A 55,550-nucleotide genomic window follows, 5' to 3' on the forward strand; every position below is an offset into this window, starting at 1 on the left:
GTGTGGGATCAGTTGCGTAGCAGTTTTGCCATGGCCGACTGCGATGCCGATCCATCGGTGCAAGCCTGGGCCAGACGTTACACGCAGAACCCGAAACAGTTCGAAGATCAACTGCAGGAAGCGCTGCCACGACTGATCTACGTGCAACAGGTCGCGGCACAATACGACGTCGCCGGTGAGTTCGTGTTGCTGCCCTGGGTGGAAAGTCATTTCCAGTCGCTTCCCATCCGCCGGCGTCAACCGGCCGGCATGTGGCAGATCATGCCGGTCACCGCGGGAGCGATGGGGCTGCGCGTCGATGGCCACTACGACGGTCGTCTCGATGTTCCTGCCGCCGCCCACGCCGTGATGAAGCTGCTCAAGCAGTATCACGATCAATTTCATGACTGGCGAGTGGCTGACTATGCCTACAATGCCGGCGAATTCTCGGTGCGAAAAATCATCCAGAAACACGGCATGCCCGCGGATGAACCGGTGATTCCGAAGTGGCCGGTTCGAAACGTGACCCGCGAGCATCTCACCAAACTGCTGGCCATGGCCTGTGTGGTGCGCGAGCCGGCTCGCTTCAACGTCAGCCTGCCCACGCTGGCGGACGAAGAGCACCTGGTGCAGGTGAAAATTACCCAGTCGATGCCGATCGCGCGAGCCGCCGATCATGCCGGTATGTCAGTGGGTACGCTGAAGAATCTCAATGCAGCGTTCCGCAATGACATGATCGATGCCGACGCCGCTTCGTATCTGATGTTGCCGGTCAGTCACGCCCAGCAATTCCGCAACGCCTTGCTGGAGCAGCCACAGACAACCGCCAACGACGATCGTCGCAACAGCGGTACCAGCAAAATGACTGTCACCTCTGTGCCGGTCGCAAAAGTGCAGCAGAAGACCCATACCGTCCGGCGAGGAGACAGCCTGTGGCAGATCGCCCGCGATTACTCGGTGGATGTCACCCAGCTGCGGAGCTGGAACCATTTGAACGGAAACACGCTCAAGCTTGGCCAGATGCTGCAGGTGAGTGGCGCCGCGGACTGACCGATATCTAAACCAAGCCGACTCGCATCGCCCAAAAAGAAGAGGGCGGCCCATGGGCCGCCCTCTTCTTTTTGAATCGAGGCCCTTACAAGCGACCGGTGTTGATCTTGATTTTGACCTTTGCCTTGAGCAGACCAATCAGTTCGCGCGTCGTTTCCGAGCCATACGCCTGAGCCATCTGCTGACGCAACGACTCGCGCTGTTCCGCAGGCACCTTCGACAGATCGCCCCCTTGCACCTTGTCCACGGCGAGCAGTGCATAGCCGCCGTCCTGCATGTCCACCGCGGCAAACTCCGCTTTACCCGTCGCCGGATGCGGCAGCAGGAATGCCTGTGCCAACAACGGCGCCGGCACCTGGGACTGCCGCGTAGCCTCGCTCAGACTGGTCACCGTGGCACCGAGCGATGTCGCCACCGCCGGCATCGGCTCGCCCTTGCGCAGGCGCCCCAGTGCTTCATCGGCCTGCTTCTTCTCGGTCGCGGCAACGCGCTCGTCGAGAATCTTCTTCTGCACATCGGCATGCACTTCCGTCAATGGACGGGCCGCCGCCGGCACATGCTTGTCGACATGAATCACCAGCGAGTGGTTGTTGCCCAGGTCGATCAGGCTGGAATTGTTGCCTTGTACCAGGACATCATCGCCAAACGCCGCAGCGACCACCTTGGGGTTCGCGGCGAGACCGTCGCCACCTTTGCGCGAGAACAGCGCGGTGCTCTTGATCGGCAGATTCAATGCTACCGAAGCCGGCTCCAGCGATGACGGATTCTGGTAGGTGTTGTCGGACATCTTGCCGGCGACTTCGTTGTACTTGCGATCGCGCTCGGCAGCCGATGCTTCCTTGGCGAGCTGGTCACGCACTTCCTCAAACGGCTTGGACTGGCCGCTGCGCAAATCACGCAACCAGATGACGTGATAACCGTCGGATGACAATACCGGCTTGGAGATCTGGTTCTTCTGCAAAGCGAACAGCGCCGCATCAAAAGCCGGGTCGGTCACGCCCTTTTCCAGCCAGCCCAGATCGCCGCCTTGGCGCTTGGAACCCAGATCCTGCGAATTCTGTTCGGCCAGCTTGGCGAAATCGCCGGGATTGGCGTCGGCGGCAATCTTTTCGGCTTTGGCCAGTGCCGCCTTCTGCTGCTCCGGCGTGGCATTGGCCGGCACGTTGATCAGGATGTGCGACGCGAGCCGCTGTTCCGGCTGCACAAAACGCTGCTTTTCGTCCGCGTAGCGCTTCTTCAGGTCCTCATCGCTAGGCGCGGCATCCAGCGGGAGATCGGCACCGTTGACCTCGATGTACTTCACCGAGACCTGCTCGGGATTCATGTATTCGGCCAGATGCGCCTTGTAATACGTCTCGATCTGGGCATCGCTGACCTGATTGTCAGCCAGCGTGGGCCGCGGCAACAGGAAATAGCGCAAGTTGCGGCGCTGGGTAAGCAGGCTCAGGAATTGATCGACCTGCGCATCGCTGATGATAGTGCTGTCGTTGATCGCATCCGGCAGCAGTTGCGTCGCCAGCGAGGAGCGCACCTCGTCCTCGAACATGCCTGGCGTCTTGCGCTGACTGGTGAGCCAGGCGCTATAGCTGGTCGCGTCAAACTGGTTGTTGACCTGGAACGCCGGAATCGCTGCGATGTAGTCGCGTACGGCCTGATCGGATACGCGCATGCCCCAGTCCGTATTGGCCGCCAGCAGCAGTTGCTGGTCGACCATGCCGTCGAGCACGCGCTGCTTCGTCTCGGGTTTCTCGAAAATGCTGGCATCGAAATGCTCGCCCTGTTCGGCGCTTGCCTGCTGCCGCAACTGGTTCATCCGATCCTGATAGGCGTTCTGGCTGATTTCATGCTTGCCGACTTTCGCCACGAACGACTCGTCACGCGACGTGAAGTAGCTCTCCATGCCGAACAGCGACATCGCGAAAACGCAAACACCAAGAAGGATGATGGATGGCCATCCGTGCATCTTGTTACGCATTGCCTGCAGCATTGAAATCTTCCCGCAACGTGGTTGAAAGCGCGTGGTGCGTGGGTGGTGCAAGCCGCGTGTCCGATCGCTCAGGAAGCTGCACGAACACGCAACGCTCAAATGACAAGGGCGCCACTCGGGCGCCCTTGCGAACTGTGGCGGAGTGGACGGGACTCGAACCCGCGACCTCCGGCGTGACAGGCCAGCATTCTAACCAACTGAACTACCACTCCGCATTTTTTCTGGTGGGTGCTGTAGGGATCGAACCTACGACCACCGCCTTGTAAGGGCGACGCTCTACCGCTGAGCTAAGCACCCAAAACCAAGCGTCAGCCGCTTAGTTTAAGGCATCCTTCAGGGTCTTGCCAGCTTTGAACGCGGGCACTTTCGAGGCCTTGATCTTGATCGCTTCGTTCGTGCGCGGATTGCGTCCGGTACGAGCCGCGCGCTTGCGCACAGTGAACGTGCCGAAACCCACCACCGAGACGTCCTCGCCCTTCTTCAACGACTTCTGCACAGCCTCCAGATAAGCTTCGAGGGCACGGCCCGCGTCGGCCTTGGTCAGCTCGGCCTTTTCGGCGATGGCATTGATCAGATCGGTTTTATTCATTGAGAAAACTCCCTTGTTCGGATTTCGCCAGCATGGTCCGTCCGGAGACGGGACAACACCGGCATGGATGGTTGGCTCTTGCTAGGCGCCGTAACGCAACCCCGCATCGCTGCGCTGACAAACAAACGCCGGGACTGCGGTAGCGCCTTTATACCAGTGCCTTGCCGGAGTCCGCAACACAAGCCACAGCAACGTTTTCGCAAGATCTGCCATCCATGAGACCGCTTGCAAAAAGGACGCCGAAGGACTACAGCAAAACTTCGCCGACTGACGGCGAAAAATACAAAAAGAACGCCCTGACGAGTCAGGGCGTTTTCGAAAATATATCGGGTGCCGAGCGGATCAATGGGTGAGCGAGTGCGACTCCGTTGACTCGCCGCTTGCCACTGCAGCAGGTGTCTCGCCCTTGACCGGATTGGGCCGTAGCGGGCGTTCCAGAGCAATATCCAGCACCTCGTCAATCCAGCGCACCGGATGAATCTCCAGCGAAGAGGTGATGTTGGCCGGCATGTCGGCCAGATCCTTCTTGTTGTCCTCCGGGATGATCACCGTGGTAATCCCGCCTCGATGTGCCGCCAGCAGTTTCTCCTTGAGTCCACCAATCGGCAACACGCGACCGCGCAAGGTGATCTCACCGGTCATCGCCACTTCGGAGCGCACCGGCACCTTGGTCAGCACCGATACCAGCGCCGTGCACATCGCAACGCCTGCGCTGGGTCCATCCTTCGGCGTGGCTCCTTCGGGCACGTGGATGTGCACGTCCAGTTTCTGATGGAACTCGGGATCGATGCCGAGTTGATCGACGCGTGCGCGCACCACGGACAACGCGGCCTGGATCGATTCCTTCATCACATCGCCGAGCTGACCGGTATTCACCAATCGACCCTTGCCCGGTACGACCGAGGCTTCGATGCTGAGCAGTTCGCCACCGACCTGGGTCCAGGCCAGCCCGGTCACCAGACCCACTTCGTTCTGCAGTTCCTTGCGGCCGAAATCGAAGCGGCGCACACCCAGATAGTGTTCCAGATTGGCCGAATCCACCTTGATCCGACCGGCATCCGCCTTCGTCTTGGCCTTGCCGGTCTTGGCGGGTGACGCTTTCGCCTTGGCCTTTTTCACTTGCGACAAGGTCAGCTCCTTGACCACCTTGCGGCAGATCTTGGAAATTTCGCGCTCGAGGCTGCGTACGCCCGACTCGCGCGTGTAGTAACGCACGATGTCGCGCAGTGCCTCTTCGCCCACACTGAGCTCCTCAGGCTTCAAACCGTTCGCCTTGAGTTGCTTCGACAGCAGGTATTTCTGCGCAATGCCGAGCTTCTCGTCCTCGGTATAGCCGGGAATGCGGATGACCTCCATGCGGTCAAGCAGCGGGCCCGGGATGTTCAGCGAGTTCGCGGTGGCGATCCACATTACCTCGGACAGGTCCAGATCGACCTCGAGGTAGTGATCGTTGAACGCGTGGTTCTGCTCCGGATCAAGCACTTCCAGCAGCGCCGACGACGGGTCACCACGAAAATCCATCGACATCTTGTCGATCTCGTCCAGCACAAACAGCGGATTCTTGGTGCCCACCTTGTTGATGTTCTGCACGATTCGGCCAGGCATCGAACCTATGTAGGTGCGCCGATGACCACGGATCTCGGCCTCGTCGCGCACGCCACCCAGGCTCATGCGCACGAATTTCCGGTTGGTCGCCTTGGCAATCGACTGTCCCAGCGACGTCTTGCCCACGCCGGGCGGACCGACCAGGCACAGGATCGGCCCCTTCATCACCGACACGCGCTGTTGCACCGCGAGATATTCAAGGATGCGGTCCTTGACCTTCTCCAGCCCGAAGTGATCGGCATCGAGTACTTCCTGCGCCACCTGCAGATCCTTGCGCACCTTGCTGCGCTTCTTCCACGGCACACCGACCAGCCAGTCGAGGTAGTTGCGCACCACGGTCGCCTCGGCGGACATCGGCGACATCTGCTTGAGCTTGCCGAACTCCTGCCGCGCCTTGGTCAGCACGGCCTTCGGCATACCGGAGGTCTCGATCTTCTTCTGCAGCTCCTCGGTCTCGTTCGGGCCCTCCTCGTTGTCGCCGAGCTCCTTCTGGATCGCCTTCATCTGCTCGTTGAGGTAGTACTCGCGCTGGCTCTTCTCCATCTGCGACTTGACCCGGCCGCGAATACGCTTCTCGACCTGCTGCAGGTCCATCTCGCCATCGACCAGCCCGATCAGCAGCTCCAGGCGCTGACCCACATCGGCGGTTTCCAGCACCTTCTGTTTGTCAGCCATACGCACGGAAAGGTGCGCGGCGATGGAGTCGGCGACGCGCGACGGGTCGTCGATCCCCGACAAGCTGGCCAGCACTTCCGGCGGCAGCTTGCGGCTCTGCTTGACCAGTTGCTCGAACAACGAGATCAGCGTGCGCGAAACGACGTCGAGCTCGCGCTCTTTCGCGTTGTAGACCGGCTCGATCAGACGTGAGCGAGCCATCAGCATGCCATTTTCGTCGTGGAAATCCTCAACGGCCACGCGCGACTGCCCCTCGACCAGCACTTTGACCGTGCCATCGGGCAGCTTCAGCAGTTGCAGCACACCGGCCAGCGTGCCGACCTGGTGCAGATCGGCGATACCCGGATCATCGACATCCGGACTTTTCTGCGCTACCAGCAGGATCTGCCGTTCGCCTTCCATGGCGCGTTCGAGCGCACGCATGGATTTGTCGCGTCCGACAAACAACGGGATGACCATATGCGGATAAACCACCACGTCGCGCAGCGGCAATACCGGAAGAGCGTCCAGCGCAGGGGGTAAGGGGGCATTCTTGGCCATGGAAGACGGGTTCCTCGGAATTCAGGATCAGGTTTCGTCCCGACACTGCGCCGGGTACATCATCAGGTCAAGTGGTGACGGATGGACGTTCACTCAAGGTTTGCGGGTGCCGAAAACAGAACGGCCCCGGCAAAATCACCGGAGCCGCTGTCATGACAGGCCTGCGAGTGGATCAGGCGGCGGCGTCGCCGCCCTCGCCCGCCACGCGTTGCTGCAGGTTGCCGCGATAGATCAGGTAGGGCTCGGCCTGGCCGTCGATCACGGCATCGTCCACCACCACCTTGCTGACGTGCTCCAGCGAGGGTAGCTCGTACATCGTATCGAGCAGCACTTGTTCCAGGATGGTGCGCAGACCACGTGCGCCAGTTTTCCGCTTGAGCGCCTTCTTGGCGATCGCCTGCAGCGCCTCGGGACGGAACTCCAGTTCCACCTCCTCCATCTCGAACAGCTTCTTGAATTGCTTGGTGACGGCATTCTTCGGCTCGGTGAGAATCTTCACCAGCGCTGCTTCGTCAAGCTCGTCCAGCGTGGCCACTACCGGCAGACGCCCCACAAATTCGGGAATCAGACCGAAGCGCACCAGATCGGACGGTTCCACATCGGCCAGTACCTTGCCCAGGTTCTCGGTGCGCTCCTTGCTGCGCACCTCGGCCGAAAAACCGATGCTGGTGTTCTCGGAGCGCTGCTGGATGACTTTTTCCAGGCCGGCAAATGCGCCACCGCAGATAAACAGGATGTTCTTGGTGTCGACCTGCAGGAATTCCTGCTGCGGATGCTTGCGGCCGCCCTGCGGCGGCACCGAGGCCAAGGTGCCTTCGATCAGCTTCAGCAGCGCTTGCTGCACGCCCTCACCCGACACATCGCGGGTGATCGACGGGTTCTCGCTCTTACGCGATATCTTGTCGATCTCGTCGATGTAGACGATGCCCGACTGCGCCTTTTCGACGTCGTAGTCGCACTTTTGCAACAACTTCTGAATAATGTTCTCGACATCCTCGCCAACGTAGCCAGCCTCAGTCAGCGTGGTAGCGTCGGCGATCGTGAACGGCACATTAAGCAGGCGCGCCAGCGTTTCGGCCAGCAGCGTCTTGCCCGAACCGGTCGGACCGATCAGCAGGATGTTGGACTTGCCCAGCTCGATGTCATCGCTCTTCTGACGCGACTCGATCCGCTTGTAATGGTTGTATACCGCCACCGCCAGCGCTTTCTTGGCACGGGTCTGACCGACCACGTACTGGTCCAGCGACTCGCGGATCTCGCGTGGTTTGGGCAGATGCGTGCGCCCGGAGGCGGCTTTTTCCTCCAGTTCCTCGCGGATGATGTCGTTGCAAAGCTCCACGCACTCGTCGCAGATGAACACGGACGGACCCGCGATCAGCTTGCGCACCTCATGCTGGCTCTTGCCACAGAAGGAGCAATAGAGAATCTTGCCGCTATCGCTGGAACGCCCCTGCCGGTCGTCGCTCATACTTTCGGTCCCACTGACAAATCTGAATGCGTCGCGAGAATAACACAGGGCTCCGCGTCTGCCTGCAGACGCGGAGCCCGTCTCGTGACTCGGGGGTTACGACCCGGGAATCAGGCCGATTTCACTGTTTCGCCGGCGCGCTTGTCGAGCACCTCGTCGATCAGACCATACGTTTTCGCATCGACGGCGTTCATGAAGCGGTCGCGCTCCATGTCCAGCTCGATCTTCTCGATCGCCTGGCCGGTATGCGCAACGTAGATCTGGTTCAGGCGCTGGCGCATGTACAGGATCTCGCGCGCCTGGATCTCGATGTCGGTTGCCTGCCCCTGCGCGCCACCGGAGGGCTGGTGGATCATCACACGGGAGTTAGGCAACGAGAAACGCTTGCCCTTGGCGCCCGCGGTCAGCAGCAGCGAACCCATGCTGCACGCCTGGCCGATGCACATCGTGCTGACATCCGGCTTGATGAACTGCATGGTGTCGTAGATCGCCAGACCTGCGGTCACGGCGCCACCCGGGCTGTTGATGTAGAAGTGAATGTCCTTGTCCGGATTCTCCGACTCCAGAAACAGCATCTGCGCAACGATCACGTTGGCGACCTGATCGTTGACCTCGCCGACCAGGAAGATCACCCGCTCCTTCAGCAGACGCGAGTAGATGTCATAGGAGCGCTCGCCACGAGCCGTCTGCTCGACGACCATCGGTATCAAATTGAGGTTCTGGATGGGATCCATGGCCATTGCAGCTCTCCGGTTGATGTGCCTGACAGTATGTATGGCGCCGGGCCTGATATCGGATCAGGTCCGGCTGAGCCGGGGCCTGATTCGATCAAACACCGGCCGGGCGCATCACATCGTCGAAGCTCAGGTCCTGCTGGGTGGTGTTGGCATGCTCCGCCACCCATTCGGCCACCTGATCTTCCATCACGCGATTCTGCAGCCCTGACATCAACTGGGGGTCGCCGTTGTAGAGTTCAATGACCTTCTCGGGCTCTTCATAAGTCGAAGCGATGGCGGCAAGCTGCTCGGCGACACGCTTGCGATCGATCTTGATCTCCTGCTTGCGAGCGATCTCACCCATCAGCAGGCCGGCAATCACTCGCTTGCGCGCCATCGGCATGGCGGCATCGATCAACTGCGGCGGCGGCTGCTGACCCTGCGGCACGCTGCCGGCGGCCATATTGCGCGCCTCTGACTGCACCAGCAGCTTCGGCACATCCAGCTCAGCGTGGACATCTGCCAGTTTTTCAGCGACTTCGGACTTCAGGCGCGCCATCAGCGCCGCCTTCAATTCGCGCTCGAGGTTCGCGCGAACTTCCTTGCGGAAGGTCTCCAGGTCACCGTCAGCGATGCCGAACAGCTTGGCGAACTCGCCGTCGATCTCGGGCAGTTTTGGCGCCTGAACCTTGATGATCTTGAAACTGACTTTGGCGGTCTTGCCAGCCAACTGCTCGTTGCGAAAATCTTCCGGGAAGGTGACGTCGGCATCGAAAACATCGTCAGCCTTGCGGCCAGTCAGCGCTTCGTCCAGCGCCTTGAACAACGTCCCCGAACCGAGCACGCTGCCGGCCCGCTCCAGACCGTCGGCCGGGAAGCGGTAGTCGCCGGCTTCTGCCGCGTATTCGAACATCACGAAATCGCCTTCGGCCGAGGCGCGATCGACTTCATCGAAACTGCGGCGCTGCTGCCGCAGCGTCTCCAGCATCTTGTCGATGTCGGCATCCGTCACCACCGCCGACGCACGATGAATCTCGAGCCCGGCCACATCAACCGCGGGGAACTCCGGCATGATTTCGAACGTAGCGGTATAGGCAATTTCACCGTTTTCCGGCCTGCCGGTGGTGTTGATCGCCGGATTCGCGATCGGCTGCAATTTTTCCTGCTCCACCGCTTCGCGCAACGTACTGCCAATCAGGTCGGACAGCACCTCGCCACGGACCTGGTCGCCGAAGCGCTGCTTGATCACCGTCGTCGGCACCTTGCCCGGTCGGAAACCCTTCAAGCGCACCGTGCGACCCATTTCCGCGATACGCGCGCTCACCTGCGTCTCGAACCGCTCTGCGGGGAATTTCACCGTAAGCTTGCGCTCGAGCGTACCGATGTTCTCAACCGAAACCTGCATGACGTCTCCTGGTACTACCTGATGTTGTGGGCCTGCCACAGGCGCCATGGCGGCTGTGCCGCCTGAAAAACAAGGAAAACCACGGGGCATGGTGCGAAAGGGGGGACTCGAACCCCCACGGGGTTAACCGCCAGAACCTAAATCTGGTGCGTCTACCAATTCCGCCACTCTCGCCTTGCCACCCTCATCAGCCGTACGCAACTGCAGGATCCTGAAGCCGATTGTCGTGCGCCAGACAACCGCCCTCACCCCCTTTCAGCCGCGTCCGCCTAAGTCGATGATTCCCTTATACGAAAGCAGACCATTTTACGGTTGCACGAGCTTGCAGCACAAGCATGCCGAGAGCGATGCGAGCCTTTTTACGACGATGCCAGCAGATCACCCCGCGAAACCGCGTTTCGCACGGGGACGGGGACCCACACAGCAAAACGCCGATCGCAAGCGATCGGCGTTTTGCCTTGCATTGGTGGGCCGTGAAGGATTCGAACCTTCGACCAATTGATTAAGAGTCAACTGCTCTACCAACTGAGCTAACGGCCCAGGAAACCTGGGTTTGAAACTGGGGTGGATGATGGGATTCGAACCCACGACAACCGGAATCACAATCCGGGACTCTAACCAGCTGAGCTACACCCACCATAAATCTTGTTACTGGTGCGCCCGACAGGACTCGAACCTGCAACCGTCGGCTTAGAAGGCCGATGCTCTATCCGGTTGAGCTACAGGCGCAGTCCCTGTCGGCAGAACGTGTCGCTGGTCGGGGCAGAGGGATTCGAACCCCCGACTTTTGCGTCCCAAACGCAACGCTCTACCAGACTGAGCTATACCCCGCTTTCGAATCCCCGATCATGCTGCCACCGGAGCCTTGAAATGTTACGGGTGACGCCTCGCTCAGTCAATCCGTGTCGAAGCACACCGCTGTTTCTGAACCATCGTTTCCACAGAGTAAAAGCCACTTCTCCGTGAAAACAAAACGGGGTGCAAGCACCCCGCCTCGCCGTATAAAAATGGTGCGCCCGGAGAGATTCGAACTCCCGACCACCTAGTTCGTAGCCAGGTACTCTATCCAACTGAGCTACGGGCGCACTGAAAAAAACTTTTCACTTCACCGCATCAGTGTCTGGGCATTGAGGCGGTGAAGCAAGAAGCGGAATTATTCAGACTCCGCCCTCGTGCGTCAACCCTTTTCTTGAAAATTATTCGCGGCGGTTGATCGCGCAGCAAAAAATCCCGCCCAGGATGTGACACGTCGGCCTGCGCAATGCACGCGTCTCACGCAGCGAGGTCGCCGACTCAAATGAAAAGGGTGGCCGGCGGCCACCCTTTTCAATCACTTCACGACGTGCCGGTTTATGGCCGTCCAAATCCGGATCAGTTTTCCAGACCGGTGCGGCTCTGCGGCGCCGGATCGCCCACCTTGCCTACGGTCGAGCCCGTGTCTCCTCTCGGCGGCGGTGGCGGTGGTGTTGCCCCGGTCGTTGCGTTCTTGGTCCAGTCAGCGGGCGGTCCGGGTTCGCGCCCGGCCATGATGTCGTCGATCTGGTGCGCGTCGATGGTTTCGTACTGCAGTAGCGCTTCGGCCATGGCATGCAGTTTGTCGAGATTCGCCGTCAGCAATTCCTTGCTGCGCGCATAAGCCCGATCGAGGATGCCGCGCACCACTTCATCGATCTTGCTGGCGGTCTCGTTGGAGATGCTCTTGTGCTGGGTCACCGAACGACCGAGGAATACCTCGTCCTCGTCCTCGCCGTAGGTAATCGGACCGAGCTCGTCGGACAGGCCCCACTTGGTCGCCATGTTGCGCGCCATCTTGGTGGCCCGCTCGATGTCGTTGGACGCGCCGGTGGTGACCTTGTCGGCCCCGAAGATCAGTTCCTCGGCCACGCGGCCGCCATATAGCGAGCACAGCTGCGACTGGATCGCCACGCGGTTGATGCTGTACTTGTCGCCTTCGGGCAGATACATGGTGACGCCCAGTGCGCGCCCACGCGGGATGATCGTCACCTTGTAGACCGGGTCGTGCTCGGGCACCAGCCGGCCGACGATGGCATGGCCGGCTTCGTGATAGGCGGTGAGCTTCTTTTCGTCCTCGCTCATCGCCATCGAGCGGCGCTCGGTGCCCATCAGTATCTTGTCGCGCGCCTTGTCCAGATGAACCATGCGCACTTCGCGGGCGTTCTCGCGCGCGGCGAACAACGCCGCCTCGTTGACCAGATTGGCCAGATCGGCACCGGAGAAGCCCGGCGTACCGCGCGCAATCGTCATCGCGTTGACGTCGCTGGCGATGGGCACTTTGCGCATGTGCACCTTGAGAATCTGCTCGCGGCCGCGCACGTCGGGCAAGCCAACCACGACCTGGCGGTCGAAGCGGCCCGGACGCAGCAGCGCCGGATCCAGCACGTCGGGGCGGTTCGTCGCGGCGATCACGATAATGCCCTCGGTGCCCTCGAAGCCGTCCATCTCGACCAGCAACTGGTTCAGGGTCTGCTCGCGTTCGTCATGACCGCCACCCAGGCCGGCGCCGCGATGGCGGCCGACCGCGTCGATCTCGTCGATGAAGATGATGCACGGTGCGTGTTTCTTCGCCTGCTCGAACATGTCGCGTACGCGGCTGGCGCCGACGCCGACGAACATCTCGACGAAATCGGAACCCGAGATCGCGAAGAACGGCACTTTGGCCTCGCCCGCAATCGCCTTGGCCAGCAGAGTCTTGCCGGTGCCGGGCGGACCGACCATCAGCACGCCGCGCGGAATCTTGCCGCCCAGCTTCTGGAAGCGGCCCGGGTCACGCAGAAACTCGACCAGTTCGCCGACCTCCTCCTTCGCCTCGTCGCAACCGGCGACGTCGCTGAAGTTGACCTTGATCTGGTCCTCGCCCTGCAGCTTGGCGCGCGAACGGCCGAAGCTCATCGCACCGCGACCGCCGCCGCCGGACTGCATCTGGCGCATGAACCAGATGAATACGCCGACGATCAACAGCACCGGCAGCCAGCTGACCAGCAAGCCGATCAGCGAGAAACCTTCGGACGGGTCCTGGCGAACTTCGACGCCCTTGTCCTGCATCTGCTTGACCACCGAATTGGTGGAGAAGCCGAGCATCGGGGCCACCGTGCGGAACGCGCTGCCGTCTTTCAACTTGCCGCTGATGGTGGCGGGCTGATCGGCACTGATCGTGGCGGTGGCGACGTTGCCGTTGTCCACACTTTGCGCAAACGAGCTGTAAGGCAAGTCCGAAGAAGCCGCGCCACGCGGGTTGAAGCTCTGGAACACGGTAAACAGCACCACCGCGATGATCACCCAGAGCAACACATTTTTCGCTGTTTCATTCATGCACGGTTCTCGCCCGGTGACACGGCGGAAGGCTTGCGCCCCACCGCCAGTGCGTACACCTCACGCGAACGTGCGCGTGAGGCCTTAGGTTTACGCATGGTTACGCGGGTGAACTCCGCGCGCAAGCTGCGCAAGTATTCGTCAAAGCCGACTCCCTGAAACAACTTGATCAGGAACGAGCCGCCCGGCTTGAGCCACTGCCGACTGAAATCCAGCGCCAGATCGGCCAGCGCCATCGCACGGATCTGGTCTGCCAGCGCCACACCACTCATATTGGGGGCCAGATCGCACAGTACAAGATCCAGCTTGTGCCCCTCCAGCCGGGCCTCCAGCGCGCGCAGCACCGACTCCTCGCGGAAGTCGCCCTGCAGGAAGTCCACCCCGGCGATGCTCTGCATCGGCAGGATGTCCAGCGCGAACACCTTGCCGGTATCGCCCAGGCGATTGCGTACCAGTTGCGACCAGCTGCCCGGCGCGGCGCCCAGGTCGACCACATTGATGCCCGGCTTGAGCAGGCGATCACGCTCGATCAACTCCTCCAGCTTGTAGACCGCACGCGAACGCAAGCCCTCGGCCTGGGCTTTCTTGACGTATTCGTCGTTGAAATGTTCACGCAGCCAGACTGCGCTGCTTTTGCTGCGGGCCATGTCGTTGGGGTCGCCGATTGGGGAACGGGATGCCGCATGATACCCTTTGCCGTTCACTGACCGCGAATCGAGCACCACCGCATGGCCCTTTCCTCCTCGCAGATCCGCTACCTGCGCAGCCTCGCCCACGATCTGAGCCCGGTCGTCCTGCTGGGCAACAAGGGCGCGACCGAGGCCGTGGTCAAGGAACTGAACCTGGCGCTGGATATCCATGAACTGGTCAAGGTGAAGCTGTCCGGTGGCGACAAGGACGAGCGGCAGGCCCAGATCGACGTGCTTGCCGGCGGCACCCAGGCCGAGAAGATCCACCAGATCGGCCATGTGGTCGTGCTGTTTCGCCGCAACGCCGACGAACCGAAAATCGCCCTGCCACGCTAGGCATACCCGATGGATTTGTCGCTCGACCGCCCCGAAGGCTATCTGTTCGTGCGTCGTGTCGACGCTGGCAGCATCACCCTGATCGACCGCGAACTCGGCCGCAGTTTCCTGCTGGCGCCGGACCGGGTGGTCGAGAACTGGCCGGTCGATGCCGCCAGCGGGCTGGAGGCTGGCCACGTCGAGGCCCTGCTGGCGCTGCAGCCGGAACTGGTGATCCTGGGTACCGGCCATCGCCAGGTGTTTCCGGCAGCCGCCTTCATGGCTGGCTTCCTGCGCAGGAATATCGGCATCGAAGTGATGGACAACGCCGCCGCCGCGCGTACCTACAACCTGCTGGCCGGCGAAGGCCGCCGGGTCGTTGCCGGATTCATCCTGCCGACCGGCTGATTGCAGCCTCCTGCTGCGCAGTTACTTCAGCGCGATGGCAGATATCCCAACGGATCGACCGGATTGCCGTCCTTGCGGATCTGAAACTCCAGTTCGTTGCGCGTGGCTCCGGTGGAGCCCATTTCGGCAATCTGCTGGCCGGCGCTGACTCGCTGGCCTTCCTTCACCAGCCGTTTGCGATTGTGGCCGTAGGCGGACAGGAAGCTTTCGTTGTGCTTGATGATCACCAGCTCGCCGTAACCCACCAGGCCGTTGCCGCTGTACACCACCACGCCATCGGCGGCCGCACGCACCGGATCACCCGATTTGCCGGCGATCTCGATGCCGGGAATCGCGTCGCCACTCTGGAAACGACTGAGCAGACTGCCGTCAGCCGGCCAACGCCAGTTCACGCCACTGACGGCACGTGAGGCACCCGCAGCAACCGGGGTCGGCGCGGGCGGCGGCATCGCCGCTGGTGCAGGTGTCGGCACGCCGGCGACAGGCACGATCGTGGTCGTGGCGGTCACAGCCGGCGCCGCCGGTTTTTTGATCGGCACGGCGACTTGCGTAGCCGGCGTTGCATTCGCGGTGGCTGCAGTGGCTGCGACGGCCGGGGCCGCCGGCGGCGCCGTCACCGGTTCGAACCCAGGTGCCGTCGCGGCCGTCGATGCGGCAGCCGGCGGATGGGACGGAGCAGAAACCACGGTCGGCGATGACGTCCGTGGAGGGTTGGAAGGAGGGTTGGTATGTGGAGCACGGGTAGCCTGCGCGGCCACCGTCCTGCCCGGCGGCGGCGACAGTGTCAGCCGCTGCCCCGGCCGGATCGTGTACGGCGCAGCAATGCCGTTCCACTGCGCCAGGTCACGAAAATCCACCCCTTTGCGAAAGGCGATCGAGTACAGCGTGTCGCTTTTCACCACGACATAAGTGCCGCCGGGAATCGGCGTGCGGGCCGGCGCTACCGGGCTGGCAACAGGGTTGTTGTAGCCGCTGCCCGGGGCCGGCTCGACCACCACCGAACTGCGCATCGTGCCGCAGGCAGCCAGCAGCAGGGCCAAAACCGAAACGCTCAGCGATTGAAGATATCGATCCATGCGCCGCAGCATACCGAGGCGGTGGGGCTTTTTCATACGAGGTCGCTCCTCAAGCCAACCGACGCTCATCGCGGCCAGAACCACCACACCAGCAACACGGCCAGCGCGACCAGTGCGGCCCAGCCGATCCATTCAATATATTTGTGCAGGATCCGTTCGGCGCGCTCGCCGAACAGCCGGATCAGCAGCGCCAGCAACCACACGCGTTTTCCGCGCCCCAATGCGATGCAGGCCAGGAACGGAACGATAGGCACGCTGATGATGCCGCAGGCCCAGGTGACGAACTTCATCGGCACCACCGGCTGCAGCGCGGCCAGGATCAGTACGCCGAACATGCCCCAGCGATGCTCCCGCATCTGCGCACTCAGGGTCGCCACGCCTTGCTCGATCGGCCCCGACAGATGCAGCGTATCGAGCAGCGGCCGCAAGGCCTGGAATGCCCAGTGCCCCAGCGCATAGCCGACCAGGGCGCCAAGCAGCGAGCACAGCAGGCTGATGTTGGCGTAATGGAAGGCCTTGTGCCGCTTGCCCAGCATCATCGGGGCCAGCATCACTTCCGGCGGGATCGGGAAGATGAACGCCTCGACGAAACTCAGCCCGCCCAGGTAGTACAACGCCCGTGGCTCGCGCGCCCATACCAGTGCACGCGCATAAAGTGCTCCGAACAGACGCATCAACCGATCCCGCCGAGCAATGGCACGAAACTGACCGCGCCGAGTTCTTCCTGGGTGAAGTCGCCCTGCCCGTCGCCGCGCATGCGAATCAGGGTCTGCCGGCTGGGCGAGCCGACGGGAGCCACCAGTACGCCCGTGGGACTGAGTTGATCGAGAATCCGGCTTGGAATCGTGTCGCCGGCAGCGGTGAGGATGATCGCATCGAACGGCGCTTCGTCCGGCCAGCCGAGCTTGCCGTCGTCGTAGCGCGAACGGAGGTTGGTCAGGCCGAGCTGGCGGAAACGCCGGCGCGCCTGGCGCAGCAGCTCCTCGATGCGCTCCACCGTGAATACCTGCGGCACCAGCGCCGCCAGCACGGCGGCCTGATACCCCGAGCCGGTACCGATCTCGAGAACCTTCTGCGGCAGGCCGAACTCGATCAAGGCCTCCGTCATGCGCGCCACCACCCACGGCTGCGAGATGGTCTGGCCGTGACCGATCGGCAGCGCGGTGTTTTCGTAGGCGCGCGAATGCAGTGCCTGGTCGATGAAGTGATGCCGCGGCGTATTGCGGATCACGTCGATCACCCGTGGATCCTGGATACCGCCTTCCTTCAGGTTGGCCGCGAGGCGATCGCGCGCCCGCTGCGAGGTCATCCCTTCGCCCTTCAGGTCCGCAGCCGGTAGTCGATAGACAGTCATCGGTCAGGCAGCCTCGTCTTTGCTGGCGCGGCCACCTGCCATGCCCACCGCCATGTCGTCGGTCAGCGCCTGCATCCAGCTGCTGACTTTCTCCAGAGCCTGGAAGCGGGTCAGGTCGACGTGAATCGGCGTTACCGAGACAAATCCTCGCTGCACGGCATGGAAATCGGTGCCTGGGCCGGCATCGTCCACTTCACCGGCGGGACCGATCCACCAGATCGGCCGGCCGCGCGGGTCGGTCTGCGCAATACATGGCGCGGAACGGTGACGACGACCCAGCCGGGTCACCTCGAAACCCTCGATCTCCGCCCACGGCCGATCCGGCACGTTGACGTTGAGAATGGTGTCGGCCGGCAGCGGATCGACCAGCAATCGCCGCATCAGCAGCAATACCGCCTGGGCAGCGGAATCGTAGTGCATGCCCTTGTGATCTTGCGTGACCAGCGACACCGCGATCGCCGGCAGTCCGAGAAAACGTCCTTCCATCGCCGCCGACACGGTGCCGGAATAGATCACGTCGTCGCCGAGATTCGCCGAGTTGTTGATGCCGGACACCACCATGTCGGGCTCTTCGTCCAGCAGCCCCGCCAGCGCCAGATGCACGCAATCGGTCGGCGTGCCGGCCACCCGGTAATAACCGCCACCCATCGGCAATACGCGCAACGGCGCGTCGAGGGTGAGCGAATTGCTGGCGCCGGAACGATCGCGATCGGGCGCCACCACAGTTACCTGAGCCACCGCGCCGAGGCGCTCGGCAAGCACGCGGATGCCTGGTGCATCCACGCCGTCGTCGTTACTTACCAGAACTCGCATGATGCTCCGTCGAAAGCTGACCGCGGGCGCATCGCCGATCACCTCGATGGCGCGCGCCCCATTCCCCGAAGTCTACCGGAGCATGCCGCCGGTTTCACACGAATCCGCCCCAATCACGCAGTGTTGGTTAGCATGTACGGATGAAGCGCCGCGCGCCCGCTCCGATCCACGATGACGACAGCCGCCTGTTTCGCGAGGCGATCGGCGACGTGCGTCCGCTTGAGCCGGTGCAGCCGCCACCGGCGACCGCCAAACCCGCGCCGCATCCGCACATGCTGGAAGCGGACGAGGCCGCCGTACCCGGCGAATTGCTGGACATGGCGTTCGACCCCGCTCTGCTCGAAGTCGGCGAGGAGCTGAGTTACCTGCGTGACGGCTATCCGCCGAAGCTGCTGCGCCAGCTCAAGCGTGGCCAGTTCAGCGTGCAGGACGACATCGACCTGCACCAGATGAATGCCGCCGCCGCGCAGGCCAGCATCGTCATGTTCCTGGCCGAGGCCAAACAGCACGGCCTGCGCTGCGTGCGCATCGTGCACGGCAAGGGCTTGCGCTCGCGTTCCGCCGGACCGGTGCTGAAGGTTCTCACCGACCGCATGCTGCGCCGGCGCGACGACGTGATCGCCTTTGCCTCGGCACGGCCGGCCATGGGCGGCACCGGTGCGGTGGTGGTTCTGTTGAAAGGCTGACTATCTCCGTTGTAGGAGCCCGCGTGCGGGCGATGCTTTTGTTTTGATTTTTCCTATCCAACCATCAAAGCAACAGCATCGCCCGCACGCGGGCTCCTACAACGACAAAGCCAGCTCGCGTACCACCACCGTGGCATAGGCGCCGGCCGGCAGCTCGAACGACAGCTCCAGTACCGCATCGTCAAGCCAACGCCACTTCAGATCCTTCGGCATCAATCGCAACGGGCGGCGTTCCTGATCCATCCGGGCCGATGCCAGCCCCGCGACCAGGTCGCTGTTGGCTGCACCGATCTCGCGCTCCAAGGCGCCGGCCTCGCCCTGAGTCGGCGGCTCGCCCTGGCCCCACAACGGGCCGGACGGGTGGATGTCGGCACGCGCCAGCCGTTCGGCCAGCGCCTCGCTGAAGGGCTCAGGGCCGAACCATGAGCGTGAGCCGGACAACGACCATATTTCGCCATCCAGAGGCGTGTCCCAGACGGCGCGCTCGACCCGCGCCGCCAGCACGCTGTTGAAGATCTGCGAACGCGCCGCCGACAGCAGGAACGAGCGCTTGTCGCGCTCGACCCGGCGTCCTGCGAACATCGCGCGCGCCTGCGCCACGTTGCCGCCTTCACGGCCGAAGCGTTGCTCGCCGTAATAGTTCGGCACGCCGCGTGCTGCGATCTGCGTCAGCACCCGCTCGGCCGCCTCGCGGTCGCCCTGCACCTCGCGCAGCACCAGCACGAAGCGGTTGCCGCGCAACGCGCCGCGTTTGAGCTTGCGCGAATGCCGTGTCGCCGCCAGCACCTTCACTTCCGCATGAGGAAACGCCGACCAGTCCGGATCGGGCTTGCCGGCCAACTGCACCGAGAACGTCTGCCGGGTCACCGCATGGCGATCCTTCATGCCCGCGTAGCCGACCGCGACCTGCGACACACCGGCGAATTTCGCCAGCTCGCGCGCGACCCAGTCGGTATTCGCGCCGCGTTTTTCCACCCACAGCAAGGCATGCTCGCCGGCACCTTCAGCGTCGTAGCCGAGGATCTCCTCGACCACGAAGTCTTCCGGCGCGCTGCGCAATCGCGCCTCGAGCGGCGGTACGCCGTAGGCCCACGGCAACGGCACCTGGGCAAGTTCGGATTCGGACATGGCACTCCGCCGGTCGTACCGGCATTCAGATCGAAACGGGCGTCGCTCAGCGCCGCTGCAGCAGTACGCAGGCCTGCGCCGCGATACCTTCGCCACGGCCGCAGAAGCCGAGCTTCTCGGTCGTAGTGGCCTTGACGCTGATGCGGCCGATCTCGCTGTCCAGGTCGGCGGCGAGGTTCTCGCGCATCGCCAACACGTGCGGACCGACCTTCGGCAGCTCGCAGATCACGGTGATGTCGGCATTGCCCAACGCGTAACCGTGCTGCGCCATCAACATCGCCGCATGGCGCAGGAACTCGCGACTGTCGGCATCGCGCCAGCGTTCGTCGGACGGCGGAAAGTGCTGGCCGATATCGCCAAGCGCCAGCGCGCCGAAGATCGCGTCGCACAGTGCATGGATCACCACGTCGCCATCGGAATGCGCCACCACACCGCTACGATGCGGTACGCGCACGCCACCGAGCGTGACGTGGTCACCTTCGCCGAACGCGTGTACGTCGAAACCCTGGCCTATGCGTATCATGCCGTCCTCGCGAGCAGGAACTCGGCCAGCGCGAAATCCGCCGCCGTGGTCACCTTGATATTGTCTTCGGCGCCTTCGACCAGCAGCGGTGCGAAGCCGGCCTGCTCCATCGCCATCGCTTCGTCGCTGACGTTCACGCCCCGCCGCCCCGCTTCACGCAGCGCCCTCGACAGTTGAGCACGCCGGAACATCTGTGGCGTGAAGGCGCGCCAGCGGTGGTCGCGCGGCTCGGTCAGTTCGCTGCGACCGGCAGCGTCCGCACGCTTCAACGTATCGCGTAACGGCGCGCCGAGCAGGCCGCCATCGGCGGCGCCGGCCAGCTCGATCAGCTTGCCGATATCGGCCAAGCGGACACACGGGCGCGCGGCATCGTGCACCAGTACGAAATCACCCGCGCCCACCACTTCCGGCAGAGCATCGATTCCGGCCAGCACCGAGTCGCTGCGTTCCGCACCACCGACAGCCGTGAGTACCGGCTTGCCATGGAGCATGCCGACACTGGACCAATGCGCATCCGCCGCGCCCAGCACCACCAGCAAACCGGCGATCTGCGGATGCGCGGCAAGGCGCTCCAGCGTGTGCTCGATCAGCGGCCGTCCGGCCAGCGGCAAATATTGCTTGGGGCAATCGCCGCCAACCCGCGTGCCGCGCCCCGCCGCCGGCACCACGCACCACAACAGCGGCGAATTCATGGCGAGCCGGCGGATGTGGCGGGCGGCGGCAGCGCGCTGCCGGCATGAGCCGGCTGCTCGACCACCTGATAGAAAACCTCGCCCGGCTTGATCAGTCCCAGTTCGGTCCGTGCACGCGCCTCGACCGCCTGATCGCCATGCTTGAGATCGAGCACATCCGCGCCGACGGCCTGATTGCGCTGCTGCAGCTTGGCGTTGTCGTCGGTTTGCTTCTTTACCGAAACGCGCAGCGCATCCACCTCGCGCATGCCGCCGCTGCCGGACCACAGCTTCAGCTGCAGTCCGACCAGGATCAGGATCAGAACCAGGGCGATCCAGCGCAACATGGGAGGTCGATCTTCCCGCTCAGCCGGGCAGACGGGTCAGGTTGGGGAATGCATGGCGACCGGCATAGTGCGCGGCGCTACCGAGCTGCTCCTCGATACGCAGCAGCTGGTTGTACTTCGCCACGCGGTCGCTGCGGCACAGCGAACCGGTCTTGATCTGGGTCGCCGTGGTGGCTACGGCGATATCGGCGATCGTGGTGTCCTCGGTCTCGCCGGAACGATGCGAGATCACCGCCGAATACTTCGCCGCATCGGCCATCGCGATCGCTTCCAGCGTCTCGGACAGTGTGCCGATCTGGTTCACCTTGATCAGGATCGAGTTGGCGATCTTCTTCTCGATACCCTCGCGGAAGATGGCCGGATTGGTCACGAACAAGTCGTCGCCAACCACCTGGATACGATCGCCGATCGCATCGGTGAGGAGCTTCCAGCCGTCCCAGTCGCCCTCGGCCATGCCGTCCTCGATGCTGATGATCGGATACTGCTTCGCCCAGCTGGCCAGCAGGTCGACGAACTCGACCGAACTGTACTGCTTGCCTTCGCCGGCCAGGTCGTACTTGCCGTTCTTGTAGAACTCCGAGCTGGCCGCATCCAGGCCGAGCAGGATCTCGCCGCCGATCTTGTAGCCGGTCTTGTTGATCGCCTCAAGAATGGTGTCGAGCGCTTCGATGTTGGAGCGAAGGTTGGGCGCGAAGCCACCTTCATCTCCCACCGAGGTGCTCAGGCCACGGCCTTTGAGTACGCTTTTCAGCGCATGGAAGATTTCGGCACCGGCGCGAAGCGCCTCGGAAAAGCTTGGCATGCCCACGGGCAGAACCATGAATTCCTGCACGTCGATATTGTTGTCGGCGTGTTCGCCACCGTTGATGATGTTCATCATCGGCACCGGCAAAGCGCCCGGCTTGCCATTCGACAGGTACTGCCACAACGGCTCGCCGCGCGAGGCAGCGACAGCGTGCGCCGCCGCCATCGAGACACCGAGCAGCGCGTTCGCCCCCAGCTTGCCCTTGTTCGGCGTGCCATCCAGCGCGATGAGCTTGGCGTCCAGACCTTTCTGGTCGGCCGCATCGAAACCCTTCAACGCATCGGCAATCGTGGAATTGACGTTCGCCACCGCGTTCTTCACACCTTTGCCGCCATAGCGCGCCTTGTCACCGTCACGCAGCTCGACCGCCTCGCGCGAACCGGTGGAGGCACCGCTCGGCACCGCTGCCCGGCCGAAGCCGCCGCCGGCCAGAGTGACTTCGGCTTCCAAGGTGGGATTGCCGCGCGAGTCGAGGATTTCACGGGCGTGGATGCGGGTGATCAGAGTGCTCATGCGGTGTCCGTTGCGTTGGATGTGATTGATGATGAAGGGCGCATCGCCGCGCCCGGTAGGTCAGGAAACTGTCTGCTCCAGGAAACCATGCCGCTTGGTCACCGCGTCCAGCTCCATCAGCGTTTCCAGCAGCGCTTCCATCTTGCCCAGCGGCCATGCGTTCGGGCCATCGGAAAGCGCCTTGCTTGGATCCGGATGCGTCTCGGCGAACAGGCCGGCGACGCCGACCGCAACCGCCGCGCGCGCCAATACCGGCACGAACTCGCGCTGCCCACCCGAGGTAGCGCCCTGGCCGCCCGGCAGCTGCACCGAATGGGTAGCGTCGAACACCACCGGACAATTCGTATCGCGCATCACGCTGAGCGAGCGCATATCCGAAACGAGGTTGTTATAGCCGAAACTGGCGCCGCGTTCGCACACCATGATGTCGTCGTTGCCGACAGCCCTGGCCTTGGCGACCACATGCTTCATGTCCCACGGCGCCAGGAACTGGCCCTTCTTGATGTTCACCGGCTTGCCGGCGCGCGCTACCTTCTGGATGAAGTCGGTTTGCCGGCACAGGAACGCCGGCGTCTGCAGCACGTCGATCACCGACGCCGCTTCGTCCATCGGGGTGTATTCGTGCACGTCGGTGAGCAGCGGCACGCCGATCTGGCGCTTCACTTCGGCGAGGATGCGCAGCCCCTCTTCCATCCCCGGCCCACGGAAGCTGTCGCCCGATGAGCGGTTCGCCTTGTCGAAGCTGGATTTGAAGATGAAGTGGATGCCGAGCCGGCCGGTGATTTCCTTCAAGGTGCCGGCGGTGTCGATCTGCAGCTGCTGCGACTCGACCACGCAAGGCCCGGCAATCAGGAACAGCGGCTGGTTCAGTCCGATCTCGAATCCGCAGAGTTTCATGCAACGGACTCCGCGGCAGCGAGTCGCTGGCCATCGCGCACGGCCTTGTATTCACGTGCCGCACGGATGAAGCCGCTGAACAACGGATGCCCGTCGCGCGGCGTCGAGGTGAACTCCGGATGCGCCTGGCAGGCAAGGAACCAAGGATGCTGTTGCTGCGGCAGCTCGATCATTTCCACCAGCAGGTCGTCCATCGACTTGCCGGAGATCACCAGACCCAGATCCTCGAACGACTGCCGGTAGCGGTTGTTGAATTCGTAGCGATGGCGATGGCGCTCGCGCACCACGTCCTGGCCGTACAGCTCGCGCGCCAGCGTACCGGCCTTCAGGCGGCATTCCTGCGCGCCGAGGCGCATGGTGCCGCCCATGTCCGAGCGATCGCTGCGTTGTTCGATCTCGCCGCTGGCGGTGGTCCATTCGGTGATCAGGCCGATGACCGGGTCCGGCGTGTTGCGGTCGTTCTCGCTGGAGTCGGCGTCGGCCAGACCGGCGATGTGGCGGGCGAAGTCGATCACGGCCGCATGCATGCCGTAGCAGATGCCGAAATACGGCACGCCGTGCTCGCGCGCGTACTTGGCGGCCAGGATTTTCCCTTCGAAGCCACGCTTGCCGAAACCGCCCGGCACCAGGATCGCGTCGACATGTCCCAATGTATTGGCGGCGCCATCAGCCTCGACCTGCTCGGAATCGATCCAGTTGAGATTGACGCGCGCCTGCTGCTTGATGCCGCCGTGGCGCAGCGCCTCGGCCAGCGACTTGTAGGCATCCTTGTGCTCGACGTACTTGCCCACGATGGCCACGTTGACCTCGTCCTTGGGATGTTCCATCGCCTCGACCGTGCGCACCCAGCTGGACAGGTCGGCCGGACCGGCATCGAGGCCGAGGCGCTTGACCACGATCTCGTCCAGCCCCTGCTGGTGCAACCACAATGGCTGCTTGTAGATGATGTCGACATCGACGGCGCTGATCACCGCCTGCTCCGGCACGTTGGTGAACAGCGCGATCTTGCGGCGCTCGCCTTCGGGCAAGGCCTGCTCGCAGCGGCACAGCAGGATGTCCGGCTGGATACCGATCGAGCGAAGTTCCTTCACCGAGTGCTGGGTCGGCTTGGTCTTCAGTTCGCCGGCGGCCTTGATGAACGGCACCAGGGTCAGGTGCATGAACACCACCTTCTCCGGGCCGTGCTCGATGCGCAGCTGGCGGATCGCCTCGAGGAACGGCAGCGATTCGATATCGCCGACGGTACCGCCGATCTCCACCAGCGCCACGTCGAAGCCGCGGGTGGCCTCGTGGATGCAGTGCTTGATCTCGTCGGTGATGTGCGGGATCACCTGCACCGTCGCGCCCAGGTAATCGCCGCGGCGTTCCTTGCGGATCACGCTCTCGTAGATCTTGCCGGTGGTGATCGAATTCTTGCCGGTCAGGCGGGTGTGGACGAAGCGCTCGTAATGTCCGAGGTCGAGGTCGGTCTCGGCGCCGTCGTCGGTCACGTAGACCTCGCCGTGCTGGAAGGGACTCATGGTGCCCGGATCCACATTGATATAGGGATCGAGCTTCATCATGGTGACAGAGAGCCCGCGCGCTTCGAGAATGGAAGCGAGCGACGCCGCAGCAATGCCCTTGCCAAGCGAGGACACCACACCGCCGGTGACGAAAATCAGGGGGGTCATGGAAAGCAGCCGTGCTGGAAATTAGGCATTTTAGCTGCAGAAGCGTCCCGCTGCGAGATGGCAGCGGAGAATTCTCCGTTTTGGTTCATTTCCGATATGGCCGCGATGGATGAAACGGCCGCAGGCTGGCTGCTAGCATGCCTGAATGAAGAACCCTATCCCCGCCCGTCTTGCTGCCTTGCGCGCGGCCATGCAATTGCATGGCGTCGCCGCCGTCCTGGTCCCCAGCGCCGATCCGCACTTGTCCGAATACCTGCCCGAGCATTGGCAGGCACGGGCCTGGCTGTCCGGTTTCACCGGCTCGGCCGGCACTTTGATCGTCAGCCGTGAGCATGCCGGGCTGTGGACCGATTCGCGCTATTTCGCGCAGGCCGAACAGCAGCTGGCCGGCAGCGGCGTCACCTTGATGAAGCTGCGCGTGCCGCACGTGGCCGAGCACCAGGAATGGCTGCAGCAACATCTGCACCAGGGAGACGTACTGGCCGCGGCCGGCGACAGCCTGGCACTGACCACCCAGCGGCAGATAGAGCGCAAGCTCGCCGAGACCGGCGCCGGCCTGCGCACCGATCTCGACTTGCCCGGCGCTATCTGGCCTGACCGCCCTGCGCTGCCGCAGGCCCCGGTGGTCGCCCACGACCCCGCCTATGCCAGCATCTCGCGCGCCGACAAGTTCGCTCGCCTGCGCAAGGCGATGCACAAGCTCGGTGCCACCCATCATCTGCTGTCCAGCCTCGACGACATTGCCTGGCTGACCAACCTGCGCGGCAGCGATGTCGAGTGCAATCCGGTATTTCTCGCCCACCTGCTGGTGCAGGCGGACAGTCGCGCCACTTTGTTCGTCAACCGCGCCAAGCTCAGCGATGCACTGGTCGCATCGCTGGCCGCCGACGGCATCGGCATCGCCGATTACGCCTCGATCACCTCGACCCTGCACGAACTCGGTGTCGCCGACCGTCTGTTGCTGGACAGCGGGAGGGTCGTCAGCTCCATTGCCGCGGCGATCGCGCCGGCGGTCCATCGGATCGAGGCGCCCAACCCGAGTACCGCGTTCAAGGCAATCAAGAATGCCGCCGAGCTCGCCCATATCCGTGAGGTGATGCGCCGCGACGGCGCTGCACTGGTGCGCGGATTCCGCCGGCTGGAACAGCGTCTCGCCGCCGGCATGACACTGACGGAACTGGATGTCGATACCTTGCTATATGAGGAACGCTCGGCCCAGCCCGGCTACGTTGGCGAGAGTTTCGCCACCATCGCCGGCTACCAGGCGAACGGCGCGCTGCCGCATTACCGCGCCACACCGGAATCGCACAGCGCCTTGCACGCCAGGGGGCTGCTGCTGATCGATTCGGGTGGCCAGTATCTGGGCGGCACCACCGATATCACCCGCGTGCTGGCGCTGGGCGAGACCACATCGGAACAACGCCGCGATGCGACGCTGGTCATGAAAGGCATGATCGCGCTGTCCCGCGCGCGCTTTCCGAAAGGCGCCAGCGGCCCGCAACTGGACGCACTGGCCCGCGCGCCGCTATGGGCCTCATGCATGGATTACGGCCACGGCACCGGCCATGGCGTGGGGTATTTCCTCAATGTGCACGAAGGCCCCCACAGTATCCGCCCCCCGGTCGTCGGCGGTGCCTTGGTGGCGCTGGAGCCGGGCATGATCAGCTCGATCGAGCCTGGCCTGTACAAGCCCGGTCGGCATGGCATCCGGCACGAGAACCTGGCCGTGGTGGTCGAGGCCGAGCAGACCGAGTTCGGCGAGTTCCACGCCTTCGAAACGCTCACGCTGTGTCCGTTCGATCGCCGCGCGCTGGAGCCGAGCCTGCTCAATCCGGAAGAACGCGCCTGGCTCGACGACTACCACGCCAGCGTGCGTGCCGCGCTCAGCCCGTTGCTGGAAGACGCCGATCTGGAATGGCTGAACCGCCACTGCGCGCCGCTCTGAGCGAGCGTTTTCGCGCCAACGGAACTCAGTTGCGTCTGGGCGGCACCAGCCTCAGCCTGGCCGGAGCCAGCGGCTGGTTCGGGCAAAGCAGATGCTGGATCTCGTTGGCCCTGAGCGGATACGAGTACAGATAGCCCTGCCCTTCGACGCAACCGGCGCGCAACAGGAACTCGTGCTGCGCCTCGGTTTCGATGCCCTCGGCGATCGTGGTCAGACCGAGGCTCTTGGACATCGCCAGCATCGCCTCGGTGATGGCCGCATCATTCGCATTGCCCGGCAGGCCGGTGACAAAGGAGCGGTCTATCTTCAAATAGGCCACCGCCGGCAACTTGAGGTAGGACATCGAGGAATAGCCGGTACCGAAATCATCGATCGCCACATCGATGCCTAGCGTATGCAGGGTCCGCATAGTGCGCTCGGTGTCGTCGCCAAGCCGCAGCATGGCGCTTTCGGTGATCTCGAGCAGCAGTCGTTGCGCGGACAATTGCCGGGACTGCAAAGCCCGGCTGACGCCTTCGACAAAGGCCGGATGACTGAACCAGCGCGCCGAAACATTGACCGCCACGCGGATCGGCGGCACGCCAGCCAGATTCCATGCCTGGATCTGCGCGCAGGTCGCCTGCATCACCCACTCGTCGATGCGGCGGATCAGGCCCAGACTTTCCGCCACCGGAATGAACTCCCCCGGCAACACTTCGCCGCGCTCGGGATGCATCCAGCGCAATAGCGCCTCCACTGCCACGATGCGCCCCGTGCGCAGCTCGACGCTGGGCTGGAACACCAGCTGGAATTCGTTGCGCGCCAGCGCCTGACGCAGCTCGGTCGCCAGCTGCATGCGCCGGCGAGTATCGGCGTGCATGATCGGCGTGTAGAAACGGAACGTATTGCGCTCTTCGGTCTTCGCCGTATACATGGCCGCATCGGCGTTCGCGATCAGCGCCGCCGCGCTGTCGCCATCCAGCGGGTAACCGGCCACGCCGATGCTGGCGGTGAGCACAATCTCGTAGTCGTCCACCAGCACCGGATCGGCCAGTGCGGCCAGCAGGCGGCCGACGATCATCCTGGCGTCCTCGCGCAAGCCCAACCGCGGGATCAATACGGTGAATTCGTCGCCGCCGATACGCCCTGCCACGTCGCCGTCGGACAACTGCCGGCGAATGCGTTCGCCGACCTTGACCAGCAGGCGGTCGCCGATCGCGTGGCTGTAGCTGTCGTTGACGATCTTGAACGCGTCCAGATCGATGAACAGCACCACCGCCGCCAGCCGTTCGCGCTCGGCCACCGCGATGGCCTCGCTGCAGCACCGCTCGAACTCCGCCCGGTTGACCAGCCCGGTCAGCGGATCGTGTCGCGCCAGATGCTCCAACCGGCGCTGATTGGCCTTCGCTTCATGGACGTCGGTGAATACCGCGACGTAATAAAGCACCTGGTTGTCCGCATTGCGGATCGTGCTGATGCTCAGGTGCTCGGGATAGCAACTGCCGTCGTTGCGGGTGGTCTGCACTTCGCCGAGCCAGTTGTGACCGGCGGCCACGCTGTCCCAGATCGACTGCGGCAGCGGCTTGCCGTCAGGCAGGCGGCGATTGTCGTCGAGGCGCTTGCCCTGCAGCGACTGGCTGGTAAAACCGGTGAGGTCGACATGGGCGGCATTGGTCGAGATCACCCGGCGCTCGGCATCGGCGATGATCACGCCTTCGGCGATGCTTGCCAGCGCCTCGGCAGCCACACGACGCTCCTGCTCCATCGCCACCCGTTCGGAAATATCGCGAATGATCGCCTGCCGCACCGGCTGATTGCCCCAGTTGGCGAGGCTGCTCTGCGTCTCGATCGGTCGTTTGCTGCCGTCCGCGCCGAGCAAGGCGTTGGTGGCCGCCCGCCCGGCTTGCTGCCCGGAGAGCGGTTGCACGAACAGATGCACGAAACGGTCGCCGATCAGTTCATCCGCATCGCGCCCGGTCCACACCGACGCCATGTGGTTGACGTCCAGGATCCGCCCGCTGGTTTCATCGACCATCACAATGGCATCGGCGGCGCTGTCGAACAGCAGGCGATAGCGTTCTTCGGTACCGCGGACACTGGCAAGAATCCGGCGCGCCATGCCCAGCCACAACAAGGCGGCGACGGCGGCTGCCGTCAGTACGCCCCCAAAAAGCACCTGACCGATCCAGGCGGCGCCGTCGGCGACCGCCCGTGAAAACAATTTGCTGCGCGGTTCGATATAGCTGTTGATGGCACCGATGCGCTCACGCTGCCGGGCGATCTCCGCGTTGTTGATTTTGCCTGTGGCGTAGCCGGCCTCCAGGGAGCTGGCTATGGTATTGAGTTCCGCAATGGAACTGTCGGTGGAGCGCCAGGCCTGCAAGGCGTCGCGCATGTAGGGCGCATCCGCGAAATGACGCAGGATGAAGATCACGCCAGGGATCGCCACCGTGACCGTCTTGCTACGTCGCAGTGCATCCGCCACCGCGTCGTAATCGAAATTCCCCGAGGCAGTCTGATCACGCGCCCAACGGTCGGCCATCAAGACGTCGTAGTTGAGCCTGTAGTTGGCCAGGTCCGCGGCATTGCCCTTGGTCGCGTAGGCGTCCAGAGCGATCACGCTCTGCTTCTGCGCCTTGGACCAGATGCTCTCGCCGTTGAGAAATCCGGCGAGAGCTATTTGAACCTGCAATGCTCCCCAAGTCAGTGCCAGGATCAGCCCGACCATCCCCACCAACGCATATGCCAGTGGCATCAAGCGTCGTGACAATGGCCGTTGCAAAGTGATCGTGGAAGTGCGCATTGCGTCCCTTGTTTCGCGATAGGCGAATCAACGTCTGGGCATTGCATTAAACGCGCAACCGGTTCCTTCAGGCGGCTGCGCTGCTCAGCACCTCCGACAAACGGTGCGGCTCGACGCAGCGATCAGCAAGAATCCTCATGCTGGTGTAGCTGCGCTTTATACACTCAGTGATATGAGCTATTTCATCGGCTGCAGGTTCCGTGCCCATTATTGTACAGACTATCTCCAAAGCCTCCCACGGATGCGTGTCATCGTATGCGGCGTGAAGCTGAAGCCAACGTAGTGTCCCTGCCCTGATCTTGGGAGGGAAGCTTTCCGCATAGCTCTTGCTATCGAATATCAGCTGCGACCATTCGCCGGTTGCCCCCTCGACCGCGTAATTGGTAGCGGCGATGCTTGCCGCCAGTGTGTCACGGCCGCTGACATCTTCGCACCAGTTCGCCAGCACTTCGGTGCCATGCGGGGGAACCCCTTCCAGCAATTCTTCGCGCGGGATCCCCGCCCCCTCTGCCCAGTTGAGCCAGTATTCGGCATGATTCTGCTCCACACGAATGTTGCGCACCAGCCAGCGGCGCGCAAGATTGTCGCCGGGACTGCGGCCGAAACGTGTTTTCAACAGGCTTTTAGCCATATAAGCGGGAAAACGCTCGATCACCGGCCATATCCCCACCATGAAATTGGCGGTACCAGACCTGCCGAGCGTCCCCTCACTCATCTTTTCCCATAGAGGATGAGTGACCACGCTCCGTTTGGTGCTTTCGCAATCGGCGACCATGTCCTGGGCCCATTGTGGGTAGCTGGTCAGTTCGGTCAGCGGGCCGGTGCGTTCGAAATGGGTATTCATAGATTTCTCCTCAGAGTTGCACAGTTGGTTGGTGCTTCAATTTGCCGGCCCAGGAGAAGCCTGGGCCGGTCGTACTCCGGCATCACTGCGGCGATGCCGAAAACCCTGAACCGCTGGCCGCTGACACGTCGTCCGCTACCCCGGCACGTGCTGCATGTACAACCTCGGCAGCGTTCACTGCGCTCGCCATGGCTGACTAAACCTCTGTTCGTTCCCGATGCAGCGTACCCCTGCCACGGCGGCGGGACGAACAGCCGCCCACGTTCTTCCGCCTGGCTCGCGGCCTGTTGTCGGCCAAAAGCACGCATGCATCGCGCGGCCCCTGCCATATCCACGGCGCGCGAACCAGCCTCGCCCATTTCGATTCATCGAACCTATCCGCACCTCATCCAGGGGAGATGACCCATGAACTACGTCGACGATTTCGTGGTCCCGTTCCGCAACAAAAACTATGCGTCGTACCGCAGCATGACGCGCTGAGCAGGCAAGATCTGGCGCGAGCATGGCGCGCTGGAATACATCGAATGTGTCGCCGACGACGTCAGGCAAGCTCAAGAACGGCGAGGTCGCCGTGCTCTCTCGAATGGTCTATGTCTTACGCCGCGATCGCGATCGCACCAACCAACTGGCGATGGCCGCCCCTGCCTCGCGGTCATGATGGATCCGGGGTCTTTGCCGTTCGACGGCAAGCGAATGTTTTTTGGCGGCTTCAAGACGCCCGTCGCGTTGTAGCGCAAGCGCCATCCCGACGCTGGGGCTCATCACCCAGGTACAGCACGCTCCGGCCAACCAAGCCGGGCAACCAAAAATCAAGATTATCCTGGTCCCATTGCCGGGTAGATGTCCAGGGTCACCTGGCCCCAGCGCCGGCAGCCATATCTGCCAGCTTGGCAATGGTGTTCATGTTGCGTGCCGTGCCCGACTTCGCAGCCGGAATCTTCAGCCGCGAATCGGCCATGCCGTCGCCGTAGTGCACGTAGATCTCGCGACGCCCTAACGCAAGCCGCTCGTCCTTCGCGCCGCTGATATCGTGCAAAGCCGTCGCTGGCGGCGGCGCATCCAGGAAAATCGCCACCGTGCGGTTGGGCGGCGCTTCGGCAAAGGGATTGGCCGCCAGCACCGCGGCCATTTCGGCCGCGCTGCGTACCACTACGCCAACCGACTTTCCCGCGTATTCCTGCAGCCGCTGCTCTATCTCTCGTTTCACCGCCTTCTCGGCGAGCTTGCTGGAAAACACCACGTTGCCGCTGGCGATGTACGTGCGCACAGCGTCGAAGCCGGCCGCCTCGCACATGGCCTTGAGCTCACTCATCGGCAGCTTGCCGGTGCCGCCCACGTTGACGGCGCGCAACAGCGCCACATAGCTGGTCATGGCATAGCTCTCATACAACGGTCGGATGCGTCGCCACCGATCGCGCCCTCAGGCGACTCATCCGCGATGGCGGCCAGCATCCGGTGGAACGCGGGGGCCGGCCTTTCGGTGGTTATCCCTATCGTAATCATCATGCTCCTACCCTGCGCAGAATATCAGCGAAAAAGCTGCAGCAAGCCCCAGCTCACCAGCAGTGCGAAATAACCGAAGAACCGCCAGAAGCCCGCCCCGAGCAATGGCTCGTTGGTCAGCTCCGAAGAGGGACTGAAACGGTCCACAAAGAAGTCGGGAAAGATCAGCAAGGCCGCCGCAAGCAACGGCAGCAACAGCACGTAGTCGGCACCGCTGCCCGCACGCCCGAAGCCGGAAGACGCCGCGATATCCAGCCCGGGAGCCCAGCTTCGCAAGTGGCGCACCATCCATAGCCAGGCCAGCACCACCGCGCCACCGATCATGCGATGAATCATCGTTCCCATGTTCCCCGACTCCTGTCATCCCGCCGTGGTATCAAGCGTTAATGCATGTCGCATCCACGACGACGAATACCCGCATCACACCCCTCACGGAGTTTCTCATGCGAGCATCGATTGCAGCAAAATGGGGCGCCGCCCTGATAGGCGTGCTATCGGTGCTTCCCCGCCATACGACGGCCCAATCCCTGCGCGAGCGGCTCACTCAGCGCCGCAGCGCCGCCGCAAGCCATGCCATGCCGTTGCCGGTCGGCGCGCGGGTCGAACGCGACATGGCCTACGGCCCCGATCCTGCGCAGCGTCTGGACGTCTATCTGCCGCCACATGCCGAGCATGCCCCGGTCATCTTCATGGTCCACGGCGGCGGCTGGATGTTTGGCGACAAGGATTCGAGCGGTGTAGTCGCCAACAAGGCAGCGCACTGGCTGCCTTCAGGCTATATCGTGATGTCGACCAACTACCGCCTGTCGCCGTCGGCCAATCCACTCGAGCAGGCTGACGATGTCGCCAGGGCACTGGCCTTCGCCCAGAGCAACGCCCATCGCTGGGGCGCGGATCCGGCCCGGTTCGTACTCGTCGGGCATTCCGCCGGCGCCCATCTAGTGTCGCTGCTGAGCGCCGATCCAGTCATCGCGACGCGCCAAGGCGGCCGGCCATGGCTAGGCACAGTGTCGCTGGACAGCGCGGCCTACGACGTCGCCAAGCTCATGCAGTCACATCATCTGGGTCTCTACGACCGCGTGTTCCATGACGATCAGGATCTCTGGCGCGAAGCTTCGCCGACCCTGCGCCTGAAGCGGGCGTCGATACCGATGCTGCTGGTCTGTTCGAGCCGGCGCAACGATTCCTGTCCCCAGGCCGAAGCTTTTGCGACCAAGGCTATCGCGCTGGGTGGCCACGCCACAGTCCTTCCGGTCGACAAGACGCATGGGGAAATCAACCAGCAACTCGGCACGCCCGGCAGCTACACCGATGCCGTCGATGCGTTCCTGCATACGATAGGGTCGAAATAGCCTCGACGTGTCGAATCAAGAAGCCCAGGTGCAGCAGACAAGGCGCTGCCCCTGTTAGTGTTGCCCGATCCGCATGGTGCCCGACGGACGATTCGTGGCATCCGAGGCTCGCCGCTCGACGCTCCGACGAGGTGGCTACAGCGAGCCCATCTGAAAGGGGAAACCGATGCTGGCACACATCACCCAAAACCTGCTCCGACTGACCCGCGCCAACGGCGTGGCACGCCTGCTGCCGACGGGGATGTTATTCGCACTGTGTCTGGCAACACCCGCCCAGGCGCGCACGCCCGACGAAGCCCGCTGGCAGCATGAAGCGCAGGCGGTCACGATCACCCGCGACGACTGGGGCATCGCCCACGTGCACGGCAAGACCGACGCCGACGCGGTGTTCGGCATGGCGTATGCGCAGGCCGAGGACGACTTCAACCGGGTCGAGACGAACTATCTCAATTCGATGGGCCGGCTTGCCGAGACCGAAGGCGAATCGGCGATCTGGCAGGATCTGCGGCAGAAACTGTTCATCGATCCGGTCGTACTGAAGTCGCTCTACGCGCAAAGTCCGGCCTGGCTGCAGGCGCTGATGAACAGCTGGGCCGACGGTCTCAACTACTACCTCGCCAAGCATCCCGACGTGCATCCGCGGGTCATCACGCATTTCGAACCGTGGATGGCGCTGAGCTTTTCCGAGGGCAGTATCGGTGGCGATATCGAACGCGTTTCGCTGGATCAGCTCGAAGCGTTCTACGGCCACGATCGCCAGGCACTCGCCCGCGTCGACCCGCCGTCGAGCTGGCAGGAACCGACCGGATCGAACGGCATCGCGATCGCGCCGAAGCTGACCGCCGACGGCCACGCCCTGCTGCTGATCAATCCGCACACGTCGTTCTTCTTCCGCTCCGAACTGCAAATGACCAGCGACGCCGGGCTCGATGCCTACGGCGCGGTCACCTGGGGCCAGTTCTTCATCTACCAGGGCTTCAACCACCACGTCGGCTGGATGCACACCTCCACCGGCCTCGATGCCGTCGACGAGTTCGCCGAGACGATCGTGCGCAAGGACGGCAAGTCGTTCTATCGCTACGGCAAGGAGCTGCGGCCGGTCGCCGCGCGCACCGTGAGCGTGCCTTACCGCGCGAAGGACGGCTCGATGGCCACGCGCAGCTTCACCGTCTATGCCACCCACCATGGCCCGATCGTGCGCGAGAAAGACGGCAAATGGATCGCCACGGCGCTGATGAACAAGCCGATGGAAGCATTGGAACAGAGCTGGCTGCGCACCAAAGCGAGCGACTACGCCAGCTACATGAAGGTTGCCGAGCTGCGGGCGAACTCGTCGAACAACACGCTCTTCGCCGACGACAAGGGCGAGATCGCCTATCTGCACCCGCAGTTCATCCCGAAACGCGACGACCGCTTCGACTATACGAAGCCGGTCGACGGCAGCGACCCGGCTACCGACTGGCAAGGCCTGCTGCCGCTGGACAAGGCCCCGCAGCTGCTCGACCCGCCGAACGGCTGGGTCATGAACACCAACAACTGGCCGTATTCCGCCGCCGGCCCGTACAGTCCGAAGCGGGCCGACTATCCGCGTTACATGGACACCTTCGGTGAGAATCCCCGCGGCATCCACGCCACCCGCCTGCTCACCGGCGCGCGCGATGTCAGCATGGCTTCGCTGATCACCATGGCATTCGACTCGTACCTGCCGGCATTCGCGCGGCAACTGCCGATCCTGATCGCCGACTACGACGCACTGCCTGCCAATGATCCGCTCAAGCCCAGGCTGAAAGGCCAGATCGCCATGCTGCGCGACTGGGACTACCGCTGGGGCGTCGCCTCGATGCCCACCTCGCTGGCGGTGTTCTGGGGTGACACGTTGTGGGACAAGGTCGACAAGGCAGACACCGCCGAAGGCTTGTCGGTCTACGACATCATGGCCGACAAGGCCGGCTCGAAGGCGCGCCTGGGCGCGCTGGTCGAGGCCTCCGACCGGTTGACCAAGGACTTCGGCAGCTGGGGCGTGCCGTGGGGTGAAATCAATCGCTTCCAGCGCGTCAACGGCGCCATCGTGCAGCCGTTCGACGACACCAAACCCAGCATCCCGGTGCCGTTCACCTCGTCACGCTGGGGCTCGCTCGCATCGTTCGGCGCGCACCGCTGGCCTGGCACCAAGCGCTACTACGGCACTAGCGGCAACAGTTTCGTGGCCGTCGTCGAGTTCGGCCCCAAGGTGCACGCCCGAGCGATCACCGCCGGAGGCGAAAGCGGCCACCCGGATTCAAAGCACTTCAACGATGAGGCCGAACGCTATACCACCGGCAACCTGCGCACCGTCTATTTCTGGCCGGAGCAGCTCAAGGGCCATACCGAGCGGGTCTATCGTCCGGGGGAGTGAGGCCGCACGGCTTCATCGCTCACACGCCGAACAGCATGCCGACGCCAGCGGTAACCGCCATCGCCAGCGCGCCCCAGAACGTGATGCGCATGGCACCGACGCCCATCTTCGCGCCGCCGGCCCGTGCCGCCAGCGCGCCGAGCGCGGCAAGAAACACCAGCGAGGTGGCGAACACCAGCGGCAACAACAAGGCGACCGGCGCCAGCGCCACCACCAGCAGCGGCAGTGCGGAGCCCACCGCAAAGCTCAGCGCCGATGCTCCGGCGGCTTGCAGCGGTCGTGCCTTGAACGCTTCGGTGATGCCCAGCTCGTCGCGCGCGTGGGCATCGAGCGCGTCGTGCGCCATCAGTTGGTCGGCCACCTGCCTGGCCAGCGCCGGATCGAGTCCACGGTTCACGTAAATCGACGCCAGCTCCTTGTGCTCGCCTTCCACGTCGGTCTGCAGCTCGTGGTGCTCGCGTTCCAGTTCGGCGCGTTCGCTGTCGGCCTGTGAATGCACCGACACGTACTCGCCGGCCGCCATCGACATCGAGCCGGCCACCAGCCCGGCGATACCGGCGATCAAGATGTTCTGTCCGCTGGCATGCGCGGCCGCCACGCCCAGCACCAGGCTGGCGGTAGAAACGATGCCATCGTTCGCGCCCAGTACGGCGGCGCGCAACCAGCCCATGCGGCTGGTGCGGTGTCTTTCATAATGGCGTCGGGGCACGGAGGGCGATCTCGGCAAGAGTCAGGACATCGGGATTGAATGGCGTGTCGCGTTCAGAGCATCCGCTTCAGCGTATTGTCGCGGCGGCCGAAGTGGTGCCACAGCGCGGCCAGGATATGCAGCCCGATCACGTAGTAGAAGATCGTGCCTATGTCGCCGTGGATATCCTCCAGTTGATGCGACAACGCCCGGTTCGGCAGGCCGACGAACGATGGCAGCAAGGTCACGCCGAACAGGGTTACCGGCTTGCCGCCGACCTGCAATGTGATGATGCCGAGGATAGGCTGGATCAGCAGGAACAGGTACAGCGCCACGTGCGTGATATTGCCCAGCAGCTCGCTCCAGCGTGGTGACGGCGGCGTGATCGGCGGGCGCCCGTTGCGCAGGCGCAGCAGCAGACGCGGCAGTATCAGCAACAGCACCGCCAGCCCCGCGGTGTAGTGCGCAGCCAATATGTTGGCTCGTGTGGCACTGCCCCTGGGAAACAGCTCGAACAGGTTGATGAAGAGATAAGCCAGCAATACCAGCGCAAATATCGTCCAGTGCATCCGACGGACAGAGGCAGCGTAGTGCGATGGCGGTTCGACCGATGCCATGAAACATCTCCTGCAGGAATCATCAAAGACCGGGGATGCGATTGGCGGCCTCCACGATGCGCGGAGGCCGCGGCAAGCATTGTGTACGTCTCGGCAGATGATGTGGGGAATGCTTCTCGTCTCCGTGGCTTGCCGACGCATGCGTGTCGATCGGCATCGCGGGGCCGCGTGCAGCACCTGCATCGGCGACGTTGGATTCGGCTCGATCCGATCGAGCCGAATCACTCCAGCAACCGTTATGAACCTAATCGTGGCCGGCCATGAAGCAATCCCGGCGCAACCACGCAAACGGCAGCATCAGCCCCGGCCGGGAATCTTCAACCCGCGCTGCACCGCCGGGCGGGCCAGCCCGCGCTCGAGCCAGGCGACAACGTTGCGGAAACTGTCGTACTCCACGATGTCGCGCGCTTCGTAGAACGTGATGAGGTTGTTGACCCAGCCCAGCGTTGCGATGTCGGCGATGGAATACTCGTCACCCATGATCCAGTCGCGGCCATCCAGCTGAGTATCGAGCACGCCGAGCAGTCGCTTGGATTCGGCGACATAGCGTTCCAGCGGGCGCTTGTCCGCGTACTCCTTGCCGGCGAACTTGTTGAAGAAACCAACCTGGCCGAACATCGGGCCGATCGATGCCATCTGGAAGAACACCCACTGGATGGTTTCCCAGCGCTGCGCCGGATCGGCCGAAATGAACTTGCCCGACTTGTCCGCCAGGTACATCAGGATCGCGCCCGATTCGAACAGGCCGAGCGGCTGGCCGCCGGGGCCGTCCGGATCGATGATCGCGGGAATCTTGCCGTTCGGATTGAGCGACAGGAACTCCGGCGTATGGCTCTCGTTCTTCATGATGTCGACAAGATGCGGCTCATACGGAAGCCCCGTCTCCTCCAGCATGATCGATGCCTTCACCCCGTTCGGCGTGTTGAGCGAATAAAGCTGGATGCGGTTCGGATGTTTCGCCGGCCAACGCGCTGCGATCGGAAAGCTGGAGAGGTCGGGCATGTGTTGCTCCTGATGTGACGGGGTGGTGATCGGATCAGATTGTGTTGTTTCGCGGCAAGATCAAGTGGAGCATTGCTGATCCGTTTGTTCCTCCGCTTTACGGCACAACGACCCCCCAAAGCATTACGTTCACCCCAGCAGGAAACCCACGGCATCGACCATGAAGTGGGCCAGCATGTTGGCCCACAGATTGCGGCGCCACAGGTAGAGCAGCGTGAGCAGCGCGCCGGCCGCACCCGCGACCAACAGGTGGTGCCACCCCCAATAGCCGAGATGCTCTAGCGTGAAGATGGCCCACGTGAATATGCCCGCCGCGCCGCGGCTGCCGGTCAATTCCTGCACACGCTCGAGCGCATAGCCGCGGAACAGGATTTCTTCGGAAACCGCCGCACGCACGACCGCCATGAATCTCAGCCAGAACGGCACTGCCGTCAGGGTCTGCAGCTGTTGGGTCTCGTCCCAGTGCAACGCTGGAAACACGACGAGATACATCAAGGCCAGCACGGCGATCATCAGTACGCCAGTCGCCAGCGCCGCGAAGATATCCCTGCCACCCGGCCTCCGTAGCCCGATGGACGCCAGCGGGCGACGCTCGATCAGCAGGACATACAGCAGGAGCGCCGCAACCAGCCCCCAGTAGACCAGCTCGTTGGCCGCCATGTGACCGACACTGGCAAGCGCGTGATCCCACGTTCCGAACGGCAGGCTGATGCCGCCGAACGCCAGCAGCAATCCCGCCATACCGAGCAGCCACGGCTTTTTCTGTCCGGCAATCATCCGTGTAGTCGTCGACATGAACTCAACCTCGCCTCGTATTCGATGCTTTTGCGGTTTTCTTCTGGACGGCCAGGCGCGCATCGCGTGCCTCGTCGACCAGCCGGATGAATTGCTGGACAGCCTGCGTGGTCCGCTTTCTGTCGCCGGTGCTCATCAGTTCCAGAAACAGGCCGTCGAACACGGCACCCAGCAAGGTGACCATGGCCGGGGTCCGCTCCGCCTCGGGCAACGCCGTCGCGATCAGCTCCGACCAGTTCGAGGTATTGCGCTGCAGGTAGTGCCCGTAGGCGGCGGGATTCTGCACGGCAAGGATCTGCAGCTCATAGAGCAGCTTCAGGTAGGGATAGTTTTCGTCCGCGATCGCCCAGTCCCAGAACAGTTTCAACGGCCGCCCTGACTGCCCTGCCCGCCGTTCGATCATGCCGCCGAAGGACATCCGCAGACGCGTCTGCATGCTGTCCAGCACCTCGGTCAGCAGACCTTCCTTTGATTCGAAGTGATAGATGAGCAGGCGCGCGCTGGTACCCAGCGCATCGGCAAGCGGCCTCAACGAGAGATCGGACAGGCCATGTTCGAGCAGGTAGGCGACCAGCTCGTCGGTCAGGATTTCTTTTCGTGTCTGCATGTAACAGACGTTACATGTAACACTCGTTACATGTCAACCGGTCTCGAATGAAATCACGGATCGCCTGCGTTCCATGCATCCGGCTCCCACGCGGCGGGTCATGAGGGTCTTACCTTGGCGTGATGCTCTGCAGCGTCTCGATGAGAAGCTGGTCAGCCGCATCCACCCGAATCAGCCCCAGGCGCGGGTATTCGAGATCACGGATGACGAACACCGTCACGGTCAGCGCCACCGCGAACACCATCACCTGCAGCCAGGGCACCCGCTCGCCCTCCGCCATGCCGTAGCCGGCCAGCAGGGCCGACATCAACGCAAGCAGAAAAAGCATCAAGTCGATCACTGCCGGCGGATGGTCGCGCGTGGCCGCCAGCCGTGTAGTGGTGATATCGAACATCTCGTTGAGCGCAGACGCCACCAGGCTCAACGTGGCATTGCTGCCCGAGGCCTGCGCCGCCGTGGTGGCTTGCGTCCAGATCTGCTGCTGTGTGGCCGCGCTGTCGGCCCACGCCCTGGCAGCCGCCGCAGAGCCCGGCATGGCCTGATAGGTATCCAGCCGCTGCCGTACGTACCGGCGCATCGCCTCGCGCAACGGCACCTGCGCAGCGGTAGGCAACAGGTCGATGCGCAGGTAGGCCGTGCCGATGGCGTTGGCCTCCTGCGTAATCAACTCTCGCCGATGCTCGAACCGACCCGCAGCCCCGGAAAACGAAAACGCCAGCAGCAGTCCCAGCAAACCGAACACCGCCCCGCTCAAGGTGTTGGCATCGCCTTTGACGCCATAGCGCCCGCCAAGTACGAAGCCGGCCTGCACACAGATCAGCAAGCCCAGCAACAAGGCGATGGAGTACAGCCAGGGGTCGACAAGAGGTTGGGACATGGTGGCCTGCGCAGTCATGGCAAGGTGGAATAGTTGAGTGATCAGATCACATCTTTGGATGTGGATGGCCGGAAGTTCTCATTTGCGACGAAAATGCTTCCGCCCCTTGTCCGCGCACAGGCAAATCTACGTCCGACTCAGCGACCAGAACGCGATGTCACGGCGGAGACGATAGCCGGCCTGTTCGTACAGCGACTTTGCGCGCGGGTTCTGGTGGCTCACATGAAGAAACGGCAGGCGTCCGCGTTCGAGATTGTCGTTCGACAGCAGCGCCAGCAGGCGGCGCGCATAGCCGCGGCCGTTGAAGTCGGGATGCGTGCAGACCGCGCTGATTTCCTGGTACGCGTCCATGCCCAGGCGCTCACCGATGAGCGCCGCCAGCCGGCCGTCCTGGTAGATCCCGAAGTAACGGCCCAGCTCCATCGTGCGCGGACGGAAATAATGCGGATACACCAGCGCGGTCAACGCCAGCACATCGGCGTGATGCGCCTCGGACAGCTCGATCACTTGCGGCCCGTCGATCACCGTCATCGGAGCCGTGCAAACCATCTGCGCCAGTGGGCCATAAGCCTCGATACGCCATCCGCCCGGCAGCGCCGGCGCCACGCCAAGCAGGTAGACGGACTCACCAGGATCGATCAGCGATTCTAGTGCCTCAGCTACGTCCACCTGCGCGTTCGCCACACCCAGGAACGGCGCGAACTCCGCCGGATAGCGCGCCGCATCGCCGTGGCTCCGCGCCAGCGCGCGATGGCGGCTGCGCAGTGAAGACCAGAACGGATTGTCGAGTTCGGTGGCGGTCATTCCGCAATGCTGTCCAATCGACTGTAGGCGGAAAAGTCTGCCATGAACAGAGTAGATAGTTGAGCACTTTCAACTGGCGACGTGCCTCGCGATACGGTGATCACGCAGCGCTCTTCTGCGGGCCGGGGCCGTCCCGGCTTTCCTCTGAACCGCTTCAGCCCCTTCAGTCATCAGTGAGACGCCGGAAATCCAATCACCATATCGTTCAATGGCAGCTGTGCCTGGCGACGCAAGGTAGCTGCCGGCGTCCACGGTTCGCCCTGCCCGAACACCTGCGCCTCGGTCTCCGGCCCCAGCAGATCGAAATGGTCGAAGACAAACGGCAGGCCTTCCGAACCTTCGAATGCCGCGGCATTGGAAAGCTGGAAATGCAGATGCGGAGCCGCGGAATTGCCGGACTGGCCCAGGCGTCCCAGCAGCTGTCCACGGCGAACACGTTCGCCCACGTGCACCTTCACGCTGCCGCGCTGCAGGTGTGCATAACCGGCGTACACGCCGGGCTCAATCTCCAGCACCACGTAGTTGCCGAACAAGCCATGCGCCGTCAGCGACTCGGGCTCCGCCTGCGGAGTCAGCGGCGGATGCTCCACCTGCCCGTCGCGCATGTCGCGCACGACGCCATCGGCCACCGCAAGCACGTCCGCACCGTAGCCGATCCAGTCGGCATGGTGCGACTTGCCGATATCCTTCACGTCCGCACGCATCGCATGACCCTGCGGATCGATTCCCACCAGGTCCAGCGCATAACGCTGCGGAATGGTCACCTGCCCGTTCACCGCCACCAGACTGCCCCAGTGGTGCGAATGGGCGTCGCCAGGCCCTTCGTGCGCCAGCCAGAGCCCACCGCGCAACGGCGGCCCGATCAGCATGGGCGCATCGGTGTTCAACGCCACGCTTACGCCATCGAGCAATGCGATGCCATGCTTCGCCGTGGCGAATACCATCCGGTGGCGCAATGTGCGCGGTAGCTCGCTACTTGCCGGCAGGGTCAGCCAGACATAGATCACCACACGCTTGCCGGCTTCGATGGTCACCGGCGCATGCTCGGCCGGCGCGGGTCGGCTCATTGCCGCCAGCTCGACAGCGCCGAAGCTGGCGAGCGGCGCGCGGCCATCGTCCGCGTAGACCTCCAGACTCTGCGGCATCAGCGGACCGGTATCGCCGTAGATGCTGGTGACATGCAGTTCGTAGGCGAGATGCTTCAGCTCATCGCTGCCGACAAACGCCGCCGGAGCAAACGGTACGCGCGCCTCCACCGGTGCCAATGCCTGCTGCGCAACGGCCAGGGAAGTCCAGCAGAACAACACTGCAAACAGCCCGCGGGCAAAGCTTCCATCCATCGACATCGTGATCTCCCTGGCACACGCCGGAACGGCGGCACCTCAGCGTAATTCAGAGCGAACCTCCGAAGCGACCGTCCGGAAATTCGGCGAGATCAGCTGGCCGAGACCGTCGTCGCCGCCACCGGTGCGTGGCTGGCAGCCACGCTGGTTGTCGGCGATGTCAGCATGGCGCCGACGACCAGCACGCAGATCAGCAGGCAGGCACCGAAAAGGCTTTGCAGCATCAGGGATTCGAATTTCATGGCGGTTCTCCTTGAGTGAGTGAATGAAGCTTTCAAGAATGGAATGGCAAACGTCGTGCCAATGGCCACGGAACCCGGGAGCCCGCATTGCCAAGCCATTTCTTTCTTCGCACTCTGAGAAGGCAGCCTGTCCGCGGACAATCGCGATGGTGTCCGGACAACACGCGCGGACGAGATATCGCTTGCGACATCACCGCCGCGTGCCAGCGCCATATTCCAGCGATGAGCGACCCTGCCCAACCGTGCCGCGTGGGGCCGCCGGGAGTCTTGTCGTGCCGGTTTTTCTCTCCGGGGCCGACACCCCCGCCTCCCAAATTCAACGCTCGATGACCACCTCGATGCGCCCGGGATCAACCGCCGTGTCAGCTGGTGTGATCCAGGATGATCTTCCAGCCGTCGGAAGTCTTTTCCCATAGCAGCGAGAACACGCCGTCGTCCTTGCTGGTCTCGCCGTGCGCGGTGCGATCCAGATGGAAGCGCCCGGTCACCGCGGCGTAGCGCACCTCGCCGCCGGCATCCGGCAATAGGCGTACGTCGAGGGCGGAGAACGTGAGCCGCCCCATCTGCTCCTTACTGGCATAGTGTTTGCGATAGCTGTCGAGAATCGTGCGGTAGCCTTTGCGCACGCTGGTGCCGACGAAGGTCGTGTCGGGCGCGTCTTTGTATCCGCGCATGTAGTCTGAAACATCGCCGCGATTCCACGCCGCCTGCTGCTGATCCATCACCTGCCGGATGGCAGCTGCGTCATCGACCGTTGCCGCCATGGTCGAACCGGCACGGCAAAGGCCGGTCGCCGCAAGCAGAATCCCGAGCAAGAGGTAAAACCATCGTCCAGTCATTGCGTGCTCCGTCGTGAGGTGATTACTTCGTCGACTACGACACTGTATTAGCAATCTGCCAACACTGGATGCATCGCCGGATAACGTTGACGGGCGCAGGCTCTTGATTTCACCACCAACGGAGCACCGGATCATGTCAGTCAAAGCCATTCCCACCGGCTATCACAGCATCACGCCGTCCGTCGTCGTCGACAACGCCGCCAAGGCACTGAAGTTCTATCACGATGCGCTCGGCGCCAAGGAAACCTACCGCCTGCCCATCGGCGACAAGATCGGCCATGCCGAAATCCAGATCGGCGATTCGCGTCTCATGCTATCGGATGAAATGCCGCAATTCGATGCGCTCGGGCCGAAGACCCGCGGCGGCGCGACCGGCAGTTTCATGATCTATGTTTCCGACGTAGACGCTGCCCTCGATCGCGCCGTGAAAGCCGGCGCCAAACTCCTGCAACCGGCAGAAAACCAGTTCTGGGGCGATCGGGTAGGCACCGTCGTCGACCCGTTCGGCCACAAATGGATGCTGGGCACGCACATCGAAGATGTCAGCGAAGAGGAGATGAAACGGCGCGGAGCCGAATGGGCCAAATCGCAGAAGATGCACTGAGTCATTTCGCCTTCGTCCACGCGCGGAGTGGACCCGACTTGGACGTCAAAGCAGGTTCGGGGCGGTGAGGCCACCGCTCCGGGGTTGGAATGCGTCCAGGTTTGGCATGCCGTCGCGCACTGGGTCGCACCAGATGGCTATCAGCGAACCCGTCATGGTTCGCGAAAGAGCAACCTTAAAGTTGCATTTTTGCGAATCGTGGCGCATGCTCATATGCAACCAGGAGGTGGCATATGAGCGATCGCATCGAAAAACACATCCAGCTGAAAGCGCCAGTGTCGCGTGTATGGCGCGCACTGACAGACTACCGCGAATTCGGCGCGTGGTTCTGCGTCAAGCTTGACGGGCCGTTCGTGCCCGGCAAGGAAGCTGTCGGCCAGATCACGTATCCGGGCTACGAGCACGTCACCTGGCGGGCCGTGGTGCAACGGATCGAGCCGGAGCAGTTGTTTTCCTTTACCTGGCACCCCTACGCCGTCGAACCGGGCGTGGACTACTCCGCCGAACCGCAGACCTTGATCGAATTCCGCCTGGAGCCCAGCGGCGACGGCACCTTGCTGACCTTGACCGAGTCGGGCTTCGACAGCATACCGGCGGGTCGACGTGCCGAAGCGTTCCGCATGAACGACAATGGCTGGACCCAGCAGATGGAAAACATCCGTCGCCACGTCGAGGAAAGCCATGGCAGCTAGTGCGCAAGCACGCCTGACCCGCCAATCGCCGAAGGCCGCCATGGTGTTCGCCGCCCTCGGCGACCCGACACGGCTGGCGCTGGTGGTCAGGCTTAGCGACGGATCGCGTTGCTCGATCGCCCAGCTCAGCGACGGGCAGCCGCTGACGCGGCAGGCGATCAGCAAGCATCTGCGTGTACTCGAGGACGCCCATGTTGTCCGCAGCGAGCGCGCCGGCCGCGAAAATCTGTACGTACTCGATCCGAAACCGATCGAGGACCTCCGCGGCTACATCGAGCTGGTATCCCGTCAATGGGACGCCGCACTGTCGCGACTCAAGTTTTTCGTGGAAGAGTGACATGCGCTTGCCAGGTTCCAGACCGCAGGCTCTCACGGCGGTGCCTTGCCGCCGTCGGATGACAATCAACCATGCAGCAAGATCGACACCCCGCGTGCACACTGCGCGCGCGAATGGACGAAGCCACTCGTGATGAGGCCCATAGTGATCGTGGTGATGGGTGTGTCGGGCAGCGGCAAATCCACGTTCGGACGGGCGCTGGCTGATGCACTCGACTGGGATTTCCTCGAGGGCGACGACATGCATCCGTCGTCGAACATCGAAAAAATGCGCGCGGGCATCGCACTGGATGACGACGACCGCCGCCTGTGGCTGGATCACATCGCCGCCTGGATCAGCGGCGAAGAAAGCCGGGGCCGCCACGGCGTAGTGAGCTGCTCCGCCCTCAAGCGCGCCTATCGCGATCGGCTACGCCAGAGTAGCGCGGCGGTGCGCTTTGTCTATATCCGCGTGGAGCGCGGCGAGCTGGAGCATCGCATGCGACAGCGCAGCCACTTCATGCCGGCGGCCCTGCTCGACAGCCAGCTGCGGACACTGGAAGAACCCGTCGAGGATGAGGCGGCACTGACGTTGTCGGGAAACCTCGGCATCGACGAGATGGTGTCGGAAGTACGTCGCTGGTTGCAACGTAGCGATATTCGCCCCGCCGGCTGACCCGCTACGAAAAAGGCTTCACGGTTCCGAACTTTCCTGCCTGGTAGGCCGCGGTGACCTGCTCGATTTCTTCGCGGCTAGTCATGACGAAAGGACCCGCTTGTACGATCGGCTCGTTGATCGCCGGGCCCGCAATCGCGACGAACCGCACCTCACCGGTCGAAGCATGCAGCTCCACAGTTCCGGCCGCTGCGGCCGAGACGACGATGGCTGCGCCCGATGGCAGTTCTGTCCTCTGATCGATTCCCGTTGCGCCGAGCTCACGCGCCGTCAGACTCCCGTGGCGGGCATAGAGCCAAAGATTCCAGCCAGCCGGCAATGGCAGATTGATACGACTGTCCGCATCCAGCCGGCCATCCACGATAAGAATGGGTTCCGGGGTGAGCAGTGGAGACGTTTGGCCACCCAGGGAACCGGCCAGCACGCGCAGGCGTGCGCCAGCGCCTTCGATCACGGGAACGTCGCCAGCCCGCACCAGCATCGTCGCCGGCTCGATGCGCTTCAGACGCTGCGGCAGGTTGACGAACAACTGCAAGCCGTTCAGCCGGGCGTGTTCGCCTTCGGGCTGTTGCGTATGCACGATGCCCTTGCCGGCCACCGTCCAGTGCAGGTCTCCGGGTTCGATGCGGTGGTCGTTGTGCACGCTGTCGTGGCTGCTCATCCAACCTTGGGTATCTTCAAACAACACGGTCACCGCCGACATGCCCGCATGTGGATGCAGTTCGAAGGTCGGACCGGTCATCACAAAATGGTCGGCAAGCACCAACGGGCTCATCGCGCGATCGAAGTCGGTGTGGCGAAATTGGCGGATATGGCAGTGCGCGCCGACGGCATGGGGCTCACGCGCGACCGCATGCGAAAAACACAGACTGCTGGACGTGGGGATGGAAGTAGACATGGGTTCTCTTGTGGTAGCGACGATTCGGCGGTCTGGCGCGGATCAATAACCGGGCATAGAGCAAGCCGCATCGACCGTATGTTACAGACGGTCAAAATATCCGGAGCGTCAGCGTTTCGATCTTTCTTCCGGTTTAGCTTCCTTCGCCAGTGCCGCATGTGCCAGCTCCAGCGCCTTGTCCAGCGCCTGGTCAGGCGGTGTCGGCACGTCCGGCTTCACGCCCACGCCCTGCCAGTCGGTACCGGTAATGGGATTGATCGAACGCATCTCGGGCAATTTGATCAGAAAGTGATCGGTCAGGCGCCGACGCTCATACGGATGCGCGCCGCCGCCACTGGCTTCGCCCACCACCGTGATGCGCTTCATGGCCTGCAAGTCGTAGGCGAAGGCTTCCGCCGCTGAAAAAGTCTTGTGCGAGATGAGTACATAGACGGGCTTTGTGCCGCCGAATCGACGGCCGGGCACCCATACCGGCGTCGTGGCGCGAGTAAGCAGGTTGCTCGGGCGATCGTAGGTCGCGCTCATCTCCGCCGGCTTGTCCAGCAGATAGGCGGCCATGAGCATATCCATGCCACTGTCGCCGCCACCGTTATTGCGCAAATCGATGATCAGCACCTTGGACTGCGCCAGCAACGTCATGGCGGATTGCAGCATGTCGGCAGCGACGCGTGGCGGCGCGAACAAGCGCAGATCGAGATAGCCGATGTCGTCGTCGATGCGCCGCACGCTTTCAAAACCGTGATTGACCGCAGGGCCTGCCCAACTGTCGTCGTCTTCTTCGTATTGATCGGCCGTTCCGGCATCGGGCGGCGGCACAACCTGGGCGCTGTAGTTGATGCGGAAATGTCCGTCACCGGAAAGCTTGCGCAGCTCCAACGTCAGCGCCTGGGCGAAGGCCCCAGGATCGCTGTCGTGCTTGAACGCATCGGTCTTCGCCTCGCGGCGGATCGCATCGGCGACCTTGCGGCCCATGGCCGGATCAACGTACCGGGCCTGGATAATCTCCGCGGCCTGCTCGATCACTTCGCGTTGACTGTCCGCTTTCACGACCGAAGCGTGGATATCCGCAGCGACGGCGCAGCAGGAGCCGAGAACCAGTGAAATGGCCAGCACGATATGTTTCATGGGTTCGGACCTTGGCGGTCGCCATCATCATCGCAAGTCGACGGAAAAACTATATAAGCGCTGTTACATATCGTCCACCCAACTAAAGGCACGGTAGCCGTGCAGGCGCCGTCGAGCCCCCGTCGGCGACTCGGCGAGTTGAAAAAAGGACAAAACAGCCCTTTCCCAATAATCCTTCAGACGTCGCCGGCCTTTTCGCGCTTCTTCAACGTTGCGTTGGCAGACAGCAGCCGTGTAGAAAACGGCCGTTGGTCGAGTGCTTCAATCGCTTCTTGCAAGACCCGGGATAGCGGCACCGAAAGACTACGATCAAGGTCCGCAGCCGCGATGGATGTCGCCGCCCAGCAGCGCTCGAGCGAGTCGATTTTGCGCTTCGCGCTCGCTGTCAAGGAGACGATGCGCTCACGCCCGTCCCCGCCTTGACCGTATTTCACCCACTTCTGCATCACCATCTGCGACACCGTCTGGCTGACCGCAGAATGGCTGATGCCTGCGTAATCGGCGATGGTTCGGATCGACGACGGACCTGACGCAAGCAGCACGCGGATCACCGGCGTAAAGCGAGGCCTGTAGTCCAGACCCTCCGCTCGATAGCTGTCCTCGACGGCACCATCCAGGAGTTCGGTCAGGTGACGGAGCAATGTGCCTAAAGATGCCGTTGGATCCTTCATCTTCAAAACATAGAAGCGCTGTTATATGGCGTCAAGCGAACTCCGCCATGGCTAGCTCCTTCCGCGGCTGGCGATCTCGCCTCGCCGATGCAGCGAGTTGATCACGATGCCTTCCTCACGACGCTGGCGATCTGTTCGTAATGCCGCATCTCCAGGATGCGAGTCACCCAGGGCTTGATGGCGGAGAAAAACTGCTGGAAGTCCCCGCTCCGCCGAAAACCCTGCATATGCCCTTCCACCGAATCCCACTCGATGCGCAGGATATAGCAGGACGCTTCGTCCAGGCCGCGCGACAATTCGTAGCCCATGCAGTGGGGCGATGCATCGAGGCTTAGCCCCGCCTTGGCATAATCGGCCTCGAACGCATCGGCGTCCTGCGCGGGAATGTCATATCGGATGTATTCCACGATCATGGGCTGTCCTCCTGAGCAAGATACAAACTGGGCAAGATGCATACTGGCCGCCTTTGTAGTGCACTTCGCCACCACACGCTACGCACCTTCAGGTAACCCGAAGCCGACCATGGATGCCAAGACCACTACCCGTCGCCACTCGTCGTTCGCCTGCCCGGTCGATGTCACGCTGAGCATGATCAACGGCAAGTGGAAGCCGTTGATCCTGTGGCAGCTGGCCACACGGCCGCGGCGCTTCAGCGAACTGCAAATGGCGATGCCTCGCGTATCGCACAAGATGCTCACCCAGCAACTGCGTCAGCTGGAAGCCGATGGCGTGATCCAGCACATCGCCCACGACCAGCCTTCGGCCGCAAGCACATACCAGCTGACCGAATTCGGGTGTACCTTGCGCCCGGCGCTCGACGCGCTTGCTGCCTGGGGGAAAACCCACCACCAGGCGATCGGCGCGGACTACCCGAGCTGGGAGTGACATGTCGCCACAGGCACAAAGTCCTTGAGCGAGTTTCGGCATGCGACAGGAAAGCGTCTCGATGCCGGGGCAGTCGATCCCGCGATACACACGCCTGACCAGCTGTGAGCCATTCATCGATAGGAGAAGTGCATGTCGTTTCGATCTGCCTTGCCATGGTTTTTGCTGACGGCTCTCGCGCCTGTCGCGATCGCCGCCACCTCGCCGGATCCCACGCCGGCGTCCGCCCGTGCCCGCTTCGACGAGGCCACCCATCAATGCCGGATGGACAACGGTCGGCTGTGGGGCAAGTCGCTGTGCGGACCGATGCTGCTGGTGGTGCCCGCCACGCGACAGGTGATCGCCAGCCAGTCCGATGCGCAAGGCAAGCTGCATGCCGAGGGCAGCGTATTCGTCGGTCAGCTACCGCCCCAGGAGAACATCGCCAACACCTCGCTGACCTGGGCCGGCGTGCAATGGAGCGAGATGCTGTGGCCGCTGCCCGACGATGCGCAGGATCGGCGCACGCTGATGGCACACGAATCCTTCCACCGCATCCAGGACAGTCTCGGCCTGCGCGCCGGCGATGGCGATAACGCGCATATGGACACCTTCGAAGGCCGTTACACGATGCAGCTGGAATGGCGCGCGCTGGACGCCGCACTGGCGGCCACCACCGACGCCGATCGCCGCGCACGCGTCACCGATGCCTTGGCCTTCCGCGCCGCGCGCTATCGGAGCTTTCCCACCGCTGCGCAATCCGAAGCCGTGCTCGAACGCAACGAGGGCCTGGCTGAATACACCGGCGTGATGGTGGGCAACAACACCTCGGCCGAGCGGCTGGCGGTGGCGCACAAAGACCTCACCATCCATACGCACGATGCAGGCCTGACACGCTCGTTCGCCTACGCCACCGGCCCGGCGTATGGCCTGCTGCTGGATCGCTATCGTCCCGGCTGGCGCCACGACATCGTGCAAGGCGGTTCACCGGCATCCTTGCTGGCTGCCGCACTGCACATCGACATGACGGCGGCGGCGGAGATCAACTCGCGCGCTGCCCGTTACGACAGCGTCGCCCTGATGGCAACCGAGCGCGACCGGGCCGCCGCACAGGCCCGGCAAGTCGCCGCATACACCGCCCAGTTCGTCACCGGCCCGGTAGTGCTGGTGCCACTGAAGCACATGAAGGTGCAGTTCAACCCGAGCAACCTGGTACCGCTCGGCAAAGCCGGCACGGTCTACCCGACCATGCACATCAATGACGACTGGGGCAGCATCGACGTGAACGGTGGTGCCCTGCTCGCCAGCGACTGGTCGCGCCTGTCGGTAGCTGCGCCATCCGGCAAGCTCCACGGCGACAACCTGCAGGGCAAAGGCTGGACCATGCAACTGGCGCCGGGATGGCAGGTCGTGCGCGGCAAGCGTAAAGGCGACTGGATGGTGAAACCGGCCGCTCAAAATAGGCGTCCAGCGCCACGGGGTTTGAAAAAACCAGCGTCGTAATGCCGCCGAGGCCCTGACATGACGCTCTGAAGCCAAGCCCTCGATGCAACGGTATGGCGGTGCGTCTCCAGCTCCGGCGCGCAGGCGAAGCGACAGCTTCCGTCAGGGTTTATTTTTCGCAGCATCATTTTTACGACACGAGGAACCCATCCATGTCTTATCCGCGACAGCTCCCTGCTACCGGCACGTGCCGCTGTGGCCGCGTGCGTTTGCGTGTCACCAAGCCGGCCCTGCTCACCATGGCGTGCCACTGCCACGGCTGCCAGAAGATGACGGGCAGCGCGTTTTCGCTGTCGCTAGCGATGCCCGCCGACGGGGTGGAGGTGCTCGAGGGCGAACTGGTCCGCGGCGCCTTGCAGGAGGAGCACATCCACCTGTATTGCGCGTTCTGCAAGTCGTGGGTGATGACCCGTCCGGCGGGAATCGACTGGCTGATCAACCTGCGTGCCTCGATGCTCGACCCGCATGCGGACTTCGTGCCGTTCATCGAGACCTATACCGATGCCCGGCTCTCCTGGGTATCGACCCCGGCCAAGCACAGCTTTGCCGGCCTGCCGGCGATGGAGGAGTATCAGCCGCTGGTCGAGGCATTCGCCGCCGAAGCTTGATCGAATGCCCGCTCCGAGCCGCCCCCTCCTGACCTTCTGCAGGATCAATGGTTTTGGCCCGTATTTTCCCGAAGCCGGCGAGGCGTGAACCTCGTCTTCTTTCGCTCCCCCCAAGCGCTACCATACTGGCACTACACCTGCACAGCACCACGCCCGGGCGCTAGAGCCCGGCAATGTCATGATCTCGAAGCTGCCTCCCCTTGCCGAAGTGCTCGAACTGGTTCCCGACGCGGTCTGCGTCGTCGATGCCGAGGGCCACTTTCTGTACGTCAATGGATGCTTCGAGGAGATCTTCGGCTACGCACCCGACGAGGTGCTTGGGCGGCGAATATTCGACCTGATCCATCCCGATGACCGCGCGGCGACCATCCAGCAAGCCCAACAGGTGATGGGCGGCACGCCGCAGCGGCATTTCCGCAATCGCTACATCCACAAGAACGGTCACAGCGTAGACATCCAATGGTCGGCCCGCTGGCTGCCCGACTACGGTGTGCGTATCGGGGTAGCCCACGAAGTAACCGAACTGCGCCGCACCGAGCGTGAGCTGGAGCACCGCGCCAGCCACGATCCGTTGACCGGATTGTCCAACCGCCACCGGTTGCACTGCGAGTTGCAATACGCCATTGCTCACGCGGCACAGACCGGCGACGGACTGGCCGTGCTCTACATGGACCTCGACGGCTTCAAGGAAGTCAACGATCGGGGCGGGCATGACGCCGGCGACCGCCTGCTGTGCGAGGTCGCGCAGCGACTGCAGCATGGTCTCCGTCAAGGCGACTTGGTGGCCCGTGTCGGTGGCGACGAGTTTGTCGCGCTGCTGTCTGGCTGCCGCGATATCGAAGCCGCCCGGATCGTCGCCGATGGCCTGCGCGCTCGCCTGAGCCTGCCCTACACGCTACCCGATGGCTTGTTCCAGCTGGATGCCAGCGTCGGGATCGCCTGTTTCCCCACAGACGGAAGCGACCCGTACGCCTTGCTGGCGCACGCCGACCGCGCGATGTATGTGGACAAGCGCCAGCGGCCGCGGCGCGGTGACACCGACCTGGCCCGCGACATCGCCGCGGACGCCTGATCGCCCGTTGTTCCCTGGCTTTTTGGCCAGCCGCAGGCGTGAGGTTCAACCACCGTATTGCTTGGGGAGCGGCAGGTCGGGACGCTCGCCCTGCCAGTAAATCGTCACCACCCACCAGCGATGGCCGTCGAACAGCAGTTGGAAGCTGTTGATGCCGCGCTGGAACGGCTTGGCATCCGCTTCGGCATGACGCGATTCGTAGGTGCTGAACACCTGGGCGATGTCGCCGTAGCGCTCCACCGTGCGGTGCGACTCGCGTTCGAAGAACCCATCTTTCTCCATAAGAGGTTCGGCCCGGCGAATGTAGTCCTCTACGCTCATGACGCGGGCCTCGCTGGCGCCGCCGTCCTTGCCCGCATGCACGGAAATCAGCCGGGCGCCCGGAACAAACAGCGAGCGCATGCGATCCCAATCGCGCTTCTGGCCTTTGGCGCCGGAGATCACGCTGTAGACCGCCTTCATGACCGCGTCCATCGAGGACACATCCGTGGGTTGCGCGACGGGTGTTGCGGGTGTGCCGGCGGCGGTTTGGCTGGATGCCGCAGCACTTTGCGCCGCGACCGGCTGCCATGCGGACGCTGCGAACACCAGCGCGCAAGGCAACAGCCACGTACGGAACGAGATAAGACGCATGGTGTGCTCTCCGCTGTTCGTGAGATGAAGACCGTACCGCATGTCGCACACGACCCCGAACCAGACATCGCGCCGCCTGGGCCGCGCCAATCCGCTGCCTGGCCTGGCAAGCGGAACTGACCCCTTTCTGCTTGGGGGTGTCCCGTCGCAGTGCCTCACCTTAGCGACGCCCGCATGCATTCCGGAACATGACTGACGACACAGGTGTCAGCATGGCCACCGCACCAACGGGACCCCGTCGAGCGGCCGCGTTACCATCGTCACTTGCCTGGCACCGGCCGGCGTACGACGCTTGACCGGGTGACCCTGGGGAGCGAACAACGTGAACATCGCAACGCCCTCTCTTGCAGTTCGCGCGACAGCCGACGAAATCCCAACCGCCCGTGTCCGCATCGAGTCGGTCGACCTGCTGCGCGGAATCATCATCGTCATCATGGCGCTGGATCACGTCCACGATTTCTTCGGTGCGCTCGATGCCAGCCCGACTGATCTCGCCACCACCACGCCAGCACTTTTCTTCACTCGCTGGATCACCCACTTCTGCGCCCCGGTGTTTTTCATGCTCACCGGCACCGGCGCCTGCCTGGCGCTTCAGCGCATGTCGAAAAGCGAACTGTCGCGATTCCTGCTCACGCGCGGTCTGTGGTTGCTCTTCCTCGAAGTGGTGGTGATGCGTTTTGCCCTGCAGTTCAACCTCGACTACCGAGTGACCATGATCACCGTGCTGTGGGCGCTGGGCTGGTCGATGATCGTGCTGGCGGGGCTGATCCATCTGCCGAATTGGGCCATCCTCGCTTTCGGCGTTGTCCTGGTTGCGGGCCACAACCTGCTGGACGGCATTCCACCGACGGCTTTCGGCAGCCTCGCACCGCTGTGGTCGGTGCTTCATGCGCCAGGCTTTCTCCTCAACACCCCCGGCCATATCGTGTTCGTCGCCTATCCGCTGATCCCCTGGCTGGGCGTGACCGCGCTCGGCTACATGCTGGGACAGACGTATGGCTGGAGCGACGACCGCCGCCGGGCGCTGCTGCTCCGGCTCGGCGTCGGGCTCAGCCTGGGCTTCGTGCTGCTGCGGCTGCTGAACGTATACGGCGATCCGGTGCCGTGGTCGGTGCAGAAGTCTCCACTATGGACGCTGCTGTCCTTCCTCAATCTCCTGAAGTACCCGCCGTCGCTGCTGTTCCTGATGATGACGCTGGGGCCGGCGCTGCTGCTGTTGCACGCGTTCGACAACGGCGTGCCGGGCTTGCTGCGCCCGGCACTGATCATCGGCAAAGTGCCGCTGTTCTTCTATGTCCTGCACTTCTACCTGATCCACCTGCTGGCGGTGGCTACCTGCTATCTGCGTTTCGGCAACGTGAGCGGCATGTTCCAGTCGCCTGACCTCGGCCACTTCCCGTTCACCGCGCCACCGGGATGGGACATCGGACTGCCGACGATCTACCTGCTGTGGGCATGCGTGGTGCTGGCCTTGTACCCGCTCTGCCGCTGGTATGCCGGCGTAAAGCGGCGGCGCAAGGACTGGTGGCTCAGCTATCTTTGAGCGTCATCCGGCACGTGGGGAATTTGAAGCATCCGGCAGTGGGCGCCGGTCCGAATCCATCCTCTAGCCAGCAGACGATGGATTTCATCCCGACTTCTCCTGTACCTATACATTGGCCAGGAACGTCGCGGACGGAGCGAAAAACAGCGTGCCGGTGACGGCTTTGCTGAAGTCCAGCAGGCGGTCATAGTTGCCCGGGGGCTGACCGACGAACATGTTGACCAGCATCTGCTCGATCCGGTCCGGCGATCGCGCGTAACCGATGAAGTAGGTGCCGAACTCGCCCTTGCCCACCTCGCCGAACGGCATGTTGTCGCGCACGATTTGCAGCTGCTTGCCGTCCTTCTCGATATTGGTCAGTACGTTGTGCGCGTAGGGGGCTTTCTCGGCATCCGTCTGTTCGATATCCGAGAGTTTCGCCCTGCCGACGATGTTTTCCTGTTGCTCGACGGGCACCGCGTTCCATGCCTTC

The 55,550-nt window shown here is 63.1% G+C and carries 55 protein-coding genes and 8 tRNA genes (2 of these 63 cut by a window edge); 16 read left to right on the plus strand and 47 right to left on the minus strand.

The window, feature by feature from the left end:
- Window positions 1-1,029 carry the 3' portion of a transglycosylase SLT domain-containing protein gene (locus tag BUA26_RS00290; RefSeq protein ID WP_343124216.1) on the plus strand. The gene continues 180 nt to the left of window position 1, outside the view, so only the last 1,029 of its 1,209 coding nucleotides appear in the window; its start codon lies off the left edge, out of view; the stop codon is at window positions 1,027-1,029.
- 85 nt (window positions 1,030-1,114) lie between these two features.
- Here BUA26_RS00290 and BUA26_RS00295 read toward each other — a convergent pair whose 3' ends face one another.
- From BUA26_RS00295 to rlmE, 16 genes are all read right to left on the minus strand, one after another.
- Entirely contained in the window at window positions 1,115-3,016 is a 1,902-nt protein-coding gene (locus tag BUA26_RS00295) for a SurA N-terminal domain-containing protein (RefSeq protein ID WP_072756968.1), read from the minus strand.
- A gap of 135 nt (window positions 3,017-3,151) precedes the next feature.
- Window positions 3,152-3,228 (minus strand) — tRNA-Asp (locus tag BUA26_RS00300).
- A gap of 10 nt (window positions 3,229-3,238) precedes the next feature.
- A tRNA-Val gene (locus BUA26_RS00305) sits at window positions 3,239-3,313 on the minus strand.
- A gap of 19 nt (window positions 3,314-3,332) precedes the next feature.
- A complete protein-coding gene (locus tag BUA26_RS00310) occupies window positions 3,333-3,605 on the minus strand; it encodes an HU family DNA-binding protein (protein ID WP_072756969.1) in 273 nt (90 codons plus the stop codon).
- A gap of 342 nt (window positions 3,606-3,947) precedes the next feature.
- Window positions 3,948-6,425 (minus strand): endopeptidase La, encoded by a 2,478-nt coding sequence (lon, locus tag BUA26_RS00315; RefSeq protein ID WP_072756970.1) that lies wholly within the window; start codon window positions 6,423-6,425, stop codon window positions 3,948-3,950.
- Window positions 6,426-6,597: 172 nt separating this feature from the next.
- On the minus strand, window positions 6,598-7,893 hold the full coding sequence (gene clpX, locus BUA26_RS00320; protein ID WP_072756971.1) for an ATP-dependent Clp protease ATP-binding subunit ClpX: 1,296 nt from the start codon (window positions 7,891-7,893) through the stop codon (window positions 6,598-6,600).
- A 110-nt stretch (window positions 7,894-8,003) separates the two neighbouring features.
- Complete coding sequence (clpP, locus tag BUA26_RS00325) at window positions 8,004-8,627, minus strand: ATP-dependent Clp endopeptidase proteolytic subunit ClpP (RefSeq protein ID WP_218587793.1); 624 nt, start codon at window positions 8,625-8,627, stop codon at window positions 8,004-8,006.
- A gap of 94 nt (window positions 8,628-8,721) precedes the next feature.
- Window positions 8,722-10,014: a trigger factor gene (gene tig / locus BUA26_RS00330; protein ID WP_072756973.1), complete on the minus strand. Its 1,293-nt coding sequence runs from the start codon at window positions 10,012-10,014 to the stop codon at window positions 8,722-8,724.
- Window positions 10,015-10,103: 89 nt separating this feature from the next.
- Window positions 10,104-10,188: transfer RNA gene (locus BUA26_RS00335), tRNA-Leu, on the minus strand.
- Between the two features lie 290 nt (window positions 10,189-10,478).
- A tRNA-Lys gene (locus BUA26_RS00340) sits at window positions 10,479-10,554 on the minus strand.
- Between the two features lie 20 nt (window positions 10,555-10,574).
- Window positions 10,575-10,651: transfer RNA gene (locus BUA26_RS00345), tRNA-His, on the minus strand.
- Between the two features lie 15 nt (window positions 10,652-10,666).
- Window positions 10,667-10,743 (minus strand) — tRNA-Arg (locus tag BUA26_RS00350).
- A gap of 25 nt (window positions 10,744-10,768) precedes the next feature.
- A tRNA-Pro gene (locus BUA26_RS00355) sits at window positions 10,769-10,845 on the minus strand.
- Window positions 10,846-11,022: 177 nt separating this feature from the next.
- Window positions 11,023-11,099, minus strand: a tRNA-Arg gene (locus BUA26_RS00360).
- A gap of 286 nt (window positions 11,100-11,385) precedes the next feature.
- Complete coding sequence (gene ftsH / locus BUA26_RS00365) at window positions 11,386-13,344, minus strand: ATP-dependent zinc metalloprotease FtsH (protein WP_178368505.1); 1,959 nt, start codon at window positions 13,342-13,344, stop codon at window positions 11,386-11,388.
- Window positions 13,341-13,991 carry a 23S rRNA (uridine(2552)-2'-O)-methyltransferase RlmE gene (rlmE, locus tag BUA26_RS00370; protein WP_072756974.1) on the minus strand — a complete coding sequence of 217 codons (651 nt, stop codon included), beginning with the start codon at window positions 13,989-13,991 and terminating at the stop codon, window positions 13,341-13,343. The genes ftsH and rlmE overlap by 4 nt, the downstream gene beginning before the upstream one ends.
- An 81-nt stretch (window positions 13,992-14,072) precedes the next feature.
- Between rlmE and yhbY the strand changes: the two genes are divergently transcribed.
- Window positions 14,073-14,369, plus strand: a complete 297-nt coding sequence (gene yhbY, locus BUA26_RS00375) for a ribosome assembly RNA-binding protein YhbY (RefSeq protein WP_072756975.1) — start codon at window positions 14,073-14,075, stop codon at window positions 14,367-14,369.
- 9 nt (window positions 14,370-14,378) lie between these two features.
- Window positions 14,379-14,756: an Mth938-like domain-containing protein gene (locus BUA26_RS00380; protein ID WP_072756976.1), complete on the plus strand. Its 378-nt coding sequence runs from the start codon at window positions 14,379-14,381 to the stop codon at window positions 14,754-14,756.
- A 26-nt stretch (window positions 14,757-14,782) separates the two neighbouring features.
- Here BUA26_RS00380 and BUA26_RS00385 read toward each other — a convergent pair whose 3' ends face one another.
- The 4 genes from BUA26_RS00385 to surE are packed head-to-tail and all read right to left on the minus strand — an operon-like array spanning window position 14,783 to window position 17,999.
- Window positions 14,783-15,844: a peptidoglycan DD-metalloendopeptidase family protein gene (locus BUA26_RS00385; RefSeq protein WP_072756977.1), complete on the minus strand. Its 1,062-nt coding sequence runs from the start codon at window positions 15,842-15,844 to the stop codon at window positions 14,783-14,785.
- A 53-nt stretch (window positions 15,845-15,897) separates the two neighbouring features.
- A complete protein-coding gene (locus BUA26_RS00390; protein ID WP_072756978.1) occupies window positions 15,898-16,506 on the minus strand; it encodes a YqaA family protein in 609 nt (202 codons plus the stop codon).
- Complete coding sequence (locus tag BUA26_RS00395; RefSeq protein WP_072756979.1) at window positions 16,506-17,186, minus strand: protein-L-isoaspartate(D-aspartate) O-methyltransferase; 681 nt, start codon at window positions 17,184-17,186, stop codon at window positions 16,506-16,508. The genes BUA26_RS00390 and BUA26_RS00395 overlap by 1 nt, the downstream gene beginning before the upstream one ends.
- Before the next feature lie 3 nt (window positions 17,187-17,189).
- Window positions 17,190-17,999 carry a 5'/3'-nucleotidase SurE gene (surE, locus tag BUA26_RS00400; RefSeq protein ID WP_072759875.1) on the minus strand — a complete coding sequence of 270 codons (810 nt, stop codon included), beginning with the start codon at window positions 17,997-17,999 and terminating at the stop codon, window positions 17,190-17,192.
- Between the two features lie 140 nt (window positions 18,000-18,139).
- Between surE and BUA26_RS00405 the strand changes: the two genes are divergently transcribed.
- Entirely contained in the window at window positions 18,140-18,685 is a 546-nt protein-coding gene (locus tag BUA26_RS00405) for a Smr/MutS family protein (protein ID WP_072756980.1), read from the plus strand.
- 96 nt (window positions 18,686-18,781) lie between these two features.
- Here BUA26_RS00405 and truD read toward each other — a convergent pair whose 3' ends face one another.
- Genes truD through BUA26_RS00440 form a run of 7 tightly spaced genes read right to left on the minus strand, consistent with a single transcriptional unit; the run spans window position 18,782 to window position 25,239 of the window.
- Complete coding sequence (gene truD, locus BUA26_RS00410; RefSeq protein WP_072756981.1) at window positions 18,782-19,813, minus strand: tRNA pseudouridine(13) synthase TruD; 1,032 nt, start codon at window positions 19,811-19,813, stop codon at window positions 18,782-18,784.
- Window positions 19,814-19,859: 46 nt separating this feature from the next.
- Window positions 19,860-20,336 carry a 2-C-methyl-D-erythritol 2,4-cyclodiphosphate synthase gene (ispF, locus tag BUA26_RS00415; protein WP_072756982.1) on the minus strand — a complete coding sequence of 159 codons (477 nt, stop codon included), beginning with the start codon at window positions 20,334-20,336 and terminating at the stop codon, window positions 19,860-19,862.
- On the minus strand, window positions 20,333-21,028 hold the full coding sequence (gene ispD / locus BUA26_RS00420) for a 2-C-methyl-D-erythritol 4-phosphate cytidylyltransferase (RefSeq protein WP_072756983.1): 696 nt from the start codon (window positions 21,026-21,028) through the stop codon (window positions 20,333-20,335). Before ispD ends, ispF begins: the two co-directional genes overlap by 4 nt.
- Window positions 21,025-21,354, minus strand: a complete 330-nt coding sequence (ftsB, locus tag BUA26_RS00425; RefSeq protein ID WP_072756984.1) for a cell division protein FtsB — start codon at window positions 21,352-21,354, stop codon at window positions 21,025-21,027. The genes ispD and ftsB overlap by 4 nt, the downstream gene beginning before the upstream one ends.
- Window positions 21,355-21,373: 19 nt before the next feature.
- Window positions 21,374-22,672 (minus strand): phosphopyruvate hydratase, encoded by a 1,299-nt coding sequence (eno, locus tag BUA26_RS00430; protein WP_072756985.1) that lies wholly within the window; start codon window positions 22,670-22,672, stop codon window positions 21,374-21,376.
- 60 nt (window positions 22,673-22,732) lie between these two features.
- Window positions 22,733-23,569 carry a 3-deoxy-8-phosphooctulonate synthase gene (gene kdsA / locus BUA26_RS00435; protein WP_072756986.1) on the minus strand — a complete coding sequence of 279 codons (837 nt, stop codon included), beginning with the start codon at window positions 23,567-23,569 and terminating at the stop codon, window positions 22,733-22,735.
- Window positions 23,566-25,239, minus strand: coding sequence for a CTP synthase (locus tag BUA26_RS00440; protein WP_072756987.1), 1,674 nt, complete (start codon window positions 25,237-25,239; stop codon window positions 23,566-23,568). The genes kdsA and BUA26_RS00440 overlap by 4 nt, the downstream gene beginning before the upstream one ends.
- Before the next feature lie 145 nt (window positions 25,240-25,384).
- Between BUA26_RS00440 and BUA26_RS00445 the strand changes: the two genes are divergently transcribed.
- A complete protein-coding gene (locus BUA26_RS00445) occupies window positions 25,385-27,184 on the plus strand; it encodes an aminopeptidase P family protein (RefSeq protein ID WP_072756988.1) in 1,800 nt (599 codons plus the stop codon).
- 25 nt (window positions 27,185-27,209) lie between these two features.
- Here BUA26_RS00445 and BUA26_RS00450 read toward each other — a convergent pair whose 3' ends face one another.
- The 4 genes from BUA26_RS00450 to BUA26_RS00470 all read right to left on the minus strand — a co-directional run bounded on the left by BUA26_RS00450 (window position 27,210) and on the right by BUA26_RS00470 (window position 32,658).
- Window positions 27,210-29,918, minus strand: a complete 2,709-nt coding sequence (locus tag BUA26_RS00450) for a putative bifunctional diguanylate cyclase/phosphodiesterase (protein ID WP_072756989.1) — start codon at window positions 29,916-29,918, stop codon at window positions 27,210-27,212.
- 115 nt (window positions 29,919-30,033) lie between these two features.
- On the minus strand, window positions 30,034-30,810 hold the full coding sequence (locus BUA26_RS00455; RefSeq protein WP_072756990.1) for an iron-containing redox enzyme family protein: 777 nt from the start codon (window positions 30,808-30,810) through the stop codon (window positions 30,034-30,036).
- A gap of 850 nt (window positions 30,811-31,660) precedes the next feature.
- The gene (locus tag BUA26_RS00465) at window positions 31,661-32,182 is read right to left on the minus strand and encodes a DUF1697 domain-containing protein (protein WP_072756991.1); all 522 of its coding nucleotides are present in this window, start codon (window positions 32,180-32,182) and stop codon (window positions 31,661-31,663) included.
- Window positions 32,183-32,337: 155 nt separating this feature from the next.
- The gene (locus tag BUA26_RS00470) at window positions 32,338-32,658 is read right to left on the minus strand and encodes a hypothetical protein (RefSeq protein ID WP_255368104.1); all 321 of its coding nucleotides are present in this window, start codon (window positions 32,656-32,658) and stop codon (window positions 32,338-32,340) included.
- A 98-nt stretch (window positions 32,659-32,756) separates the two neighbouring features.
- On the opposite strand from BUA26_RS00470, the gene BUA26_RS00475 reads away from it, so the two are divergent.
- Window positions 32,757-33,665 carry an alpha/beta hydrolase gene (locus BUA26_RS00475; RefSeq protein ID WP_072756993.1) on the plus strand — a complete coding sequence of 303 codons (909 nt, stop codon included), beginning with the start codon at window positions 32,757-32,759 and terminating at the stop codon, window positions 33,663-33,665.
- Window positions 33,666-33,906: 241 nt separating this feature from the next.
- Window positions 33,907-36,060 (plus strand): penicillin acylase family protein, encoded by a 2,154-nt coding sequence (locus BUA26_RS00480; RefSeq protein ID WP_072759877.1) that lies wholly within the window; start codon window positions 33,907-33,909, stop codon window positions 36,058-36,060.
- 19 nt (window positions 36,061-36,079) lie between these two features.
- Here BUA26_RS00480 and BUA26_RS00485 read toward each other — a convergent pair whose 3' ends face one another.
- The 10 genes from BUA26_RS00485 to BUA26_RS00525 all read right to left on the minus strand — a co-directional run bounded on the left by BUA26_RS00485 (window position 36,080) and on the right by BUA26_RS00525 (window position 43,874).
- A complete protein-coding gene (locus BUA26_RS00485) occupies window positions 36,080-36,769 on the minus strand; it encodes a VIT1/CCC1 transporter family protein (RefSeq protein ID WP_072756994.1) in 690 nt (229 codons plus the stop codon).
- A 53-nt stretch (window positions 36,770-36,822) separates the two neighbouring features.
- Window positions 36,823-37,365, minus strand: coding sequence for a cytochrome b (locus BUA26_RS00490; protein ID WP_072756995.1), 543 nt, complete (start codon window positions 37,363-37,365; stop codon window positions 36,823-36,825).
- A gap of 297 nt (window positions 37,366-37,662) precedes the next feature.
- Complete coding sequence (locus BUA26_RS00495; protein ID WP_072756996.1) at window positions 37,663-38,367, minus strand: glutathione S-transferase N-terminal domain-containing protein; 705 nt, start codon at window positions 38,365-38,367, stop codon at window positions 37,663-37,665.
- A 129-nt stretch (window positions 38,368-38,496) separates the two neighbouring features.
- Window positions 38,497-39,162: a CPBP family intramembrane glutamic endopeptidase gene (locus BUA26_RS00500; protein ID WP_178368506.1), complete on the minus strand. Its 666-nt coding sequence runs from the start codon at window positions 39,160-39,162 to the stop codon at window positions 38,497-38,499.
- Window positions 39,163-39,166: 4 nt separating this feature from the next.
- Window positions 39,167-39,769, minus strand: coding sequence for a TetR family transcriptional regulator (locus BUA26_RS00505; RefSeq protein WP_072756998.1), 603 nt, complete (start codon window positions 39,767-39,769; stop codon window positions 39,167-39,169).
- Window positions 39,770-39,878: 109 nt separating this feature from the next.
- On the minus strand, window positions 39,879-40,646 hold the full coding sequence (locus tag BUA26_RS00510; RefSeq protein WP_072759879.1) for a bestrophin-like domain: 768 nt from the start codon (window positions 40,644-40,646) through the stop codon (window positions 39,879-39,881).
- Window positions 40,647-40,772: 126 nt separating this feature from the next.
- Window positions 40,773-41,450 carry a GNAT family N-acetyltransferase gene (locus BUA26_RS00515; RefSeq protein ID WP_072756999.1) on the minus strand — a complete coding sequence of 226 codons (678 nt, stop codon included), beginning with the start codon at window positions 41,448-41,450 and terminating at the stop codon, window positions 40,773-40,775.
- A gap of 170 nt (window positions 41,451-41,620) precedes the next feature.
- Window positions 41,621-42,796, minus strand: a complete 1,176-nt coding sequence (locus tag BUA26_RS00520) for a M23 family metallopeptidase (protein WP_072757000.1) — start codon at window positions 42,794-42,796, stop codon at window positions 41,621-41,623.
- An 89-nt stretch (window positions 42,797-42,885) separates the two neighbouring features.
- Entirely contained in the window at window positions 42,886-43,035 is a 150-nt protein-coding gene (locus BUA26_RS20370) for a hypothetical protein (protein WP_178368507.1), read from the minus strand.
- A gap of 362 nt (window positions 43,036-43,397) precedes the next feature.
- Window positions 43,398-43,874, minus strand: a complete 477-nt coding sequence (locus BUA26_RS00525; RefSeq protein ID WP_072757001.1) for a YybH family protein — start codon at window positions 43,872-43,874, stop codon at window positions 43,398-43,400.
- Window positions 43,875-44,007: 133 nt separating this feature from the next.
- Between BUA26_RS00525 and BUA26_RS00530 the strand changes: the two genes are divergently transcribed.
- The 4 genes from BUA26_RS00530 (at window position 44,008) to BUA26_RS00545 (ending at window position 46,161) form a co-directional block, all read left to right on the plus strand.
- Window positions 44,008-44,478, plus strand: coding sequence for a VOC family protein (locus BUA26_RS00530; protein ID WP_072757002.1), 471 nt, complete (start codon window positions 44,008-44,010; stop codon window positions 44,476-44,478).
- A gap of 233 nt (window positions 44,479-44,711) precedes the next feature.
- Window positions 44,712-45,170 (plus strand): SRPBCC family protein, encoded by a 459-nt coding sequence (locus tag BUA26_RS00535; RefSeq protein WP_072757003.1) that lies wholly within the window; start codon window positions 44,712-44,714, stop codon window positions 45,168-45,170.
- Entirely contained in the window at window positions 45,160-45,507 is a 348-nt protein-coding gene (locus BUA26_RS00540; protein WP_072757004.1) for an ArsR/SmtB family transcription factor, read from the plus strand. The genes BUA26_RS00535 and BUA26_RS00540 overlap by 11 nt, the downstream gene beginning before the upstream one ends.
- A gap of 132 nt (window positions 45,508-45,639) precedes the next feature.
- On the plus strand, window positions 45,640-46,161 hold the full coding sequence (locus tag BUA26_RS00545; RefSeq protein WP_072759881.1) for a gluconokinase: 522 nt from the start codon (window positions 45,640-45,642) through the stop codon (window positions 46,159-46,161).
- Between the two features lie 4 nt (window positions 46,162-46,165).
- Here the strand turns inward: BUA26_RS00545 and BUA26_RS00550 are convergent, their stop codons facing one another.
- The 4 genes from BUA26_RS00550 to BUA26_RS00565 form a co-directional block, all read right to left on the minus strand.
- Window positions 46,166-47,059, minus strand: a complete 894-nt coding sequence (locus tag BUA26_RS00550) for a pirin family protein (RefSeq protein WP_083572819.1) — start codon at window positions 47,057-47,059, stop codon at window positions 46,166-46,168.
- A gap of 108 nt (window positions 47,060-47,167) precedes the next feature.
- The gene (locus tag BUA26_RS00555; protein WP_072757005.1) at window positions 47,168-48,184 is read right to left on the minus strand and encodes a S41 family peptidase; all 1,017 of its coding nucleotides are present in this window, start codon (window positions 48,182-48,184) and stop codon (window positions 47,168-47,170) included.
- Between the two features lie 176 nt (window positions 48,185-48,360).
- Entirely contained in the window at window positions 48,361-48,855 is a 495-nt protein-coding gene (locus tag BUA26_RS00560) for a MarR family winged helix-turn-helix transcriptional regulator (RefSeq protein ID WP_072757006.1), read from the minus strand.
- Between the two features lie 101 nt (window positions 48,856-48,956).
- Window positions 48,957-49,268 carry an antibiotic biosynthesis monooxygenase family protein gene (locus BUA26_RS00565; RefSeq protein ID WP_072757007.1) on the minus strand — a complete coding sequence of 104 codons (312 nt, stop codon included), beginning with the start codon at window positions 49,266-49,268 and terminating at the stop codon, window positions 48,957-48,959.
- Window positions 49,269-49,377: 109 nt separating this feature from the next.
- Between BUA26_RS00565 and BUA26_RS00570 the strand changes: the two genes are divergently transcribed.
- From BUA26_RS00570 to BUA26_RS00585, 4 genes are all read left to right on the plus strand, one after another.
- Window positions 49,378-49,740, plus strand: coding sequence for a winged helix-turn-helix transcriptional regulator (locus BUA26_RS00570; protein WP_072757008.1), 363 nt, complete (start codon window positions 49,378-49,380; stop codon window positions 49,738-49,740).
- Window positions 49,741-49,872: 132 nt separating this feature from the next.
- The gene (locus BUA26_RS00575; RefSeq protein WP_072757009.1) at window positions 49,873-51,222 is read left to right on the plus strand and encodes a hypothetical protein; all 1,350 of its coding nucleotides are present in this window, start codon (window positions 49,873-49,875) and stop codon (window positions 51,220-51,222) included.
- A 152-nt stretch (window positions 51,223-51,374) separates the two neighbouring features.
- Complete coding sequence (locus BUA26_RS00580; RefSeq protein ID WP_072757010.1) at window positions 51,375-51,830, plus strand: GFA family protein; 456 nt, start codon at window positions 51,375-51,377, stop codon at window positions 51,828-51,830.
- 178 nt (window positions 51,831-52,008) lie between these two features.
- Window positions 52,009-52,902, plus strand: coding sequence for a diguanylate cyclase domain-containing protein (locus BUA26_RS00585; RefSeq protein WP_072757011.1), 894 nt, complete (start codon window positions 52,009-52,011; stop codon window positions 52,900-52,902).
- A gap of 45 nt (window positions 52,903-52,947) precedes the next feature.
- Here BUA26_RS00585 and BUA26_RS00590 read toward each other — a convergent pair whose 3' ends face one another.
- Entirely contained in the window at window positions 52,948-53,535 is a 588-nt protein-coding gene (locus BUA26_RS00590; RefSeq protein WP_218587759.1) for a hypothetical protein, read from the minus strand.
- A gap of 322 nt (window positions 53,536-53,857) precedes the next feature.
- On the opposite strand from BUA26_RS00590, the gene BUA26_RS00595 reads away from it, so the two are divergent.
- Entirely contained in the window at window positions 53,858-55,078 is a 1,221-nt protein-coding gene (locus BUA26_RS00595) for an acetyltransferase domain-containing protein (RefSeq protein ID WP_178368508.1), read from the plus strand.
- A 105-nt stretch (window positions 55,079-55,183) separates the two neighbouring features.
- On the opposite strand, the gene BUA26_RS00600 is transcribed toward BUA26_RS00595, so the two are convergent.
- Window positions 55,184-55,550, minus strand: partial view of a Dyp-type peroxidase gene (locus tag BUA26_RS00600; protein ID WP_083572820.1) — the 3' portion only. Its footprint extends 557 nt past the window's final position; 367 of the gene's 924 nt are visible here — the last part of the coding sequence; its start codon lies beyond the right edge, outside the window — the gene reads right to left on this strand; the stop codon is at window positions 55,184-55,186.

Origin of the sequence: Rhodanobacter sp. OK091, from assembly GCF_900142825.1 — a bacterium.
GTDB lineage: Bacteria > Pseudomonadota > Gammaproteobacteria > Xanthomonadales > Rhodanobacteraceae > Rhodanobacter.

Coding starts and splice junctions, on each gene's coding strand:
- BUA26_RS00295 (WP_072756968.1), bottom strand. CDS start 3,016: ATGCTGCAGGCAATGCGTAACAAGATGCACGGATGGCCATCCATCATC.
- BUA26_RS00310 (WP_072756969.1), bottom strand. CDS start 3,605: ATGAATAAAACCGATCTGATCAATGCCATCGCCGAAAAGGCCGAGCTG.
- lon (WP_072756970.1), bottom strand. CDS start 6,425: ATGGCCAAGAATGCCCCCTTACCCCCTGCGCTGGACGCTCTTCCGGTA.
- clpX (WP_072756971.1), bottom strand. CDS start 7,893: ATGAGCGACGACCGGCAGGGGCGTTCCAGCGATAGCGGCAAGATTCTC.
- clpP (WP_218587793.1), bottom strand. CDS start 8,627: ATGGATCCCATCCAGAACCTCAATTTGATACCGATGGTCGTCGAGCAG.
- tig (WP_072756973.1), bottom strand. CDS start 10,014: ATGCAGGTTTCGGTTGAGAACATCGGTACGCTCGAGCGCAAGCTTACG.
- ftsH (WP_178368505.1), bottom strand. CDS start 13,344: ATGAATGAAACAGCGAAAAATGTGTTGCTCTGGGTGATCATCGCGGTG.
- rlmE (WP_072756974.1), bottom strand. CDS start 13,991: ATGGCCCGCAGCAAAAGCAGCGCAGTCTGGCTGCGTGAACATTTCAAC.
- yhbY (WP_072756975.1), top strand. CDS start 14,073: ATGGCCCTTTCCTCCTCGCAGATCCGCTACCTGCGCAGCCTCGCCCAC.
- BUA26_RS00380 (WP_072756976.1), top strand. CDS start 14,379: ATGGATTTGTCGCTCGACCGCCCCGAAGGCTATCTGTTCGTGCGTCGT.
- BUA26_RS00385 (WP_072756977.1), bottom strand. CDS start 15,844: ATGCTGCGGCGCATGGATCGATATCTTCAATCGCTGAGCGTTTCGGTT.
- BUA26_RS00390 (WP_072756978.1), bottom strand. CDS start 16,506: ATGCGTCTGTTCGGAGCACTTTATGCGCGTGCACTGGTATGGGCGCGC.
- BUA26_RS00395 (WP_072756979.1), bottom strand. CDS start 17,186: ATGACTGTCTATCGACTACCGGCTGCGGACCTGAAGGGCGAAGGGATG.
- surE (WP_072759875.1), bottom strand. CDS start 17,999: ATGCGAGTTCTGGTAAGTAACGACGACGGCGTGGATGCACCAGGCATC.
- BUA26_RS00405 (WP_072756980.1), top strand. CDS start 18,140: ATGAAGCGCCGCGCGCCCGCTCCGATCCACGATGACGACAGCCGCCTG.
- truD (WP_072756981.1), bottom strand. CDS start 19,813: ATGTCCGAATCCGAACTTGCCCAGGTGCCGTTGCCGTGGGCCTACGGC.
- ispF (WP_072756982.1), bottom strand. CDS start 20,336: ATGATACGCATAGGCCAGGGTTTCGACGTACACGCGTTCGGCGAAGGT.
- ispD (WP_072756983.1), bottom strand. CDS start 21,028: ATGAATTCGCCGCTGTTGTGGTGCGTGGTGCCGGCGGCGGGGCGCGGC.
- ftsB (WP_072756984.1), bottom strand. CDS start 21,354: ATGTTGCGCTGGATCGCCCTGGTTCTGATCCTGATCCTGGTCGGACTG.
- eno (WP_072756985.1), bottom strand. CDS start 22,672: ATGAGCACTCTGATCACCCGCATCCACGCCCGTGAAATCCTCGACTCG.
- kdsA (WP_072756986.1), bottom strand. CDS start 23,569: ATGAAACTCTGCGGATTCGAGATCGGACTGAACCAGCCGCTGTTCCTG.
- BUA26_RS00440 (WP_072756987.1), bottom strand. CDS start 25,239: ATGACCCCCCTGATTTTCGTCACCGGCGGTGTGGTGTCCTCGCTTGGC.
- BUA26_RS00445 (WP_072756988.1), top strand. CDS start 25,385: ATGAAGAACCCTATCCCCGCCCGTCTTGCTGCCTTGCGCGCGGCCATG.
- BUA26_RS00450 (WP_072756989.1), bottom strand. CDS start 29,918: ATGCCACTGGCATATGCGTTGGTGGGGATGGTCGGGCTGATCCTGGCA.
- BUA26_RS00455 (WP_072756990.1), bottom strand. CDS start 30,810: ATGAATACCCATTTCGAACGCACCGGCCCGCTGACCGAACTGACCAGC.
- BUA26_RS00465 (WP_072756991.1), bottom strand. CDS start 32,182: ATGACCAGCTATGTGGCGCTGTTGCGCGCCGTCAACGTGGGCGGCACC.
- BUA26_RS00470 (WP_255368104.1), bottom strand. CDS start 32,658: ATGGGAACGATGATTCATCGCATGATCGGTGGCGCGGTGGTGCTGGCC.
- BUA26_RS00475 (WP_072756993.1), top strand. CDS start 32,757: ATGCGAGCATCGATTGCAGCAAAATGGGGCGCCGCCCTGATAGGCGTG.
- BUA26_RS00480 (WP_072759877.1), top strand. CDS start 33,907: ATGTTATTCGCACTGTGTCTGGCAACACCCGCCCAGGCGCGCACGCCC.
- BUA26_RS00490 (WP_072756995.1), bottom strand. CDS start 37,365: ATGGCATCGGTCGAACCGCCATCGCACTACGCTGCCTCTGTCCGTCGG.
- BUA26_RS00495 (WP_072756996.1), bottom strand. CDS start 38,367: ATGCCCGACCTCTCCAGCTTTCCGATCGCAGCGCGTTGGCCGGCGAAA.
- BUA26_RS00500 (WP_178368506.1), bottom strand. CDS start 39,162: ATGTCGACGACTACACGGATGATTGCCGGACAGAAAAAGCCGTGGCTG.
- BUA26_RS00505 (WP_072756998.1), bottom strand. CDS start 39,769: ATGCAGACACGAAAAGAAATCCTGACCGACGAGCTGGTCGCCTACCTG.
- BUA26_RS00510 (WP_072759879.1), bottom strand. CDS start 40,646: ATGTCCCAACCTCTTGTCGACCCCTGGCTGTACTCCATCGCCTTGTTG.
- BUA26_RS00515 (WP_072756999.1), bottom strand. CDS start 41,450: ATGACCGCCACCGAACTCGACAATCCGTTCTGGTCTTCACTGCGCAGC.
- BUA26_RS00520 (WP_072757000.1), bottom strand. CDS start 42,796: ATGTCGATGGATGGAAGCTTTGCCCGCGGGCTGTTTGCAGTGTTGTTC.
- BUA26_RS20370 (WP_178368507.1), bottom strand. CDS start 43,035: ATGAAATTCGAATCCCTGATGCTGCAAAGCCTTTTCGGTGCCTGCCTG.
- BUA26_RS00525 (WP_072757001.1), bottom strand. CDS start 43,874: ATGACTGGACGATGGTTTTACCTCTTGCTCGGGATTCTGCTTGCGGCG.
- BUA26_RS00530 (WP_072757002.1), top strand. CDS start 44,008: ATGTCAGTCAAAGCCATTCCCACCGGCTATCACAGCATCACGCCGTCC.
- BUA26_RS00535 (WP_072757003.1), top strand. CDS start 44,712: ATGAGCGATCGCATCGAAAAACACATCCAGCTGAAAGCGCCAGTGTCG.
- BUA26_RS00540 (WP_072757004.1), top strand. CDS start 45,160: ATGGCAGCTAGTGCGCAAGCACGCCTGACCCGCCAATCGCCGAAGGCC.
- BUA26_RS00545 (WP_072759881.1), top strand. CDS start 45,640: ATGAGGCCCATAGTGATCGTGGTGATGGGTGTGTCGGGCAGCGGCAAA.
- BUA26_RS00550 (WP_083572819.1), bottom strand. CDS start 47,059: ATGTCTACTTCCATCCCCACGTCCAGCAGTCTGTGTTTTTCGCATGCG.
- BUA26_RS00555 (WP_072757005.1), bottom strand. CDS start 48,184: ATGAAACATATCGTGCTGGCCATTTCACTGGTTCTCGGCTCCTGCTGC.
- BUA26_RS00560 (WP_072757006.1), bottom strand. CDS start 48,855: ATGAAGGATCCAACGGCATCTTTAGGCACATTGCTCCGTCACCTGACC.
- BUA26_RS00565 (WP_072757007.1), bottom strand. CDS start 49,268: ATGATCGTGGAATACATCCGATATGACATTCCCGCGCAGGACGCCGAT.
- BUA26_RS00570 (WP_072757008.1), top strand. CDS start 49,378: ATGGATGCCAAGACCACTACCCGTCGCCACTCGTCGTTCGCCTGCCCG.
- BUA26_RS00575 (WP_072757009.1), top strand. CDS start 49,873: ATGTCGTTTCGATCTGCCTTGCCATGGTTTTTGCTGACGGCTCTCGCG.
- BUA26_RS00580 (WP_072757010.1), top strand. CDS start 51,375: ATGTCTTATCCGCGACAGCTCCCTGCTACCGGCACGTGCCGCTGTGGC.
- BUA26_RS00585 (WP_072757011.1), top strand. CDS start 52,009: ATGATCTCGAAGCTGCCTCCCCTTGCCGAAGTGCTCGAACTGGTTCCC.
- BUA26_RS00590 (WP_218587759.1), bottom strand. CDS start 53,535: ATGCGTCTTATCTCGTTCCGTACGTGGCTGTTGCCTTGCGCGCTGGTG.